Raw genomic sequence first — 50,906 nt, forward strand, 5'->3', positions numbered from 1 at the left:
CCTCCCGGTCGGTGGTGGCATCGTCCGCGAAGCGACGGTCACCGGTCGCGTCGGGCACGTACTTCACACAGACAACGATCCTCAAGCTCACGGCCACCTTGTCCTTTCACGCGGGAGGGAACTGAGTACCCCCACTAGACCACACTCCGTGCCATGTATCCACTCCCGTGGGGGTGTGAGGGGGGACTCAGTTCCCAGCGGGCGGCACCGGGCGGCGGACGGCGGCGGGGACGGGGGCGGGGCGGAGGTCGGCGGCCCAGCGCAGGGAGTACCAGGAGAGTGCGGCGAGCAGGGCGGCGCTGGGGAGTTCGGCGGCGTAGGCGAGGACCTCGGCGGTGCGGAACGCCTCGCCGCGGTGGGCGGACCAGAGGTCGAAGAAGGCGTCCGTGCCGAGCAGGACGGCGGTCGCGGAGGCGATCGGGCTGGTGGCGCGGTGGCGGCGGCGGACCAGGGCGGCGAGCAGCAGCAGGGCGGCGGCCTCCAGCAGGTCGAACCAGACCCAGGCGTTGGAGAGGTTGCGGGCCCCGAACCGGCCCCGGACGTTCAGGGCGAGTTCGACGATCCAGGGGAGCAGCAGGACGGCGGCGACCCGGAAGGCGATCGACAGCAGGCGCAGCAGTGCGTCCTCGTGGTCGGCCAGGGCCTTGCGGAGAGCGGGCACGCCGCGATCATAGGTCTGGCGGCGCGCCAGGTTCGTCAGGCGGCCGGACCAACCCGCCGGGCGGGTCCGCGGCGCGGATGCCCCGGGTCGGCCGCCCGGCGCGGGTGCGGCGGGGCCGCCGGGGGGCGTGCGGCGGGGCCGCCGGGTGCGGTCGGGCACGCGGCGGCCCCGGGGCGGGGACGAGCGGGAACGGGCGAGGGGGCTCAGCCCTTGCGGCGCAGGCGGAGGGTGGAGTCGCGGTGCGGGCGGGCGTCCGGGTCGGTGACGGGGTGCCCGGGGTGGTCGTGCCGGGCGTGCTCCTCGGCGAGTTCGACGGTCCACTCGCCGGGGGCCGGCTGCAGGGCGGCGAGCATCTCCTCGGGGGTCGGGAGGTGCAGGTCCGGGTGCGGGTCGTCGTGCCGGGCGGGCGGTGCGGCGTGACTGGTGATCAGCAGGGTGCCGCCGGGGGCGACGGCCGCAGCGGCCCGGCGCAGCACCCGGTCGCGCGGGAACTCGGCGGGGGAGTGCAGGAACTGCGCGGAGACCAGGTCGTACGCGCCGGACGGGAAGGCGTGCGCCAGGTCGACGCGCTGCCAGTCGATCCGGTCGGCGACGCCCGCGACGGCGGCCCGGGCGGCGGCCCGTTCCAGCGCGACCCGCGAGATGTCGACGGCGGTGACCTGCCAGCCCCGCTCGGCCAGCCAGATCGCGTCCCCGCCCTCGCCGCAGCCCAGGTCCAGCGCCCGGCCGGGCGCCAGGCCGGTGGCCTGCACGGTCAGCGAGGCGTTCGGGCGACCGCTCCAGATCTGCCCGCTCTCGCCGTACCGCTTCTCCCAGAACTCGACCGCGTCGACGGCCAGCCGGGTCTCCTCGGCGACCAGGTCGGCGTTGATCGCCGCGCCCGCCCGCAGCCCGTCCGCGGCGGCGATCGCGACCTGTGCGACCGGGTCGGTCAGGTTGCCCGCCGCCCAGACGCCCGGGACGCCGGTGGCACCCGTCGGGTCGGTGGTGGCCAGCCGGGTGGCGAACCGGACGCCCCCGAAGTCCAGGTCGGTGACCGCCAGGCCCAGCTCGGCCAGGAACGGCGCGGTCACGGTCAACTCGGTGCCGACGGCCAGCACCGCGCAGTCGACCACGGTGCCGTCGGCCAGCCGGACCCCGGTCAGCTCGGCGGCGCCGTCCTCGGGCAGCAGCGCGACGACCTCGCCGGGCACCACGCGCACCCCGCGGGCGGCCAGCTCGCGCCGCTGCCGCTCGTCGAACGGCTGCTCGTCGGACGGCCGCTCGTCGGACGACTGCTCGTCGGACGACTGCTCGTCGGACGGCTGCTCGTCGGACGGCGCGGCGGTGTGCGCGAGCAGGGTGACGTCGCCGCTCCACTGCCGCCACAGCAGTGCCTGGTGGACGGCCACCGCCGGGTTGGTCGCCAGCACGGCGATCTTCCGGTCGCGGACCTCCCAGCCGTGGCAGTAGGGGCAGTGCACCACCTGGCGCCCCCAGCGCTCGGCCAGGCCGGGCAGCTCGGGCAGCAGGTCGGTGGTGCCGGTGGTCAGCAGCAGGCGGCGGGCGTGCACGGCGGTGCCGTCCGACAGCTCGGCGCGGAAGCCGCCGTCCTCCTCGCGGGCGACGGAGAGCACCTCGGCGTCGTGGAACTCGCCGCCGTACGAGGCGACTTCGGCCCGGCCGAGGGAGGTCAGCTCGGCCGGCGGCAGGCCCTCGCGGCCGAGCAGTCCGTGGATGCCCTCGGCCGGGGCGTTGCGCGGACGCCCCGCGTCGACGACCAGGACGGAACGGCGGGCCCGGGCCAGGGTGAGGGCGCCGCTGAGTCCGGCGGCACCGCCTCCGACGATCAGCACGTCGTGGTGGCGGGCGGGGCGGGGGTGCGGGTGACGGTGCGTCGTGGTCATGGCTCGATGGTGCGCCGAGTTCGCCGGATTGACAAACAATGTTGCTGAGGTGGCAAATGGAGGGGAGGAGAGGAGCACGGTGATGGGCGAGGACTTCGAGGCGGTGCTGACCGGCGTCGGCCCCCGGCTGCGGGCGATCCGGCAGCAGCACGGCACCACCCTGGCGCAACTGAGCGAGCAGACCGGCATCTCGGTCAGCACGCTGTCCCGGCTGGAGTCCGGCGGGCGGCGCCCGACCCTGGAACTGCTGCTGCCGCTGGCCCGTGCGCACGGCGTGGCCCTGGACGAACTGGTCGACGCCCCGCCCACCGGCGACCCCCGGGTGCGGCTGCGCCCGTTCGTCCGGCACGGCTGGACGTACCTGCCGCTGGCCCGCAGCCTCGGCGGCATGCAGGCGTACAAGATCATCGTCCCGGTGGGCGACAGCCGGGAGAACTGCGAGCAGCGCACCCACGAGGGCCACGAGTGGCTGTACGTGCTCTCCGGGGAGCTGCTGCTGAAACTGGGCGAGTACGAGGCGGTGCTGAAGGCGGGCGAGGCCGCGGAGTTCGACACCCGGACGCCGCACCTGTTCACCAACGCGGGGCGGGTGCCGGTGGAGTTCCTGAGCCTGTTCGGCCCGCAGGGGGAGCGGGTGCACGTGCGGGCCAGGACCGCCGAGCGGGCCGGGCGGGCGGCGGACTGACGGCGCGGTGCGGCGCGGCGCGGCGCGACGGGACAGGGCAGGACGGGACGGGGCGACGTGCGGTGGGACGCCGCGCCCGAGGGGGTGGGCGCGGCGTCCGGACCTGCGGTGGTGCGGTGTGGTGGTGCGGCCGGGTCAGTTGACGAAGACCGTGCCGCCCAGGGTGGTGTCGGTGACCGGGCCGTAGGCGGCCGAGAAGTTGATGCTGGCGAAGCAGATGCTCGGGCCGGACAGCTTGGTGAACGGCTGGTTGGTCATGGTGATCTTCGGCGGGGTGTTGGTGGCGTTGCCGTTGAGCGAGCCGCTGGTCGAGGAGTAGGTGCACAGGGCGTTGCCGGCCAGGGTCTTGAGGTTGACGGCGGCCTGGATCGTCCCGGTCAGGCTGACCGGGAGCCCGGCCGAGTCGGAGATGCTCAGGGTGTAGGGCAGGTTGCTCATGGTCAGGCTGTTCACGCCGGTGACGCCGACCACGTTGGAGGTGCAGCCGGCGAAGGTCAGGGTGCCGACCGGGCCGGAGGCGGTGGCGGAGCCGGTGGCGAGCGGGTTGACGGCCACGCTGCCGCCGATGGTGGAGGTGGAGCACTTGACGCCGGTGGTGGTGCCCGGGTTGTACATGGTGGCGAAGGTGCCGCTGACCAGGTTCGCGGCCAGGGTGTCGCCGACCCCGACGGCCGTGCTGGTACCGGCGATGGTCAGCACCGGGGTGCTGCTCACCGCGCCGGCCGGGACGGCGGGGAGGAGGAGCAGGGCGCCGGCGGCGGTGAGGGCGGCGATGCCGGCGGAGAGGCGGTTGCGCATGAGGGTTCCTTCCGGTGGGTGGGGCGGAGCGGACGGAGCTGCCCCGGCGCGGTCGCCGGAGCGCGTGCGGGCCCCGCGCTGGGGACGGGACGGGCACGGGTTCGTGGGGGACGGGTGACGGAACCGATCAACTCCGTTGGGGGCGGAGTCGTGTGACGGCTCGTCAGTGCGCGGCGCTGCCGCTCAGCGCGGCGGTGAGGTCGGCGATGTCGGTGTCCAGGACGAAGGACGCGTTGGTCTGCTGGAAGCTCACCGAGTCCTTGCCGGGTGCGGCGGGCAGGCCCATCGTCCAGTTGATGATCTGGTTCAGCGAGCCGAGCAGGCCGCAGCCGTTGGCGCCGGGCACCGCGAAGGTGTTGTCGACCAGCGAGGCGTTGTTCTCCGAAATGACCAGCGCGTTGTGCCCGTTGGGGTCCGGGGTGTAGTCGAGGGTGCCCGGGTCGCCGGTCATCGGCGGGGTGGAGGCGGTCGCACCGGTGGTGGGCTTGAGCAGCAGCGGCGCGGAGTCCGAGCCGATGTAGCAGTGCGCGCCGAACAGCGCGTTGTACAGGTGCAGTTTGATCGGCAGCTGGAACACCGGGTACGGCTCGCCGGTCGCCAGCGGCGTGAACTTGGTGACCGGGCCCGCGAGTTCCACCTGGGCGAAGACGCTGGTGATGCCCGGGAGGAAGTTCTGGATGCCCGGGATGTTGATCTGCACCATGGGCGCGCTGAGCAGCGGCGCGCCGGTGGGCGGCACCACGGTGTACTGGTTGGCGCTGCTGCCGTCCGGGAACGACACCTCCGGCGCGGACTTGTCCCAGTAGAAGCCGAACTGCAGCGTGATCGGTGAGTTGAACGGCACCACGGTGCTGCCGAGGGTGAACTTCCCGGCGTTGGTCACCGACACCAGGCAGCCGACCTGGAGGTTCTCCGGGTTGTGCATGGCGGGCGCGGAGAGCGGACAGTTGCCCATGCCGGTGTACGGCGCGCCGGGCGCGGCCGCGGTGGCGGCGGAGGCCGGGGTGACACCGGCCAGCAGCGCGGCACCGGCCAGGGCGGCGGCGGACGGCAGCAGGCGGCGGCGCCGGCGGCGGGACGCGCCGGGGGCGGCGGTGGCTGTGGCCGCGGGGTCGGCGGCGGCGGGGGCGGGCGAGCTGGCGCGCATGGCGGGGACTCCTGACGGCAGGGGACAGGGCGTGGCGAGGCAGGGCGTGCCGAGGTTGAGCGTGGCGAGGTTGAGCGTGGCGAGGCGGGGCGTGCCGGGGCGAGGGGTGCCGGGGCGAGGGTGCCGGGTGGGGCGTGACGGGATGTGCCGGGCGTGCCGGAGCGTGACGAGGCGGGACGGGCTGGGCTGGGGATCACAGGGCGCTCGACGCCACGAGCGACCGGGCCGAGGGCGCACGACTGCCACCGTTGCGCCGGAGCGGTCCGCCGTACCGGGAGCGCGGCGCCTCCGTACGGGGAGTGCGCCGGGCCCGGAGCGAGAACGACCCGGTGGGCACGGCTGTTACGCCGGGGTTACCGCCGGGTACCCGCCAAGTTCTAGGCGTCCCGTCGGGCCAACGTCAAGGAGGAGGACGGAAGTTGGAAGGAAGGTGAGTGGAGTTCGCTTGCCGCTGGTCTCCAACTGCCCCATCAATCACATGAGTTGACTGGAGTTCGGGAAATCCCGGACGGTGCGCGAAGTATTGACCCGCCATGTACCCCGGGGTAACTTCCAGTCAGCCCGCCGGTTATGAGAAAGATCGTCAACTTCACTGCCACGCACCACAGTTGGCGCATCACACCCATCCACGCCAGGCCCTCGCCGCCGCCGGGCTGCGGATCCCCCACCCGACCCTCAGGAGCCCTCCATGGCACCCTCCGCAGAACAATCCGCCGCCACCTCGACCGGGCGCGGCCGGGTCCGACTGCGCCGCGCCGCACTGATGGCGGTACCGGCCTGCGTCACCGCGGGCCTCCTGGTGACCCTGACCGCGCAGAACGTCCTGGCCACCCAGTTCGCCATCTCCGGCATGGCTTTCGAGGTCACCGCCGACAAGCTGGACGGCACCGGGTTCGAGCAGTTCGGCACCCTCGACAACATGATCGAGAACAGCCCCAACGCCGGCGACACCGGCGGCCAGCTGTTCCTGATCCAGACCGTGGTGAAGCAGGCGTCCCTGACCAAGCTCTGCCAGAGCGTCAACCTGGGCGGCATCAACCTGCTGATCACGGCCGGCGACAAGGGCACCCCCGTCACCGCCGAGAACCTCACCACCGACTCCGACCTGATGAGCGGTGACGCCGAGTTCAAGAACCTCGAAGTCGGCCGCGACGCCAGCACCTTCGACAAGGGCGGCGTGGCCGGCCCGCCCGGCATGTTCGGCCAGCAGGGCGACACCGTGGCCGTCGACCACTTCCGGCAGCAGAACTACGCCACCACCGCCGGCACCTTCCGCCTGCCCAACATGCACCTCAGCTTCAGCGGCGATGGCTGCTGAGCCCGGACCGGCACCGGACCGGGCGGCCGGCACCGCGGCCGCCCGGCCCGCCGACACCGCCCCCGCCCCTGTTCCGGCCCCGGCCCATGCCCATGCTTCCGCCGAAGCGGCCGCCCCCCACGGCGCGCCCCCCACCGAGGCCGCCGCGGTGCCACCCGCCCCGCGCGGCTTCGCGGGCTGGCGCGGACGCCGCCCGTTCTGGGGCGGCCTGCTGATCGTGCTCGCCGGTGCCGAGATCCTGTTCACCGAGAAGGCCCCGATGCGCATGGTCATCCGCATCGGCATGCTCGGTCTGGCCGGTTACGTCATTCCCACCCTCATGGTGCTCTGCGGACTGCTCCTCATCTTCCACCCCGTCCAACGGGTCTTCTACTCCGTGCTTGCCGTCCTCGCCACCCTCGGCAGTTGGATCACCTCCAACCTCGGCGGCTTCTTCATCGGCCTGCTGCTCGGCCTGATCGGCAGCAGCCTCGCCTTCGGTTGGCTCCCCGACCAGCCCCGGCGCCGCCGGGCGCTGCGCCGGGAAGCGAAACGCGAAGCCACCCCGGCCTGACCGGGGAGGCGCCCGGCGGAGGAGCGTGGCCGCCGTCGGGTGCCCCGGCCGCGGCCCCCGCACACCGAGCGGGCGGGGGCCGCGGCCGGGCCTTTCCGCGCACCGCCCGCACCGCCCGCACCGCCCGCGCAGGGCGCGCCGGGTGTTCCGGGACGCGCGTCGGGCGTCCCGAGGCGTGCCGGGTGTCCGGGTACGTGCCGACGACAGTCCGCGGCTTGGTACCTTGGGCGACTGACGGCCGGTGGACAGGCGGAACAACGCGGCGGGTACGGGCGGGCGGCGGTGGACACGACGCACCCGCGCGGCGGACGCGTACGGCGGACGGGACGGGTGCGGTGCGGGTACTGCGGTGCGGCAGCGACGCCGTCCTGGTCGAGGTCGAGGACGCCGAACAGGTCCAGCGGCTGCACGCCGCCCTGCGCGACGCCCCGCCCACCGGCGTCGGCGAACTCGTCCCCGCCGCCCGCACCGTCCTGGTCCGCTACGACCCGGCCGCGACCGACTGGCAGCGCCTGCGCGCCGCCGTCACCGCGCTGCCGCTCCGCGACGCGCCACCGGCCGGGGCTGCCGGGGCCGTGCTGGTCCCCGTCCGCTACGACGGCCCCGACCTGGCCGAAGTCGCCCGGCTGGCCGGCCTGACGGAGGAGCAGGTCGTCGAGCGCCACACCGCCGGGCAGTACCGCGTCGCGTTCTGCGGCTTCGCCCCCGGCTTCGCGTACCTCACCGGCCTCGACCCGCGGCTGCGGGTGCCCCGCCGCGCCGAGCCCCGCACCCGGGTCCCCACCGGCGCGGTCGCCGTCGCCGACGAGTACACCGGCGTCTACCCCCGCACCTCGCCCGGCGGTTGGCAACTGCTCGGCACCACCGACCTCCCGCTCTGGGACACCGCCGCCGACCCGCCCACCCGGCTGCTCCCCGGCACCTCCGTGCGCTTCGTCGCGGTCGAGGGGACCGGGAACGAAGGGAGCCGCCCGTGAACGGGGACGCCGTACCGGGACGGGACACCGTATCGGGACGGGACACCGTATCGGCGCAGGACGTCGGCGGCCGGGCCGGGCTGCTGGTGGTGCGGGCCGGGTACGGGGCGACCGTGCAGGACCTGGGGCGTCCCGGGCTGGCGGCACTCGGGGTGGGGCGGTCCGGGGCCGCCGACCGGGGTGCGCTGCGGCTCGCCAACCGGCTGGTCGGCAACCCCGAGGACGCGGCCGGGCTCGAAATGCCGCTGGGCGGCGTCGAGTTGGAGTTCAACCGAACCACCACCTGCGCCCTCGCCGGCGCCGACTGCCCGGCCTGGGCGGCCGACCGGCCGGTCGCCGGGAACACCCCGTTCACGGTGCCCGCCGGAGCCCGGCTGCGGCTCGGTACGCCCGGGCGCGGCCTGCGCGTCTACCTCGCCGTCCGCGGTGGGCTGGACGTCCCCGCCGTCCTCGGTTCCCGCTCCACCGACACCCTCGCGGACCTCGGCCCCGCCCGCCTGACGGCCGGCCGACTGCTGCCCGTCGGCACCGCCGCCACCGGCTGGCCCGCCGCCGAGCACGCCCCGCGCCGCGAACCGTCCGGCCCCGTCCTGCTGCACGTGATCCCCGGGCCGCGCGACGACTGGTTCACCGCCGCCGCGCTGCGCACCCTGTACGACGAGCCGTACACCGTGACCGGCGACAGCGACCGGGTCGGCATGCGCCTGGACGGCCCCGCGCTGGAACGGGCCCGGGACGGGGAACTGCCCTCCGAGGGCATGGTGGCCGGCGCGCTGCAGGTGCCGCCGTCCGGGCGGCCGATCCTGTTCCTCGCCGACCACCCCGTCACCGGCGGGTACCCGGTCGTCGGAGTGGTCCGCCGCGCCGACCTCGACGCGGCCGGGCAGGCCCGCCCCGGCGACACGCTGCGCTTCCGCCCGGCCTGAGCCCTCGGGCCCCGGGGCCGAGCTCCGGGTTCTGCGCCCTGGGCCCTGCGCACCATGCCCTGTGCCCTGTGCCCTGGGCTTCGCGGGGGAGCGGGCCGGGCGGGTCAGCCGAGGGTGACCACCCTCGCCCAGTGCGGCGGGGTGTCCGGGGTGTAGCCGGGGTCGTCCTCGTCGTCGGCGGTGCGGCGGGGGCGGGCGCGGGGGAACAGGCCGACGACGGTGCGGCAGGGCGGCGGGGTGCTGGGCCAGGGGGTCTGGCCGTCGGTCAGGGCGACCACCACGTCGGGCGTGGGGCGCCGGCCCAGCGCGGTGGTGAACCCGCTGCGCAGGTCGGTGCCGCCGCCGCCGATCAGGGTCCAGCCGCTGTCGGCGGCGGCCTGCCGGGCGACCCGGGCGGCGGCGTCGCAGGAGATCACCGAGACCAGGTCGCGCCGTCCGCCCAGCGTCCGCAGGATCGCCGCGGTCTCCAGCAGCGCGGAGCCCAACTCGCTGTCGCTGACCGAGCCGGAGGTGTCGACGACCACCGCGACCCGGGGCGGGCGGCGGCGCAGCGAGGGCAGCACCACCTTGGGCAGGCCGGTCGAGCGGCGGGCCGGGCGGCCGTAGCTGTAGTCCTCGCCGGCGCCCGCCGAGGCCATCGTGGAGCGGATCGCCGCGCCGAGCAACTGCCGCCACGGCTGCGGCGGGTGGAACACCTCCTCGGCCCAGCGCCGCCAGCCCGCCGGGACCTCGCCGGGGTGGGCCGTGATGCCCTGGGCGACCCGGAAGCGGACCAGGTCGCGCTCCTGCTCGCTCAGGCCGTGCGCGCCGTCCGGGCCGAGATCCCACTCGCGTTCCCGCCCGTCCGCGCCGCTGCCGCACTCCAGCCACACCAGGTGCTGGTACTGGGTGCTGACGGAGAACTGCCGCGCGTAGTCCTCCATCAGCCGGCCTTCGGGCAGGCGGAGGACGTCCGGGTAGACCGCGCCGGGGATCCGGACCAGGCCGTCGCCGAACGCGTCGTCGTTGATCTCGCAGTCCGCGGCCAGGTTGATCCGCAACCGGGCGGCGGGCCCCTCGCGGTCGATCGCGCGCAGCAGCCGGTCGCCGCGCCGGGCGTGGTCGCGCAGCAGGTGCGAGACCTCGTGCACCCAGACCGAGGCCAGTTCCTCCTCCGGGGTGCGTTCGACGAAGCGCGGCGAGACGTAGCACCGCCAGTGCCGGTCCACCGCCATGGTCGGCACCCGGGTCGACTCCACCACGTGCATGGCGAACAGCGCCGTCGCCAGGTGCGGGCGGGCCCGGACGGCGTGCAGCCGGGCCGCGAACAGCTTCTCGGTGTCCAGCCGCAGGGGTGCGCTCCCCGGCGCGTTCCGCGGCGTGTTGCGCGGCGTGCTCCGCGGCGTGCTCCGCGGCGTGTCGCGCGGCGTGTTCCGTGCTGTGCTCGTCGGCGCGTCCTTCGGCGTGCTCATCGGCGGCCCGTGCCGGCGGGGACCCGGGCGGCCGAGCGGTCGGCCCGGCGGGAGACCTGGAGCGCACCCGCGAAGCGGTTGATCAACTCCGGTACCTCCCAGGCGTCCTGGCGCAGCGCGGCGAGCGTGGTCACCGGCACCACCAGCACGTCCGGCGGGCTGCTCTCCAGCGCCCGGGCCATCAACGCCCAAGCGGCGTCCCAGCGTTCACGGGTCGGTCGGGAGCGGACGGCGGCCACCACGCCGTCCAGGACGGCCTGCCGCAGGTCGCCGCGCCGGGGCAGCACGGCGGCGTCCGGGTCGGCGAGCAGGTCCTCGGGCGCGGGCAGGTCCATCCGGTCGACGGTGGCCAGGAGTTCGAGCCCGGGCCCGTCGCCGACGGTGCCGCGCACCAGCAGCGACAGCACCTCCCGGGAGGAACCGGCCGCCGAGCCGAACGCCAGCAGCCGCATGGTCATCTCCCAGCTGCGGGGCGACGGCCAGGCCCGGCCGCGCCTGGTCTCGGCGTTCGGCAGCCGGTGGGTCAGCTCGGGCCGGACGGTGAGCAGCCCGCACACCGCGCGCCGGGCGAACTCGACGGCGGCGGAAAGCCGTTCGGGATCGAGCCGGGGCAGCTCGGCGCGCGGCCACACGCCGCCGAGGCCGCGCACCACCACCTCGGCGTCGTGCACCCAGTCCAGGTGGACGAAGCGGTTGGCCAGCGGAGCGCTCAGCTCCCAGCCGTCGGCGGCCGAGGCGCGCGGGTTGGCCGCCGCCACGATCCTTACCCCCGGCGGGAGTTGCAGCGCGCCGATGCGACGCTCCAGAACCAGGCGCAGTAGCGCGGCCTGCACGGCCGGCGGGGCGGTCGACAGCTCGTCGAGGAACAGCAGCCCGCGGCCCTGCCGGACCAGCCGCACCGCCCAGTCCGGCGGCGCCAGCGGCACGCCCTGCGCGGCGGGGTCGTCGCCGATCACCGGCAGGCCGGAGAAGTCGGACGGCTCGTGGACGCTGGCGATCACCGTGGTGAGCGGCAGGTCGAGTTCGGTGGCGAGCTGGGTCAGCGCGGCGGTCTTGCCGATGCCCGGCTCACCCCACAGCAGGACCGGGAGGTCGGCGGCGACGGCGAGGGTCAGCGCCTCGACCTGGAGGTCCTGGCGGGGCTCGGTGACGGACTCCTTCAGGAGGCCCAGCAGCCTTTCGGCGAGGTCGAGTTGGGGCGAAGTGACAGTGGCGGAAGAAGGCATGGGTGATTCACCTGGGGGTCGAGGGGCGGGAGAAGGGAAGCCCGGGGCGCGGAGCGGTGGCTGCGGCGTACCTGCCGGGCGTGCCGGGGTGGAGCGGACGGCCCTACCAGGGCCGCAGGGGCGGCTTCGGCGGGACGCGGGGATGCCGCCGGTGCGGACGGCCGTGCGGGCGCGGGACGACGGGTACGGGGGCGGGAGCGGCGCCGAAGCGGCCGTGCCCGCGTTCGAACCCGGCCGCGTACAGGCTGCCCGCCAGCCGCCGGTGGACGTCGCCGTCCAGCGTCTCGGCGAGCGGGCCCTCGCGCAGGACGGCCTCCGCGCCCAGCAGTCGGCGCACGGCGGCGAGTGCCCCGGCGCGGTCGCCGTGCAGCAGCCGCTGCCGGATGCCGTCCAGGTCCTCCGGCTGCCGGTGCGCGCGGTCGATCGCCCGCAGGCAGGGCAGTGGCGGCCCGCCGAACGCCACCAGCGCCTCCTCGCGCCGCAGTTGCTCCGGGGCGTGGTCGAGCGGCACGAGCACCCCGTCGACCACCGCGATCCGGTGCGGCACGCCCCGGCACTCCACCGTCAACGTCCCGCCCTCGCGCACCGGTTCGGGCCGGTCGGGCCGGTGTCCGGCGGCGAGTGCGGCGGCCACCAGCGGGTGCAGCGCGTCCGGCCCGATCAGCCCCGCGCGGAGCAGCAGCAGGTCGGGCGGCGTCCAGGTGGCGGCGTCCGGCAGCACGGGGTGGCCGCGCGGGACGCGGAGCACCTCCGCGGGCGCGTCCGGCGGCGTGGGCGCGCCGAGCAGCAAGTACCGCCGGTGGCCGAGCCGTACCGCCACGGGTGCGCCGTCGGGCAGGCCCTCCGCCGCACGCACCAGTCCGGCCTCGAACTCCCATGCCGGGTAGGCAAACTGATGTTCCGTCAGTTCTGCCGTTCGAGCCGCGAGTTCGGGGGCGCGGCGGGCGTCCCAGAGGTGCCGGTGCAGGTCGAGGCGGAAGCGCGGGTCGGGGCGCGGTCGGGCCCGTGCGGCCGGGCGGGCGTCGGCGTCCCACAGCGCCAGGGTGACGCGTTGGGCCGCCGCCGCGTGGCCGGGTGCCGTCCGGGCCACCAGGTGCAGCGGCGCGGCGCCCCCGTCGCGCGGGTAGCGGGCCAGGGTCAGCGTCAGCCCGGGCCGCAGCAGCCCGTCCGGGGCGACCCGCGGCAGGTGCCAGCGCAGCAGGTCGGGGGCCAGGTGCCGCAGATCGGCCCGGAGCCGTCCGGCCAGCTCGGACCCGTACGCCCGGGAGACGGCGCGCAGCTCGAAGCCCGGATCGCATCCGGCCGCCGCGCAGGCTCCGCCCCAATCGCCCAGCGCACGGCGGGCGGTGGCGGTCTCGATCATGGCCGGGGGAACGGCGAAACGCCGGACGCGCGACCAGAAACTGTTGCGAGTGTCCTCGTCCAGGAGGGAAGTGTCGTGCATCAGCACTCACTTCGGAAGGACGGGACCTCCAATCCATGTGTAGTCATCGCCGCCGATGGTAGCCGCGATCCGGCGGACTGTCAGCCCCGTTCTCCGCCCGTCCCACTCGCCGCACCCGCTTCCTCCCCGACCGTCCCGCCCGCGCACCACCCCGACGTAGGGTGGCGGCGAGGGGCCGGAGAGCGGCCCGGGCGGACCGGGAACGGCGGTGCGGCATGACGGACGGGCGGGTCGCGGACGGACGGGTGACAGCCGGGCGGATCGCCCCGGGCGGCGGATGGCGACGGCCGGTGGAGGCGCTGCGGCACAGGCTGCTGCGCGAGATCAACTCCACGGTGCACGGCACCGATCTGCACCTGGAACGCTACGACCGGCCGCCCGGCGACCCCGGGCTGTTCGGGCCCGACAGCGTGGTGTGGCGGGTGCACGGGCACCCGGCCGGGATGCTGGTCGGCGGGTTCGCCGCGCTGATGCTCCAGTCGCTGCACCCCGTGGCGATGCGCGCCGTCGCCGAGCACTCCGACTACCGCACCGATCCGGTCGGACGGCTGCACCGCACCGCCCGCTTCGTCTCCACCACCACGCTCGGCTCCTCCGCCGCCGCCGAAGCCGCGATCGCGGCCGTCCGCCGCGTCCACGGCTACGTCCGCGGCCGCGACGCCGAGGGCCGCCCGTACCGGGCCGACGACCCCGACCTGCTGTGCTGGGTGCACACCGCCGAGACCTCCTGCTTCCTGGCCGGGTACCAAGTCTTCGCCGGGGGAGCGAAGTTGAGCGGGCCGGAGTGCGACGACTACCTCGCCGAGGTCGCCCAGATCGGCCAACTCCTGGGCGCGGACGGCGTACCCGTCTCACGCGCCGGACTCGCCCGCTACCTGGCCGAGGTGCGCGGCGCGCTGCGGGCCACCCCGGAGGCGCTGGAGGCCGTCGCCCTGCTGCGCGCCTTCGGCCGGACCCGGCGCGAACGCCTGGCCGTCCGGGTCCTCACCAACGCGGCCGTCGGCCTGCTGCCCGCCCGGGCCCGCCGCGCGCTCGGCATCCACCGCCCCTGGGCCGTCCGCCGGCTCTGGGACCGCCCGTCGGCCCGACTGCTCGGCGCGGTCATGGTCTGGGCCTGCGGACTGTCCCCGATCCGCGCCGCCGCCACGGCCCGGGCCGCCGGGACCCCCGCCGTCCGGACGGACGCGGCCCGCGGCTGACGGCGGCTGCCCGCGGCGTAGGGCGGGGGAGCGCGCAGAAGCGGCCGCCGCACCGGGGCTGGGGTTCCGGTGCGACGGCCGCTTCGGCGTCGTCAGTGGTCGGCGGCGACGGTCGGTGCGGGGCGTGAGGCGGTCAGCACTGGGGCCGACGGCCGTGGTTCGCTCCGCGCCTCGCGCGGGCCTTCTTCTTGCGGCGGCGCTTCGACGACATGGCCTCTCCTCTCGCGACGGTGCACGACATCCCCCCGTCCACCGTGCCCCGTCCCCGCCGAACCCGCCAGCCGGAACCGGCCCGGCCCGCTCCCGCACCCCGGGGCGTGTTCGACACACCGGTGCCCGCCGGGCCGGGCATCGGCGCGCCCCGGGGGCCAGGATGGAGGAACGGGGGCCGAGACGAACTCCGCGGGAGAGAGCATGACGCAGCAGCACACCCAGCACGGGAGCCACGAGGGCGCGCCGGCCGACGAGTGGCCGCCCACCGAGACTCCGGAGGCCCGGATGACCGCCGAGGGCGCGCCGCCGCCGGACGAGGCCGAGAAGACCCCCGACGACGGCCCCGAGTTCGCCGTCCCGGTCTCCACGCCGCCCGAGCCCGAAGAGGGCTGACCCCGGCCGGGCCGGGGGCACCGACCGGGGACACCGACCGGGCACCGACCGGGGACGGGCCGAGAACGGGCCGGAAGTGGGCCGCACGGCCGGACGGGGCGGCGGGCGGGGAGCGGTGGTCCGGGTGCTTCTGGTCGGGGGGGGGCTTCGGTCGGCGGATCGCGGTTAGACGGACAGGACATCCGTTCATCCGTCCATCTGTCCAACCGTTGATCCGACCGTCCGACGGAAGGAGCATCCGATGACCGTGATCTCGCGCCTGCCCGGTGCCCTCGAGGAGGAGTGGGACTGGCAGCTCGCCGGGGCCTGCCGCGGCGCCGACTCCCAGCTGTTCTTCCACCCCGCCGGGGAACGCGGCCAGGCCCACGACGACCGCGACCGCGCGGCCAAGGCCGTCTGCGCCCGCTGCCCCGTCCGCGAACGCTGCCTGCTGCACGCGCTGGCCGCCCGCGAACGCTACGGCGTGTGGGGCGGCCGCACCGAGGAGGAACGGCGCGGCATGCTGCGCCGCAGGCGGCGCAACCGCGCCCACGCCGGCTGAGCGCCCGGACGTGGGGCCCCCCGCCCCCCCCGCCCCCCCCCCCCGGGCCCGCCCCCCCCGCGCACGGGGGGGGCCCCCGCCCGCACCGGAGCGCCCGCACCCCCGAACGTCCCGGGGTGCGGGCGCTCCGACGTCCGGACGCTCGGACCCAGAGACGCGCCGGCTCACCGGCGCGGAGACGCACAGACGCAGAACGGAGGCGGTCCCCGGAACGAACGGGGACCGCCTCCGTTCTGCGCGGCGTCACGACTGGACGCGCGCTGCACGAGGTGCGGGTGGTGCGGACCCGGGCGGGTGGGCCCGGGGTGGGGCTAAGCGAGCAGCCGGGTGGCGTCGATCTCCGCCCAGATGGACTTGCCCTGGGCGTGCCGGTCCGCGCCCCAGCGGTCGGCGGTGCGCTGCACGATGTACAGCCCGTGTCCGCCGGGCAGGCCGGGACGGTGCGGGGTGCGCAGCTCGGGCAGGACCTCGGACGCGTCGCTGACCTCGATCCGCAGCCGGTCGGGCGTCGCGTGGAGGACCAGCTCCAGCGGGCCGCCGGCGTGCAGCATCGCGTTGCCGACCAGTTCGGCGACCAGCAGGACGACGTCCTCGGCGAGGTCCGGGTCGGGCGGCGTGGACCACGACCAGTCGCCCAGTGCCTCAGCGGTGAACCCCCGGGCCCGGGCCACCGGGCGCGGAACGCCCGCCAGTCGCAGGCGTCGGCGCTGCCCGCCGGGGGGCAGCGCCGCCCCCGCGTCCGGACGGTCGCCGTCCAGGGTGCCCCGGCTCGGTGTCACGTGCGGGTTCCCTTCGTTCTCGACGGCGCTCTCACAGCTTGCTCTCACGGGTCGGTTTCCCGGCCGCGCCCGGATTATGCCCGGTGCGACCGACGGTACGGATACAGCAGGTGGCCGGTGGCCCGGGAGGGGCCGGTCAGCTGTCTGCCGCGAGGGCGGCGTCCACGCTTTCATGGATAGTGAACACCGCCTTCGCGCCGGTTAGTTCGAGCAGGTGTCGGACCGATCCGGAGAGTGCTGCCAGGTGGAAGGACAGCCCCCTGTCGGCGGCCGCCATCCGGGTCTGGAGCAGCAGGTTCAATCCGGACGAGTCACAGAAATCGACCCGCCCCAGGTCGACGACCAGCGCCGGGGGGCGCTCGGCGACCAGTAGGTCGAGCGCCTCCCGAGCGGGGGTCAGGGTTTCGATGTCCAGGTCGCCTGAGAGCACGCACACGGCTGCTCTGGAGGGCGTACGCCACACATCGACCGCCAGGGGGGCCACGGGCATGTTCTCGGCTGGCATCCTCGTCCTGTTCCCTCTCGACCGATCTGCCTCGACCTTACGCACTGTCGGGCGTGTCGGTCGAGACGGGGTGCCCGGTGTGGTCGGTGCGGACGGCGGGGGCCGCCGCAACAACGAGAGTTGACGTGCCTGTCAGTTGGTCGCGTCCAGGCCGGTGCGGAGCCGGGCCAGGGTGCGGGACAGCAGGCGGGACACGTGCATCTGGGACAGCCCGAGGCGGGCGCCGATCTGCGACTGGGTGAGGTCCTCGCTGAAGCGCATGGCCAGGATCTGCCGGTCCCGCTCGGGGAGTTGGGCGATCAGCGGCTTCAGCGCGACGAGGTTCTCCACCAGCGCGAACCGGCCGTCCACCTGGCCGAGGCGCTCGGCGGGCTGCTGCCCGTCGCCCTCGCCCGGGGAGGTCAGGTCGAGCGATCCGGCGGTGTGCGCGTTCGCGGCGGCCAGGCCCTCGATGACCTCTTCCTCGGAGATCGAGAGGTACTCGGCGAGGTCGGCGACGGTCGGTTCCCGGTCCAGGGTCTGGGCCAGCGCGTCCTGCGCCTTCGCCAGGTCCAGGCGCAGCTCCTGGAGGCGGCGCGGCACGTGCACGGACCAGGTGGTGTCCCGGAAGTGGCGGCGTATCTCACCGACGATGGTGGGGACCGCGTACGTGGTGAACTCGACGCCCAGCTCGGGGTCGAACCGGTCGATCGCCTTGATCAGGCCGACCGAGCCGACCTGCATCAGGTCGTCGTAGGGCTCCTTGCTGTGGCCGAAACGCCGGATCGCGAACCGGACCAGGGTCAGGTTCAATTCGATCAGGGTGTTCCGGACGTAGCTGAACTCCCGGGTGCCCTCCTCCAGGCGGGCCAGCCGGCGCAGCAGCACCCTGGTCAGCTCGCGGGCGTCGGCCGGGCTGGTGTTCGCCGGGTCGGCGAGCAGCGCCGGGTCGAGCCCGGAGAGACGGACGGGGGTGGGCATGGAGGCCGGGGCGAACGATCCGGGGTGATCGTCGGTCCCGGGGTGGTCGGAGGGGGCCTCTACAGGGGCAGTCAGGAGAAGTTCATCAGTGGGCACGGGGATGCCAGTCCTTTCCTCGTCTCCGGCCGGTCCGTCCCCGGGTACCCGGCCGATCGCCGACCATGCCTACCGCATGTGTGAAGGTTCGGTGAAGGGTACGCCGGGGGTGATTCCGGGGTGGCTTCAGAGCATTGCACACCGAAATGGCTACCGAACGCGCATAGGTGGCGACGGGTGGGGCAAGCGGCCCTCGGACGCGGGCCGCACCCGGCGGCCGCACCCCGGCGGAGGAGGGAACATCCATGGGCCGGATCGAGGAATCCATCGAGATCGACGCGCCGATCGGCGACGTCTACCGCGAGTGGACCGACTACTCGCCGCTGCCGGAGTGCATGCGCGGCGGGGCCGGGCGCGGTGCCACCGCGACCGAGGTGCTGCCGCCCGACCGGATTGCTTGGAGCGGCGGCCCCGACCTGCCCGGACACTCCGGCGTGGTCACCTTCCACCGCGCCGCCGACCAGGCCACCCGGCTGATGCTCCAGCTCGACACCGAACCCCACGGGCTGTGGGACCACCTGGTCGAGGGCCTCGGCTTCACCGACCGCCGGGTCATAGACGAACTCGCCGCCTTCAAGGCCCACGTCGAAGGCCACCGGCAGCACATGGCGGCCTGAGTGCCCGGTGTCTGCCGGGCTGCCGGGCGCCTGTCGGGTGCCTGGCTGGTGCGTACCGCTCTGTTGGGGGCGGGAGTTCGTGCCGCAATGGGTAGTCGTGATCGCGATGGGCGCTCATGACTGTTAGAGCCTCTTACTGTCGTGCTCAAGCATCGGCATTGCGAGAGGCTGTTGCGATTGCAACAGGCACTAACGATTGCGATGGGTCGGTGCGTGCGCGATAGGGACTCGCACCCGTGATACCCACTTGTGGCTGCGAGAGGCGTCGCACTCGCTCGCCCACCCCGCTCGACTGTCCGCCCGTCTGCGAGAAACGGAAGGGAGCACCGCCATGGGTCCTGTGACCGAGCAGATCACCCTGCACCTGCTCATCCCCGACGGCTCCACCGTCGCCCTCGACACCGACTGGCGCTACCGGCCCGACGACCCGTACGCGGTGCGTCTCGACTTCGGGGAGCGGGCCGCCGGGGCCAGCTGGGTGCTGTCCCGGGAGATGCTGCTGGCCTCGCTGTGCGGGCCGGTCGGAGAGGGCGACATCCGCTTCACGCCGATCGACGGCGGGCTGCTCCGCCTGGTGCTCGGTCGTGCGGGCGACTCGGTGGTGCTCACCGTCGACCGTGCCGAGCTGGCCGCGTTCCTCACCGCCACCACCGAGTCGGTGCCGCTGGGCAAGGAGTCCGAGCGGATCGACTGGGACGGCGGGCTGGCCGGGCTGCTGTCGGCCTGACGCGTCGGCCCGGTACGCCGGGCCTGACGCCGAGCCTGTCGTCGTGCTGTCGCCCGCCGGGGTCCGCGGTTCGCGGTTCAGCGGCGGGCGAGGCGCCGTTCGCCGCCCGCGCCGGTGGCGTAGTCGAGGTGGTAGTGCGCGAAGACCTCGGGCTCCTGCTCGGCGGTGAGCACGTCGTCCGTGCCGATGGACGGCGCGTTCTTCACGTCGCCGCGGCCGAACGGCACCCGCAGGTAGTCGGGGCCCGCCACCGCGTCCGTGATCGGGACGAACACCAGCCGGTGCCGGCCCGGGAGGCCGACCGTCACGGTGGCGAAGGAGGGTGCGTCGGTGGCGGTGTCGACGTAGACGTTCTCCAGGCTGCCGATCTTCTTGCCGTCCTGGTCGACCACGTCGTGGTTGCGCCACTCCCGGATGTCGGCGATCTGGATCATTCACGGCCTCCGTGGGCTGGGCTCGGACCCCGATGGGCATCGGTCCGTTCCATGCTCACCGACGGGGGCGGGCGCCGCCCGTCCGGACGCCTGCCGTTAGCCCTGATCGGCGGGCGGCGGCCCTGCCGCGTCGGGCGGGGCGGGTGCGGGCGGGCCGGGGAGCAGCAGGGCGGCGAGTTCGTCGAGCAGTTCGGCGGCCCGCCGGGCCTGGGCGGGGTCGGCGAGTGCCTTGGCGAGGAGCGGTTCGGCGGGGCGGGTGGCCCGGGCGCGGACGTAGCCGCGGGCGAGGGTGGAGACGGACAGCAGGGTGCGGCGTCCGTCGGCGGGGTCGGGGGCGGCGTCCAGCAGGCCGCGTTCGCGCAGGCGGGCGACCGAGGTGGAGACGTGGCTCTGGGCGAAGCCGGTGCGGACCCGGATGTCCTGCACCGAGCTGCCGGGGTGCTGGTACACGTCGGAGATCACTGCGATCTCGCCCGGGGTGAGCGTCGCCGAGGCGTGGTCGGTGACCATCGCCCGGCCCAGTTCGGTGAGCCGCTTGCCCAGTCGCAGAAGCCGTACGCCGTCCATGGCGGACAGGCTACCGCGCCACTGCATCCCCGCCGATGCATCTGCCCGGATGTATTGGCGGGGATGTATCGGCAGGGATGTGTCCGCGAAGATGCGTCTGGGCGGATGCGTTCCGAGAGATCCATCTTCACAGATGCATCTGCGGCGATGTAGTTTACGGGCATGACGACGAACGAGCCTGCGGGCTCCGACCCAGGCACGTCCCGCGCCGCCCAGTTGAGCCCCGTCTCGCGCACCGCGCTCGCGGTGGCCCGGGTCCGCGCCTACGAGAGCAGCCGACCGGAGCCGCTGTTCACCGACCCGTACGCGCTGGCGTTCATCGAGGCCTCCGGGACCCCGATGCCCACCGCCGCACCGGCCGGGCCGCTCGCCCGGTGGCTGGTGGCCCGGGGGATCATGCGCACCCGCTTCTACGACGACCGGCTGCTCGTCGCTGCCGCTGCCGCCGATGGGGGTCAGGTGGTGGTGCTGGCGGCCGGGCTCGACACCCGGGCCTACCGGCTGGCCTGGCCGCCCGGAACCCGGCTGTTCGAGATCGACCTGCCGGCCGTCCTCGACTTCAAGCAGGAGGTCCTCGACGAGCAGGGGGCCGAGGCGAGCTGCGCCCGCACCGCGCTGCCCGCCGACCTGGCCGATCCCGCCTGGGCGGACCGGCTGCTGGCGGCCGGGTTCGACCCCGGGCGGCCCACCAGCTGGCTGGCCGAGGGGCTGCTGGTCTACCTGGAGGCCGACCAGGCCGCCCGACTCCTCACCACCGTGGGCGAGTTGTCGGCCCCCGGTAGCCGGCTGCTGACCGAGCAGGGCCGCGACGTCTCCCGGGTCGCCGCCGAGGGCGCCCTCGGCGAGATGACCGCCCTGTGGCGCGGCGGCCTCGGAGCCGGTACCGCCGACTGGCTGGACGCGCACGGCTGGCGGACCGAGTACACCGCGATCGCCGATCTCGCCGCCGCGCTCGGACGCGGACTCCCGTCCACCGGGAGCTTCGACGGCTCCGGGTTCCTGGAGGCCCGGCGCGAGGGCTGAACCACCCTGCCGGGTAGGCCCGTTCGGCAGCTGCCCGGACCCGGACCCGGACCCGGACCCTGACCCGGGCGCACACCGGCGCGTTCACCGCCGGCCGGACGAACCGGCCGACGGTGAAAGCGCGTTGAGCGGAGCGGGTGAGCAAGTCGGCGGGTCAGGAGGTGGCGGTGCACACCGCCGTCGCGGTCGCCGCGGCCGACGCGTCGGTCCGGGTCGCCTGGACGCCGAAGGAGGTGGAGGCCGCCGGGGCCAGCACCCCGTTGTAGGACAGGTTCGTCGCGGTGACGGTCTGCCCGCTGCGGGTCACGTTCGCGCTCCAACTGCTGCTGATCTGGAGGCTGGTGGGCCACGTCCAGGAGACCTGCCAGCCCTTGACGGGCGCGCTGCCGGTGTTGGTGACGGTGACCGTCGCGGTCAGGCCGCTGCCCCAGTCGTTCAGGCTGATCGCCGCCGCGCACCCGGCGTTCGTCCCGCCGCCGCCGGTCGCGGTGGTCGCCGTCACCGCGGCCGAGGCCGCCGAGACGTTGCCCGCCGCGTCCTTCGCCCGAACGGTGTAGCTGTACGCCGTCGCCGCGCTCAACCCGCTGTCCGTGTAGGAGGTCGAGGCCGTCGAGGCGACCTTCGCGCCGTTGCGGTACACGTCGTAGCCGGTGACCGCGGTGTTGTCGGTGGACGCCGTCCAGGACAGCGACACGCTGCTCGCGGTGGTGCCGGTGACCGTCAACCCGCCCGGGACGGACGGGGCCTGGGCGTCGCCGCCCGGGTTGCCGCCGGTGGAGGAGCCGAAGCCCGGGGCCTTGACCGAGGCCAGGTAGCCGTCCTTGACCGTGTTGACCGTCGTCCAGTCGTCGTTCAGGATTCCGCCGGTGTCACCGGAGTTGGGGTTCCACGACCAGAACGTCCACTGGAAGGAGTCCGCGCCGGACGTCGCGGTCGGACGCAGGTACTGCACCAGCGCCTTCAACCACGCCTGGTCGACGGTGGACTGGAGCGTGGTGCCGAACTCGCCGACCCACACCGGGGCGATGTTCTGGTTGAACAGGTAGCCCCAGTTCTTGTCCCAGACGCCCGGCATGTTCGACGGGAAGCTCGGGTCGGAGAACCAGGTCTGCTGCGCCACGCTGGTCGCGTAGTCGTGCGCCGAGTACACCACCCGGTTGGGGACGCTCAGTTGGACCGGGTACTGCCCCGCGCCCTGGAGGTTGCCGCCCCACCAGTACGAGCTGCCGTTGAAGCTCTGCACGCCCTCGACGAAGACCAGCAGCTTCGGGTTGGCCGACAGCACCGCCTCGCCGCCGCGCTGGGCGGCCAGCCGCCAGTCGGTGGCGAGGTCGCCGCAGCCCCAACAGGCCGGGTCGTGCGGCTCGTTGTGCAGGTCGATGCCGATCACGGCGGAGTTGTTCGCGTACCGGGCGGCGATCGACTTGAGGTTCGCCAGCCAGGTCGACTCCGGCACCGCGGAGGTGTACCAGAGCGCCGACTGGCCGCCGGAGTCCGGGCGGTGGCGGTCCAGGATGACCTTCATGCCGACGTTGCCCGCGTAGGCGACCAGCTTGTCCATCACGCCGAGCGAGTTGAGGCCGACCAGGTCGGCGTTCATCCCGCTCGCGGTGTTGATGCTGGCCGGGGTGGTGCCCTTGAAGATGTCGTCGCTGTACGGCAGTCGGATGGTGTTGTAGCCGAGCGACTTCATCTGGTCGATCATCGACTTGTAGTCGCGGCTCCACAGGCCGTGGACCACGTAGTTGCCGGTTTCGAAGCCGAACCAGTTGATGCCCGCGATCCGCACCGGGTTCCCGGCCTCGTCCAGGATCTGCCGGCCGCTGGTGTGCCAGTAGCCGGCCCCGGCGGCGGCTGCGGCGGTGGCGGTGGTCGTGACGGTGGTCGTCGGGTCGGTCGTGGCGGCGTGGGCCGTGGGGGCCGCCGGGGCGGAGAGCGTGGCGACGAGCGCGGCGGCCAGGGCTGCGGCGCAGCCCGCCAGGCGGCGCGACAGGCGCCGGTGCAGCTGGAGGCGCATGGGTCTCGTTCCTCTCTGGACGCGGGTGGGGACGTCCGGTGGGGGTGGGGTGGTCCGAGACGTTCGTGGTGGGGGAAGATCGGGAGCGCTCCCACCTATCGCCCTCGCGGGCTTGCCATATGAAGCCAGACCGGACAGGGCACCGTCAAGAGTTTTGGGAGCGCTCCCACTTGAGGGCAGCGGTCCACCCCGGCGCGATGAAACGTACATCGCGGCGGGCGGCCGGGGCGGCCGGGGCGGCCCGGGCGGTCGCCGCCCGGCGGTGCGAGGTCGTCGCCGGGGTTGGTCTTCCGGTACTGGCGCGCGCACCTGGAGCCGGGCCGGCGGCGGGCACCCTGGGTGCGGCCGCCGGGGGAGTGAGGCGGGCAGGTGCCGCCCCTCGGGCGGGCGTCCCGGGCGTCCCGGGCGTCCCGGGTGTCCCGGGCATCCCGGGCGGGCGAGGGCGGTGGGGTCCGGCGCCCGCCCGGGGCGGGGGCTACTGGTCGGCGGTGAGCTTGCCGGCCTTGCCCCAGTTCTCGGCCGGGTACTCCTGGATCCACACCAGCACGCTCTCGGCCGGGCACTCCAGGGTCTCCACGAAGGCCGCGGTGATCCGCTCGACCAGTTCGCGCTTCTGCTCGACCTGGCGCGGGCCCTGCTGAATGGTGACGATCGGCATCTTCGGCTCCTGTGGTCCGTCCTGCGGGCCGGTCCTTCCGGCCGACACCAGTCCACCGGATCGGCCCGTCCGCACCCAGACCCGGTTCGCTCTCGCAGCGATCACGAACCCTGATCGTCACTGGTGGGAGCGGGTGCGGACGTGGCAGGTGCGGACGGTCGGCGGCAGGCGGTCAGGAGCAGCCGGGGCGGCGGGGCGGAGCGCCGGACGGCGAGGGACACCGGCAGGGCCAGCGGGGTGCGGCAGGGGCGGAAGGCGATCCGACGGGTGTTGGTCATCAGGGCGTTGGCGGCGTACACCACCGTCCACAGCGGGGCGCCGGTGCCGATCGCGGCGAGGGTGTTCTGCAGGGTGCTGTGCGCCGGGCCGAGCAGCGGCCGGAACCCGGCCCGGGCGCAGGCGTCCGTCACCAGGTCGACCAGGGTGGGGTGGTTGCGGCGCTCGGTCAGCAGCAGGGGCAGGTCGGCGAGGTCGGCGAGGTCGATCTCGGGCCGGTCGGCGAGGGGGTGCCCGGCGGGCAGGGCGATCACCAACTCGTCCTGCCAGAGCGGGAGGTAGCGCAGGTCCGGGTCCCGCTCCGGGACGGCGCCGCGGACGAAGGCGGCGTCCAGCCGGCCGTCCGCGAGGCGGGCCAGCCGTTCCCGGACGGGGGCGGAGTGCAGTTCGACGTGCACGGTCGGGGCCTGGTGGCGGTAGGCGTCCAGGATGTCGTCGAGCCGCTCCCCGAGCCCGGTGACGGTGCCGAGCCGGAGCACGGTGGGTGCGGCCAGGTCGGCGGCGAGGGCCCGGGCCGCGTCCTCGGCCGCCAGCACGTTCCGGGCCGCGGGCAGGAAGCGCTCGCCCGCCGGGGTCAGGCGCACGTGGCGCGGCGAGCGGTCGAACAGCTCGACCTTCAACTCCCGCTCCAGCCTCCGCACCTGCTGGCTCACGGCGGGCTGGCCGAGCAGCAGCCGCTCGGCGGCCCGCCCGAAGTGCAACTCCTCCGCGACGGCGACGAAGCAGCGCAACTGCCGTAGCTCCACGCGGTCCCCCTGGTTCACGGCTCGACATCTCGCTATCTCGACATTCCGGTATCCCGGCACTCCGGCGTTCCGGCACTCCGGCCCCGTGGTCGACGGGAACCATGCTCGCAGCAGGGCGGGAGGGAGCTGCGGGAGGGAGCCGTCAAGGAGCCGCGAAACAGAATTGAACGCGTTCAAGAATCGGAGTACGTTCTTCTCCGTGAAGTACGTGATACCCGGCGGGACCGGGCAGGTCGGCACACTGCTGGAACGCGCCCTGCGCGCCGGCGGCCACCAGGTGGTGCTCCTCACCCGGACGCCCACCGCCCCGCACCACACGGCCTGGGACGGCCGGACCCTCGGCCCCTGGGCCGAGCAGCTGGACGGTGCCGACGTCGTGGTCAACCTGGCCGGGCGGACGGTCAGCTGCCGCTACACGCCGGAGAACCTCCGGCAGATGATGGACTCCCGGGTCGACTCGACGCGGGTGGTCGGCGAGGCGATCGCCGCCGCGGCCCGCCCGCCCCGGGTCTGGCTCCAGATGAGCACGGCGACGGTGTACGCGCACCGCTTCGACGCCCCGAACGACGAGGCGACCGGCATCATCGGCGGCACCGAGCCGGACGTCCCGCACTACTGGGAGTACAGCGTCCGGATCGCCCGGAACTGGGAGGCCGCGCAGGACGCCGCCGCGACGCCCGCCACCCGGAAGGTCGCGCTGCGCAGCGCCATGGTCTTCAGCCCGGACCGGGGCGGTGTCTTCGACGTGCTGTCCCGGCTGGCCCGGCTCGGCCTGGGCGGACCGGTCGCGGGCGGGCGGCAGTACGTCTCCTGGATCCACGAGCACGACTTCGTCCGGGCCGTGCGGTTCCTGGTCGAGCACGGGGAACTGACCGGCCCGGTCAACCTCGCCGCCCCGAACCCGCTCCCGCAACGGGAGTTGATGCGGGAGCTGCGGCGCGCGAATGGCATGCCGGTGGGCCTGCCGGCCACCCGCCGGATGGCCGAGCTCGGCGCGTTCGCCCTGCGGACCGACACCGAACTGCTGCTGAAGAGCCGCCGGGTGGTGCCGGGACGGCTGCTGGGGGCGGGCTTCGCCTTCGACTTCCCGCACTGTGCCGACGCCGCCCGCGAGTTGGTGGCCCGCCGCAGGTCGTAGCGTCGGGGGGCCGGCTGTGCCGCGCCCTCCGGGGTGTCGGAGGGCCCTGCCAGGATGAGGCCGTGGACACGGATGCGCGACAACAGCAGCGGACGGGTGACGGCGGGGCCGTCTCCGAGGAGCTGAGGACGTTCCTGCGCGGAGCCGTCGGGGACGGCCCGACGGTGCTGCTCGGGTGCGCGTGCGAGGACTGCGGCGGGCGGGTGTTCACCGTCCGGGTGGACGACCTGGAGGGCTGCGCCGGGCGCGAGTGCGTGCGCTGCAGGGGGCAGGTCCTCCTCGCGGACAGCGCGGAGGTGTGGCAGGAGGCCGACCCGGAGGTGGCCGAATGCCCGTGCGGGGGAGACGAGTTCGAGGCGGCGGTGGCGTTCGCGCTGACGGCCGACGGCGCGGTCCGCTGGGTGACGGTGGGGCTGCGCTGCCAACGGGACGGTACGGCCGGGGTCTACGTCGACTGGAAGATCGACTACGCCCCGGCGGACCACCTGCTGCGCGCCGTGTGAGAGTGCCGGGGGGGGGGCGGGCCGGGGCTCCGAAGAGTGCCCTGGTAGATTGCGGCACCCTGCCGGCGGGGCGGGAGAGGAGTGACAGATGACCGGAGTGTCCGAATTCGGGTCCGGGTCCGGTGCCGGGACCGGCGCCAAGGGCGGCGGTGACCGGGACCGGGAGCTGGACGGCCTCTACGAGGCGTTCGCGGCCCGCACCCGGGGCACGCCCTACACCGTGACCCGCAGCGAGGACGGGCTGCTGCTCCGACTCGATCTCGCGGACCGGTACTGGCGCGGCTTCCTGTACGAGCACCGGATCTCCACCGACTACCGGATCGCCCTGCGCTTCGACCCGGTGGCCCGCACCTACACCCGCGAGCAGCAGCTCACCGAGCTGAGCTGGCGGGCGGGCCCCGGCCCCGGCGGGCCGGAGGTGTCGGCGTCGCGCAGCAGCGTGCGGGGCACCGTCATCCACAAGGAGGTCCGGCGGTTCCGCACGGTCGGCCCGGACGGGGTCACCGCCGCCGAATACCGCTTCGACTCCGGTGAGTTGACCGACCTGGTCGCCGAAGTGATGGACGGCACCGGCTGGACCCGCCGGATGGACCGCTCCACCCGGATCGGCCTGACCGTGGCCGGATCGGTGCTCGGCGCGATCGTGCTGGCCGGGCTGGTCGTGGCGGCCGTCCTGCTGCTCTGACCGCGACCGAGGCGGCGACAAGTACGGGCGACGGGGCGGCGGGTGACGGATGACGGGCGCCGGGTGCCGACCGGTCAGTCGGACTCGCGGGCGGGCCCGGAGGCGTAGGCGAGCGGGGGCGCGATCGCCTGGACGTCCGCGCCCGTGCCGACCCACAGGCCGATGAAGAGGGCGGCGGTGGCCTCCAGCAGCCCGGCCCGGTCGAGGCCGCCGGCGAGGGCCGGGGTGCAGCCCAGGTCCGCGACCAGGGCGGATACCCGGGCCAGGGACCCGGGGTCGTCGCCGCACAGCGGGACGGTGAGCGGGCGGCCGTCGAAGACCGGCGGACGCATCCGCCAGACGTCCTCGTGGCACAGGTTGAACGCCTTCACCACCTGTGCGCGGGGCGCGGCGGACGCCAACTGCTCGGCGGCGGAAGGACCGTGGCCGGTCAGCAGGCGGAAGCCGGGGCCGACCGGGTTGGTGCAGTCGACCAGGGTCCGCCCCGCGAGCGGTTCGGCCAGCTCCCGGACGACCTCCGTGCCCGCGCCGAACGGCAGCGCGACCAGCACGACTTCGGCGTCCGCCACCGCCGCGCGCAGGTCGCCGGAGCGGGCCCCCGCCCCGATCCGGTCGGCGGCGCGCCGGGCCCGGGCCAGGTCGCGCCCGCCGACGGTGAGCCGGTGCCCGGCCCGTGCCCAGTGGGTGCCCAGCGCGTCCGCCATGGCGCCCGTGCCCAGAATGCCGATCCGCATCGACTGACTCCCGTCCGTTCCGTGTGATCCCGTGGGTGACGGCCGCGTGAAGGCGGCGGCCTCGGATGCGAGCCTAGGGAGGCGGTCGGGCACCATTCGGTACGTGACCACCGATCCGCTGCTCGCCGACTGCCGGGCCCGCCTCGCCTTCGACCTGCTCTCCCACACCTGGAACGCCGTCCTGCTCTGGGCGTTGCGCGAGGGCCCGTACCGGCCCGTCGAGCTGCGCGAACGGATCGGCGGGATCAGCTCCAAGGTGCTCACCGAGACGCTGCGCCGCCTCCAGTACAACGGCCTGGTCGACCGCCACCCGCCGCGCCCCGACCGTCCCGGCGTGGCCTACGAACTCACCGCGCTGGGACGCAGCCTGCTGCCCGCCATCGACGCCTTCGGCGCGTGGGCCTTCGAGCACGGCGACGAGGTGATGGCCGCGCAGGAGGCCGCCGAGCGGGCGGGCGGTCCGGTGGTGTGACGCGGTGCTTGCTGGGACGGCGGGGCCGAACCGTCTGCCGTCGTCCGTCGTCCGTCGTCCGTTCGGAGAGTCCGCGGTGTCGTGGGACGACGGGGAACGTGTCCGCACCGCCGCCGAGTTGCGGGCCGACCCGGAGCCGGCCGGCGTTCCGGTGGCCGCGAGCCGGTGCCGACGTCCCACCGGGTGACGGCCCATCGAATGGCGCACCCGCGACGACGACCGTTCGCCCGCGATCCGAAGCTCACGGAGGATGGGCCGAGGGGGGCCGTCCGCGGGCCCGGGGTCCGCTCGGACGGCTCGGTACGGGGGTCGTCGACGAGTGAGGAGCGCATCCGTGGTTGGTTCCGCATGCCCGCGACCGGTCCGCAGGACGGGCCGGTACGCCGCCCTGGTGCCCGGGGCCGCACTGGCCGGGCTGGCCGCCGGGTTGGCCGGGCCGCTCGTCCTGGCGCCGTTCGCCCTACCGGCCGCTGCCGCCGCCACCGCCACCAGCACGGAGGCTGACGGGGCGGCGGAGGCCCCGGGAGGGGCCGGAGGGGCCGGAGGGGCCGGGGCGTTCGGCAGGACGGTGCTGCCGCCGATGCCGGAGCCCGAGGCGTACGACGGCGAGACCCGGCTGGCCTCGCCCGCCGAGGTCGCCGGGCAGTGCGACCGGCCCGGCAGTTGCACGTTCCGGGTGACGGACCGGGTCGTCGGGCTGTTCGGCAGCGCGGTCGCCTCGATCGGCAACGCGGCGATCAACTGCACCGGCGACGACATGGAGATCGACCGCACCCTGACGGTGGCCAGCAGCAGCACCGACAACATCAGCGGCTCGATCTCCGGCAAGGCCACGGTCACCGGCAGCATCGACACCACGGTGACCGCCTCCGCGCAGGGCAGCCTGACGGCGGGCACGACCAACGGCACCACCCAGTACGGGCCGAACAAGGACAAGGGGCCGTCCACCGAGGACAAGTTCCAGGACAGCACCGAGGCCACCGGCACCGTGGCCGGCTCCAACGCCCTCCACCTGGGTGCCAAGGCCGGCTTCGAGCTGGCCTTCCAGGCGTCCTACGCCAAGCAGTGGCAAGCCTCCGTCAGCGAGTCCACCCGGGTGGTGTTCACCGTGTCCGCCAACGACGAGATCCAGTTCGGCGCGCTCACCGCCGTCACCCGGGTGGTCGGCGTCCTGTCGGTGAACCACACCGGGCGGTTCATCAAGAACGTGGTGGTGGACAGCCCGTCCGTCGCCACCGCCAGCTCCATCGTCGCGCAGACCTTCTCCCGCCCGGACGTCTGCCTGTCGCTGCGCCCGCCGGGCCGGGCGGTGGCGGGGCCGGGCCCGCTGGAGGTGGCGCCGGAGCCGCCGGGGCGGGTGCCGGACGCGGTGTACACCCGTACCGCCGATGGCACTTGGAGCAAGCGGTGAAGCGGGGCGCGGCGTTGGCCGCCGCACTGCTGACGGTCGGCGGACCGGCCTCCGGAGCGGCCTTCGCGGACGGGGCGGCGGTGTCGCCGCAGGCCCCGCAGGCGGCCGTCGAGGAGCTGGTGGCGCAGGCCTTCGACGGCGACACCCCGCTGCCGGACGCCGTCGCCGTCGCGCACGGCTGCGGGCGCGACTACGGGTGCAGCTTCCGGTTCCTCCCCGGACTGGCGGCCGAGCGGACCGCCGCCGTGGTCTCGGTCGGCAACACCGTCATCAACTGCACCAACAAGAAGATCGACGTCTACCGCACGGTGGTGCTGGAGTCGAGCACCACCGACAACCTGGCCGGCGAGATCTCCGGCTCGGCCACCGTCGAGGGAACGATCGACAACACCACCGACGTGTCCGGGACGGCGGCGGGCTCCAGCAAGACCGAGACCTCGCACACCGACCAGACCGCGCCCAAGGACACCGGCCCCAACACCGACACCAGCAGCGGCAGTTCGACCAGCGTCAGCGGCAGCGCCACCGCCGCGGGCCAGCTCAAGCTGAGCGCCACCGCGGCCTTCGAGCTCGCCTTCAAGGCCGCCTACTCGCACGAGTGGAAGCGCACCAACACCGAGACCACCCAGGTGAAGTTCACCGTCGGCATCGGCGACGAGCTGCAGTTCGGCATGCTCAGCGCGATGACCCGGACGGTCGGCGTGCTGTCGGTCGACGACACCGGCACGACGGTCAAGAACATCCTGGTGACCAGCCCGTCCAGCAGCAACATCAGCACCGTGGTCGCCCAGACCTTCGACGCCAAGGACTACTGCCTGACCCTGCGCCCGAAACGGGCCCTGCCCGGTGCCGAGGAGGGCGTGTACGAGGGTGCCCCGCACCCGGCCGGTGAGCGCCCGCGGGCGCGGTACCGGCTGACGGACGGCCGGGAGTGGGCCCGGACCGACTGACCGGGCCCGACGCCGTTGCGCGGGAGGGCGGGGGACGTTCAGCAGTACCACCAGGTGCCGGGGGCGAGGACGGTGTCGCCCGGTTCGAGGTTGCCGGTGTGCAGGTCGGCGACCTGGCAGAGCGGCCCGAGGGCCGTGTTCGGGTCCTGGTCGCGCGGGGTGTGGGTGAAGTCGTCGAGGGCCTGGGTCTGCTGGTCGATCCCGGCGTGCTCCTTCTCGCCCTTGCCCGCGACGCCCTCCAGGCACTGGCGGCTGGTGGCCGGGCAGTCCTCGATCTTCTCCTTGTTGGCCGCGTCGGTGGCGCAGGCCGGGGTGCTCGCGCCGTCGCCCGCGCAGGGGTCGGAGGTCGCGGGGGCGGGGGCGGCGGCGGGCGGCGGGGTCTGGGCGGCCTGGACGTTGGTGATCAGCTGGCCGCAACCGGGGTTGGTGGCGGCGGTGTTGGTGAAGGTGATCTGCGGGGAGTCCTCGGCGGCGGTGAAGGTGTACGTGCGGCCGGTGTACCAGTCGGCCCTCGCGGCGGGGTCCTTGGTGGCGAAGCTGCCGGGGGTGTTGGCCGCGCCCGCGACGGTCACCGTGTAGGAGCGCGGGCCGGAGCCGGAGGCGGCGCAGGTGTCGGGGTTGTCGTCCCAGCTGAGGGTGACGCTCGCGCCGGCCCGGACGCCGCGCAGCCGGGTGCTGAGCGAGACCGCCCTGCCGCCCCAGCCCAGGGTGGCGGCCTGGAGCCCCTGCGGGTGGGCGGAGCGGGTGGTGGAGGCGACGCCGGTCGGGCCGGTCCAGCCGTCGACGCCGGTGGCCCAGGTGCCGGTCTGCACGGTGGGGGAGGAGAACGTCGCGTTCTCCACCGCCACCGGGGCGGTGTTCGCCGCCCCGGCCGGCCACGGGGCGGTGAGGACGAGGGTGGCGCCGAGCGGGAGGGCCAACAGGCGGGTGGACGGCACGGGTTGCTCCTGGGGTCGGTGAACAGGGCGGCGACTGAACGGCGTTGAGAGCACCGGGTGACCGATCGGCTTGCGGAGGACGGATGGTGGTGGAGCGATCCGGTGGCGCGGTAGTTCAGTGGTCCGGCGGGTGGAGCGGTTCAGGGGGTGAGCGGGACGGCGCGGGTGGCCAGGCCGGCCGGTGGGGCGTCCAGCGGGGTCAGGCGCTTGTCCGGGCCGGCCGCGTTGTCGGGGGTGTCGGCGGTGGGCCGGCTGGCGCCGCAGCGCTGGAGTTCGACCTCGGTGAGCGGGCCGGTGCGCTGGTAGTAGCGGTCCGGCAGCGCGGTCGCCGGGACGTCGAAGGTGGCGTCCAGCCGGTAGCCGTTGCGGGAGTTGGTGAACGAGCCGACCACCCGTTCGCGGGCCGGCTGCACCTCGATCCAGCTCACCTCGCCGGGCTGGATCACCGGGTCCAGCGGCTTGCTGGTGGTCCGCGACCAGGTCAGCGGGTTGCTGGTGGACACCGCCGCGGTGTTCCCGCCCGCCACGCCGAAGCCCGCCGCGACCTGGGCCGCCACGTTCGGCCGGCTCTGCGACAGGTCGGAGCGGCTGGGCAGCAGCGGCGCGCCCTTCAGCGCGTAGTACTGGGTGAGGCTGTCGTACGGCGGCTCGGTGACCTCCAGTTTCCGGTCGTCGGTGACCGCGTTGCGGGTGCAGTTCAGGTACACCTCGCCGACGATCCGGGTCTGCCCGTAGTACTGGTACGAGTAGCGCCGGTCGACCGTGAAGGTGCAGGCGGTCGGCGATCCCTCGCAGTCGTCCACCGCCACGCCCGGCTCCAGCGGGTCGTTGCCGCGGTACGCTTTCGGGGGCGGCAGTTGCTCCTTGCGGACCTTCCGGTCGACGGGCGCGGGCGTCTGCTTGGCGGCCACGTTGGTGATCAGCGGGCCGCAGGACATCGCCCCGGCGGGCTCCGCCGAGTCGAAGGACACCATCGGGTTGTCCTCGGTCGCGGTGAAGGAGAAGGCGCGCCCCGTCGTCCAGTTGGCGGTGCCGACGCTGTCGCTGCCCGCGGTGGTGACCTGCGGGTCGGGCGCCGGACCGTCGACGATCAGCGAGACGTTGTACGTCTGGCCGTCCTTGACCTGCTCCGGCGTGCAACTGCGGTACGTGCTCGGGCTGTCGTCCCAGGTGAGTGTGACGGTGGAGCCCTTCCTGACGCCCCACAGCCGGGTGCGCAGGGACAGCGGCGCGCCGTTCCAGTTCAGCGAGGCCGCCTGGTAGCCCTGCGGGTGCTGGGCCAGCCCCTTGCCGAACACCACGCCGGTGCGGTCGGGCGACCAGTCGGCGTGCCCGGCCTGGGTGCCGTTGTCGGGTGCGACGGGGTCGGCGAAGGTGCCGTTCGGGACGGTGGCGTCGACCGTGTCGGCGGCGTGCGCGACGGGTGCCGGTGCGGTCAGCGCGAGGGCGGCGGCGAGCAGCACCGAACCTTTGATGTAAGGGAATTGACGGAGCATCAGCACGGACCCCATTGGCTCGGTGGGATGACCATGGACGAGGGCGGGAGGCCGTCGGTCAGGGCGTTGGACAGCGGGCAGAGGCCCTGGGCGGCGGCGTCCGGGCTCTCCTCGCGCGGGATGTCGCCGAAGTCCTGGACGGCGGTGGTCTGCTGGTCGATGCCGTCCTCGGTCTGCTGTCCGTCCCCCGTCACCGCGGCCAGGCAGTCGCGGTCGGTGGCCGGGCACTTGGCGATCTCCTCCTCGGCACCGCCGACGTCCGCGCACTGCGAGCCGCCCGCGGTACCGCCCGAGCACGGGTCGGTGGCGCCCTTCGGCGGGGCCGTCGGGGCGGTCTGCCGGGCGGCCACGTCGGTGATCGACGGCTGGCAGCTCGGGGTGGGGTTGGAGGCGTCGAAGGAGAAGGTGACCCTGGGCGAGTCCTCGGCCGCGGTGAAGGAGTAGGACCGGCCGATGAACCAGTTCGCCCTTCCCGTGGGCTCGTTGGTGGCGAACGCGCCCGGCTGGTTGGCGTCGCCCGCGACCGAGACCGTGTAGCTGCGCCGGGCGACGCCCTTGCCCACACAGGTGTCGGGGTTGTCGTCCCAGGTGAGGGTGACCGTGGCGCCCGCGCGGACGGCGCGCAGCCGGGTGCTGAGGGGGGTGGCCGAGTCGGGGGAGGCCAGGAAGGCGGCCTGGTAGCCCCGCGGGTGGTTGGCGCGGCCGGCGGAGAGCAGGCCGGGGCCGTCCCACCCGTCGATGGTGAGGCGCTCCCAGTTCTGCCCGGGCGTCACCTTCGGGGAGACGAAGGTGCCGTTGACCACGACGGCCGGCTCGGTGTCCTCCGCGCCCGCCGGGGCCGGTGCGGCCAGGGCGGCGCAGCTACTGAGGGTGATGGCCAGGAGTCTGGCCGATGAGGTCCGGAGCAACGGGTTCCTCCCTGAACTCTGCTACAGAGCCGATTGGTTGACGTCAGGTCAAGGCAGCTGACGATCAAGATCCCTGGCCATGCTGGGCGGCTCGACTACGCACCGCAACCGATGGCGGACCGAACGGGGGGCGGTCGGAGGAGCGGATGGGCCGTTGGCATGGAAAGCGGTCCGTGTCCGCACGAACCCGGTGGTGCCGGGTTAGGTATCCCGGCGATCGGATCATCATTTCGACTTCGACCGGAGTCGGGTTGCCGCCGCACGCCCCACCGGGCCGCGCCGCGCCACGCCCCGACCGTGACCACGAGGCCCCGATGACACCCCAGACCCGAACCGCCGCCCTGCTCGCGGCCACCGCCCCCTGCCTGCTCGCCGCCCTGCTCGCCGCGCCCCCGGCCGCCGCGTCGGAGACCGCGCCGAACGCCCGCCCCACGGCGTCCGCCGGCCCCGCGATGCCGGCCGGCCCCGCGCCGCACGGCGCGCACCGGCCGGTCGACGAGAACCGCCCCGTCCAGCCCCCGCCCGGACGGTTCGCCCAGGGCGGTCCCGTCGAGCGCGCCGTCCCCGGCACGCCCGTCCGGCCCGCCCCCTGACGCCGCCGGCCCGCATCCCGCAGGTCCCGCACCTCCCGTACGCCCCGCACCTCCCGTACGCCCCGCACGCCCCTGTCCATGGAGGAACCACCGATGCACCGCAAGCTGCGCCAGCTGCCCGCCGCCACCCTGCCCGCGCTGGTGGCGGGCCTGACCCTGGTGTGCACCACCGCCCTGCCGGGCGGCACCGCGTCCGCCTACGACCTGCGGCTGCGCGCCTGGGGCAACAACGCCAACGGGCAGCTCGGCGACGGCACCGTCAAGACCCAGCGGCTCACCCCCGCCTCGGTGGTCGGCATGGCCGGGGCCGAGCTCAACGGGATCGCCGCCGGCGGCACCACCAGCGGCACCACCGTCACCGGGTTCGCGCTCGCGCTGCTCGGCAACGGGACCGTCGAAGCCTGGGGCCGCAACGACAAGGGCCAGCTCGGCAACGGCACCACCAGCGCCACCGAGGACGCGGCGGTGCCCGGACTGGTCGCCGGACTGACCGGCGTCGAGGCCGTCGCGGCCGGCGGCTCGCACGCCCTCGCCCTGCTCAAGGACGGCACCGTCAAGGCGTGGGGCGCCAACGACAAGGGCCAGCTCGGCGACGGCACCGTCGTCAACACCAACCTGCCCGTCACCGTCGCCGGGCTCTCCGACGTCAAGGCGATCGCCGCCGGGGACACCTTCAGCATGGCGCTGCTCAAGGACGGCACCGTCAAGACCTGGGGCAACAACGACAAGGGCCAGCTCGGCGTCACCCCGGTGCCCGTCAGCTCCACCGCGCCCGTCCCCGCGCCCACCCCCGCCACCCGCACCACCGCGATGACCATCCCCGGCCTGACCACCGTCAAGGGCGTCACCGCGGGCGCCGGCCACGCCCTCGCGCTGCTCGCCGACGGCCACGTCTACGCCTGGGGCGCCAACGACAAGGGCCAGCTCGGCGACGACACCGTCGTCAACAAGCCCTACCCCGTGCCCGTGCAGGAGCTGACCGACGTCACCGAGCTGTCCGCCGGGGCCGCCCACACCCTGGCCCTGCTCCAGGACCACACGCTGCGCGCCTGGGGCGCCAACGACAAGGGGCAGATCGGCGACGGCACCACCACCCAGCGCAACACCAGCGTGCCCGTCCCCGGGGTCTCCGGCGTCGAGGCGATCGCCGCCGGCTCCGCGCACAACCTGGCCGTGCTCGCCGACGGCACCGTGCAGGCCTGGGGGCTGAACGACAAGGGCCAGCTCGGCGACGGCACCACCACCCAGCGCAACACCCCCGTCCAGGTGCTCGCCAAGTCCGGCAGCGTCTCCCTGATCTCCGCGCCGAGCAACGGCAACTTCAGCCTCGCGCGCTGACCGCACCCCATCGAGGACCCGAGGAAGGCACCCCATGACGTCCACCCAGTCCGCCGCCGCCCGCCGCGCCCGGCCGCGCCCCGCCCTGCGTCCTGCCCTGCGTCCTGCTGCCCTGCGTCCCGCTCTCGCCGCCGGGTTGGCCGCGCTCACCGCGCTCAGCCTGACCGCCGTGCCCGCCGGGACCGCGCACGCGCAGGAGAAGCGGCTCAAGGCCTGGGGCAACAACCGGTCCGGGCAGCTCGGCGACGGCACCTGGACCGACTTCCGCACCACCGCCACCACCGTGCTCGGCCTGACCAGCGCGGAGGTCGTCAAGATCGCCGCCGGTGGCGGCGGCTCCGCCACCGGGCACGGGCTGGCGCTGCTCACCGACCGCACCGTGCAGTCCTGGGGCGCCAACGGCTCCGGGCAGCTCGGCGACGGCAGCGTGTTCAGCCACAACGCGCCCGGACAGGTCGTCAACCTCTCCAGCGCCCGCGACGTCGCGGCCGGCGGCTGGCACAGCCTCGCCCTGCTCGACGACCAGACCGTGGTCGCCTGGGGCCGCAACAACTACGGGCAGCTCGGCAACGGCACCAACACGGACAGCAGCGTCCCGGTCCGGGTCGAGGGACTCAACAAGGTGGTGGCGATCGCCGCCGGACTCAACCACAGCCTCGCGCTGCGCGAGGACGGCACCGTCTGGGCCTGGGGCTACAACATCAACGGGCAACTCGGCGACGGCACTTCCGCCAGCCGCAACGTACCCTCCCCGGTCGGCGGACTCGCCGGCGTCACCAAGATCGCGGCCGGCTGCAACCACAACCTGGCCCTGGTCGGCCCGCCCAGCGGCGGCACCAGGCCCACCAGCGGCAACGCCGTCAAAGCCTGGGGCTACAACGCGACCGGCCAGCTCGGAGACAACAGCACCATCAACCGCTACACGCCCGTCGACACCCAGGGCATCTGGCTCGGCGGCGTCTCGCAGATCGCCGCGGGCTGCAACCACAGCCTGGCCGTCACCGACAGCGACAACAAGCTCAAGTCCTGGGGCCAGAACACCTCCGGCCAGATCGGCGACGGCACCACCGACTACCGCATCACCCCCGTCCCGGTGCCCGGCATCAAGGGCGTCCAACTGGTCGCGGGCGGCCGCGAGCACACCATCGTGCTGCTCGGCGACAACACCGTCCACTCCTGGGGCGCCAACGGCTCCGGCCAACTCGGCAACGGCACCACCACCGAGAGCAGCACCCCCGTCATCACGCTGACCGCCCTGACCGGCGTCGACAAGATCGCAGCCCCGGTGGGCGGGGACTTCAGCCTCGCCAACTGAGCCTGCCGGAAAGGGAGTCGAAGGGCCCGCGTGACGACCGCGCGGGCCCCTGCCGTCGGCCGTCGGCCGTCGGAGCGGCAGGTCAGGGCAGGCCGAGGCGCTCCGCCAGGTACGGGGCGGTGCGGCTGCCGGGGGAGGTGGCGAGGGTGGTGGGGGTGCCGGTGGCGAGGACGCGGCCGCCGGTGTCGCCGCCGCCGGGGCCGAGGTCGATGACGTGGTCGGCGCCGGCGATCAGGTCAAGGTCGTGTTCGGCGACCAGGACGGTGGCGCCCGCGTCGACCAGGTGGTGGAGCTGGGCGGTGAGCCGCTCGCTGTCGGCGGGGTGCAGGCCGGTGGTGGGTTCGTCCAGCAGGTAGAGGGTGCGGGTGCGCCGGGCGTGCTGGAGTTCGGCGGCGAGCTTCACGCGTTGCGCCTCGCCGCCGGAGAGTTCGGGGGCGGGCTGGCCCAGCCGCAGGTAGCCGAGGCCGACCTGCTGGAGGGTGGTCAGGACGCGGTGGGCGGGCGGGACGTCGGCGAGGAAGGCGGCGGCCTCGTCGACGGTGCGGGCGAGGACGTCGGCGATGGTGGCGCCGCGGTAGCTGATCTCCAGGGTCCGCGGGTTGTAGCGGCTGCCGTGGCAGTCCGGGCAGGGGCTCCACGCGGTGGGCAGGAACAGCAGCTCGACCTCGATCGCGCCCGCGCCCTCGCAGGTCGGGCAGCGTCCGGCGGCCACGTTGAAGGAGAACCGGCCCGCGCCGTAGCCGCGCGCCCTCGCCTCCTCGGTGGCGGCGAACAGCTTGCGGACGGTGTCCAGCAGGCCGGTGTACGTGGCCAGGTTGGAGCGCGGGGTGCGGCCCAGCGGGGTCTGGTCGAAGGTCACCACGCGGTGGGAGCCGGCGGCTTCGGCCGCCGCCGCGGCGAGCAGCGTCGACTTGCCCGCGCCCGAGACGCCGGTGACGGCGGTCAGCACGCCCAGCGGCACGTCCACGTCGACGCCGCGCAGGTTGTGCCGGGTGACGCCGCGCAGGCGCAGCACCCCGGAGGGGGCGCGGTTGCGGGAGGGCGGCGGGGGCGGCGGGTCGAACAGGAAGCGGCGGGTGGCGGAGTCGTCCACCGCGCGCAGGCCGTCCACCGGGCCGCTGTACAGGACGTGTCCGCCGCCGGAGCCCGCGGCCGGGCCGACGTCCACCAGCCAGTCCGCGCCGCGCACCACCGCCATGTCGTGCTCGACCACGAACACCGAGTTGCCCGCGGCCCGCAGCTCGGCCAGGACGCGCCGCAGCGCCTCGGTGTCGGCCGGGTGCAGGCCCGCCGAGGGCTCGTCCAGGACGTACACCACGCCGAACAGGCCGGAGCGCAACTGGGTGGCCAGGCGCAGGCGTTGGAGCTCGCCGGTGGACAGGGTGGGGGCGGCGCGGTCGAGCGAGAGGTAGCCGAGGCCGAGCCGGGACAGGGCGGTGAGGCGGTCGGTGAGGTCGGCGGTGATCAGCCCGGCGGGGCCGTCCCCGGCGGTGTACGGGCGCAGCAGGTCGGCCAGGCGGGCGGCCGGGAGAGCGGCCAGGCCGGTGATCGGCAGGCCCGCGAAGGTGACGGCCAGCGCCTCGGGGCGCAGCCGGTGGCCGTGGCAGTTCGGGCAGGTGGACTGCTCCAGGAAGGCGGCGGCCCGGGTGCGGGCGGCCTCGCTGCGGGACTCGGCGAAGGACTTCAGGACCAGGCGGCGGGCGCTGCTGTACTTGCCCCGGTAGGGGCGCTGGACGCGGCCGGGCTCGCGCTCGGGGTGGACGGTGACCACCGGCTGCTCGTCGGTGAACAGGATCCACTCCCGTTCGGCGGCCGGCAGTTCGCGCCAGGGCCGGTCCAGGTCGTGGCCGAGCGCGCCCAGGATGTCGCGCAGGTTCTTGCCCTGCCAGGCGCCGGGCCAGGACGCGACGGCGCCCTGCCGGATCGACAGCGAGTCGTCGGGCACCAGCGAACGCGCCGTCACCCGGTGCAGCACGCCCTGCCCGTGGCACTCCGGGCAGGCGCCCGCCGGGGTGTTCGCCGAGAACGCGTCGGAGTCCAGCCGGGACGCGCCCGGCGGGTAGTCGCCGCAGCGGGAGAGCAGCATCCGCAGCAGGTTGGACATGGTGCTGATGGTGCCGACCGAGGACCGGGAGGACGGCACGGAGCGGCGCTGCTCCAGGGCGACGGCCGGGGGCATGCCCGTCACCGCGTCCACCTGTGGGGCCTCGACCTGGCGCAGCAGGCGGCGGGCGTAGGGCGAGACGGACTCCAGGTAGCGGTGCTGGGCCTGGGCGAACAGCGTGCCGAAGGCCAGCGAGGACTTGCCCGAGCCGGACACGCCGGTGAACGCGACCACCGCGCCGCGCGGGACGGCCACCGACACGTCCCGCAGGTTGTGCACCCGGGCACCGCGCACCCGCACCATGCCGTCGTCGTCGTAGTGGCCGTCGTACTGGCCGTCGCCGTCGCCGTCGGGCCGGGCGCCGCCGCGGTCGGTCTGGGTGTCGTTCACCGCGCCACGCTAACCCGGGGCGGGGCGCGGGGCGGGGAACGGCACCGGGTGAAACCTTCCGGAGGGGGCCGGTGGGGTCAGCTGTCGGTGGGGCGGGCGCGGTGCAGTTCGACGAAGGAGGCGACCTTCGCCCGTACCGCCCAGGGGTCGACCGGCTTGGGGATGAAGTCGGCGCCGCCCGCGGCGTAGGCGCGCATCGCGTGGTCGGGGCCGCTGCCGATGGCGGTGACGAAGACGATCGGGATGTCGCGGGTGCGGGCCCGGCTCCGGATGTGCGCGGCGGTCTCGTAGCCGTCCATGCCGGGCATCTGCACGTCCAGCAGGATCGCGGCGTAGCCGTCCGGCTCCATCAGCGCGCGCAGCGCGTCGGGGCCGGAGGTCGCGGAGACCAGCTGGTGGCCGTGCGGGCCGAGCAGGGCCTCCAGGACGACCAGGTTCTCGCGGCGGTCGTCCACCAGCAGGATCTTCGGCGGCGGTCCGTCCCCGTCCCCGTCCCCGTCGCTGTGGCCGTCGCCGTCCGTCGGGGAGCCGCCGGTGGGTCCGGGCGGGGCGGCCGTGGTGCCCTGCTGGCGTTCCACCAGGGCGAGTTGGCGGCGCAGCAGGGCGTGGCGGGCCGCGGCCCGGGCGGACTGTTCGCGGGCCCGATCGGACCGCTCGGCGAGCAGCGCGACGCGTTCGGCGAGGGCGGCGCGTCCGGGGTCGTCGGGCTGTTCAGGGTCGTCCGAGTGTCCGGGGTGCGCGGGCGGTGACCCGGCGAGGGCCCGACGGTCGCGGGACAGCGCGCGTTCGGCCTGCTCGGCCTCCTCGTCCGCCTCCTGCATCTCCCGTTCGGCGGCGTGCAGTTGACCTTCGAGCTGGCAGACGGCCCGGCCGATCGGCCGGGCGACCCGCAGCGCGGCCATCCGCGACCGGCGCAGCCGCGCCCGGGCGCACTCCGGCGCGGGGACGTCGGCGCGGGCGGCGACCCGGGTGTCGAGCAGCGCCTCGACGAACTCCCACGGCGGAATCCGCACGGCCGCGAGGAAGTCGGCGAGCGCGTCCGGGCCCAGTCCGCAGCGGGCGGCCACACCGTCCACCTCCGGGGCGTCCAGGCCGCGGCAGAGCGCCCGCAGCTCCTCGGCGAACTCCCGCTGCTCCGCGCCCGGTTCGGCAGCCGCCGGCGGGAGGCCGTCCACGGCCGTCACCAGCCGCACCCCGTCGGAAGCACCGCCGTCGACCGTGTCCGCGTCCGCACCCGTGTCCCTCCCGTCGTTCCCGCCGACCCGTACGGCCGGACGTCCCCCCGCCCGGAACGGCGGATACGGCCGCGTCCGGCTGAGGACGGCTGAGGACGGCGACAATACGGCACCGGAGCGGGAATTGACGCGCGGTCAGGTCACGGTTCGGGGGCGTTAGGCGGCGCACCGGCCCGATCCGGCCGATCCGGTGCACCCGCGGGGTCGACCGCCGGGCGCACCGCCTGACCGGCCGCGCCGGGTGGCGCGGGGGGTGGCGGCGCGCCGGATGGGCGGTCGGGCCGTGCGGGTCGGCGGGAAGGGTGGCCGGCCGAATGCCCGGCGCGGTGGACGAAGGTCGTCACTCCCCCTGGTGGACAAGGGAGTTGATGGCCCGTCAGGTGGCTGCGGTCAGGGGGGCGCCGCAGCGCAGGTTCCAGCGGGCGGCGCGTCCGCTGAGGTGGGTGGCGGTGAGGGGGGCGACGTCCAGGCGCCAGAACGCGGCGGGCGGCAGGGCCAGGGCGTGCACCACGGCGGCCCGGACGGCGGCCGGTTCGGCGACGGCCAGCAGGTGGCCGGTGTCGGCGGGCAGGGCGTCCAGCCAGCGGCCGACCCGGGCCAGCAGGGCGGTGACGGACTCGCCGCCGGGCGGGGCGAAGCCCGGGTCGGACAGCCAGGCGGCGAGCGACCGCGGTTCGGCGGCGGCGAGTTCGGCGAGCGGACGGCCGCGCCAGGCGCCCGCGTCCAGGTCCGCCAGCGCGGGCTCGACAGCGTCCGGAACCAGGCCCAGCGCCCCGGCGGTCTGCCGACAGCGCGGAGAGGGCGCGGACAGGACGCGGTCGGCCCGGGGCGCGGCGAGGGCGCGGGCCGGGGCCAGTTCGGCCTCCGTCAGCGGGTGGTCGTCCCCGAACCGCGCCCCGCGCAGCTCCGCGCCGAGCGCCGGGGCGATCAGGGCCACCCGGACCGTTCGGACTCCCGTGGTCATGCCGCCCACCGGCCGGACGCGCACCGGCCGGGCACCCACCGGCCGTACGCGCGCCGGTCGGACGTGCACCGGTCGGACGTGCACCGACCGTGCGCACACCGTCCGGGCGTCGGGGGGCGGCCCGCCGTCGACCCGGCGGGTGCCGGTGCGACCAACATCACCCGGAGCTCCACAGCGCCTCCCTCCCGGGGACCATTCGTGCACGCATTGGTAGCATGGCGTGCCGCGCCCCTGGCGGGGCCCGCCCGGGAACGGTACCTTCTCGGCGAACAAGTCCACATCAACGACGGTGCGTGGAAGTCCGGTGAGAGCCCGGCACGGTCGCGCCACTGTGAACCCGGAGCCGCCCAGGCGGCCGACGGGAAGTCAGACCCGCCTCCGTCGACCCTGCTCCACACGACCGGGACGCGAGTTCCCGCAAGGAGGTCACACGGCCATGGCTCACCCCATAGCGCCCGCCGCCACGCCGGCCATCACCCCCCTCTCCGTCAAGGCGATCGCGCCCTGGGCGGTCTTCTTCGGCATCCTGCTGCTCACCCTGCTCTACTTCGTCGGCGCCGAACAGGGCGCCACCTCGCTGCTCTCCGGCGAGAGCGTGCACGAGTGGGTGCACGACGGCCGGCACCTGCTCGGCTTCCCCTGCCACTGATCCGCTCCGGCAGAAGAAGCGAGCACCCGCGCACATGAATTCCCACATCGTCAGAAACCTGCTGGTCCGCGGCATGCTCGCCGGGCTCGGCGCGGGCGTCCTCGCCCTGATCGTGGCCTACCTGCTCGGCGAACCCCGGGTGGACGCCGCGATCGCCTTCGAGGACTCCCACAGCCACGAGCACGGCGAGGAACTGGTCAGCCGCACCCTCCAGTCCACCGCGGGCCTGGCCACCGGCATCCTGGTCTACGGCATCGCGCTCGGCGGCATCGCCGCCCTCGCGTACTGCTTCGCCCTCGGCCGCACCGGCCGCTTCGGCCCCCGGGCCGCCGCCCTGCTGCTCTCCGGCGCGGCGCTGGCCTCCGTCTACCTCGTCCCGTTCCTCAAGTACCCGGCCAATCCGCCGTCGGTGGGCGACCCGGACACCATCGGCAAGCGCACCACCCTGTACTTCCTGATGATGCTGCTGAGCGTGCTGCTCGCCGTCGCCGCCGTGGTGGCCGGCAAGCAGCTCGCCCCGCGGCTGGGCAACTGGAACGCCACGGTCGTGGCCGGGCTCGGCTACGCCGTGTTGATCGGTCTCGGGTACGTCCTGCTGCCCGCGATCAACGAAGTCCCCGAGGACTTCTCCGCCACCCTGCTCTGGCAGTTCCGGGTCGCGGCCCTGGCCATCCAGCTCACCCTCTGGCTGTCCTTCGGCCTGCTCTTCGGCCACCTGGCCGAGCGGCTCCTGTTGCCCAAGCCGGCCCGCACCGCCGAGCCGACCGCCACGGCGGCCCCCGCCGCCCGCTAGCGGCGCGCCCGACGGGCCGGCACGCACCGCATGCGGTGCGTGCCGGCCCGTCGGCGTTCCGGGCCCGTCCGTCGCGGGCGGGACGTCAGCCGGTCAGTTCTGCCCGCAGGGTGCGGGCGGCGGCGACCAGGCTGTCGATCGAGGCCCGGGTCTCGGTCCAGCCGCGGGTCTTCAGGCCGCAGTCCGGGTTGACCCAGAGGCGCTCGGCGGGGATCGCGGCCAGCCCGGCCCGCAGCAGTTCCAGCGCCTCCTCGGGGGAGGGGACGCGCGGGGAGTGGATGTCCCACACGCCCGGGCCGACCTCGGCGAGGTAGCCCGCCTCGGCGAGTTCGCGCGCCACCTGCATGTGCGAGCGGGCGGCCTCCAGCGAGATCACGTCCGCGTCCAACTCCTCGATGGCGCGCAGGATGTCGCCGAACTCGGCGTAGCACATGTGGGTGTGGACCTGGGTGTCGGCGCGGACCCCGGAGGTGGTGAGCCGGAACGCGTCGGTGGCCCAGTCCAGGTACGCGGGCCAGCCGGAGCGCCGCAGCGGCAGCGTCTCGCGCAGCGCGGGCTCGTCGACCTGGATCACGGCGGCGCCCGCCGCCTCCAGGTCCGCCACCTCGTCGCGCAGGGCGAGGGCGACCTGCCGGGCGGTGTCGGCCAGCGGCTGGTCGTCGCGGACGAACGACCAGGCCAGCATGGTGACCGGGCCGGTCAGCATGCCCTTGACCGGGCGGTCGGTGAGGCCCTGCGCGAAGCGGTACCAGTCGACTGTCATCGGGTGCGGGCGGGAGATGTCGCCCGCCAGCACCGGCGGACGCACGTACCGGGTGCCGTAGGACTGCACCCAGCCGTGCCGGGTGGCCAGGTAGCCGGTGAGCTGCTCGGCGAAGTACTGCACCATGTCGTTGCGTTCGGGCTCGCCGTGCACCAGCACGTCCAGGCCCGCCCGCTCCTGGTAGGCGACCACCTCGCGGACCTCGGCCTCCATCCGCTTGCGGTAGTCCGCCGCGTCGATCCGTCCGGCGTTCAACTCGGCGCGGTCGGAGCGCAGTTCGGCGGTCTGCGGGAAGGAGCCGATGGTGGTGGCGGGCAGCAGCGGCAGGCCGAGCCGGGCCTTCTGCGCCGCGGCGCGGACGGCGTACGGGGCGTCGCGGCGGATGTCGGCCTCGGTGACGGCGGCGGCCCTGGCCCGGACCGCCGGGTCGCGGGTGATCGGGGAGGCCGCGCGGGAGGCCAGGTCGGCCCGGTTGGCGGCGAGTTGGGCGGTGACGGCGGCGGTGCCCTCGCGCAGGGCGCGGGCCAGCAGGGCGGTCTCGGCGGCCTTCTGCCGGGCGAAGGCCAGCCAGCGGCCGATCTGCGGGTCGAGGTCGCGCTCGGCGGCGGTGTCCAGCGGGACGTGCAGCAGTGAGCAGGAGGGGGCGACGTCCACCGTGTCGGCCAGGCCGAGCAGGGTCGCCAGGGTGGCGAGGGACTTCTCCAGGTCGTTGATCCACACGTTGCGGCCGTCGACCACCCCCGCGACCAGCCGCTTGCCGGGCAGGCCGCCGACGGCCGCCAGGTCGGTCAGGTTGCCCGCCGCCGGGCCGGTGAAGTCCAGCGCCAGGCCGTCGACGGGGGCCTTGGCCAGGGTGATCAGCGCCTCGCCGAGCCGGTCGAAGTAGGAGGCGACCAGCAGCCTGGGGCGGTCGGTGAGCGCGCCCAGCTCCCGGTAGGCGCGGGCGGCGGCGTTCAGCTCGGCCGGGGTGCGGTCCTGCACCAGCGCGGGCTCGTCGAGCTGCACCCACCCGGCGCCGGCCGCCCGCAGGTCGGCCAGCAGTTCCGCGTACACCGGCAGCAGCCGGTCCAGCAGGGTGAGCGGCTCGAAGTCGGCGGCCACGCCGGGCGCGGGCTTGGCGAGCAGCAGGTAGGTGACCGGGCCGAGCAGCACCGGGCGGGCCCGGTAGCCCTGGCCGAGCGCCTCGCGCAGTTCGCCGACCTGCTTGGCGGAGTGCGCGGCGAAGACGGTGTCCGGGCCCAACTCCGGCACCAGGTAGTGGTAGTTGGTGTCGAACCACTTGGTCATCTCCAGCGGCGCCACCTGCTGGGTGCCGCGCGCCATCGCGAAGTAGCCGTCCAGCGGGTCGGCCTGGTACGCGGCCCGGTGCCGGGGCGGGACCGCGCCGACGGCGACCGTGGTGTCCAGCACGTGGTCGTACAGCGAGAAGTCGCCGGTGGGGACTTCGGTGATGCCGGCGCCGGCCAGCTGCCGCCAGTTGGCGCAGCGCAGTTCGGCGGCGGTGGAGTGCAGCGCGTCGGCGGTGACGGTGCCCCGCCAGTAGCCCTCGACGGCCTTCTTCAGTTCCCGGTTCCCGCCCTGGCGGGGGTATCCGTGGACGGTTGCCGCGGCTACGGACTTCGCAGTCAAGGGGACTCTCCTCGCGAGCCTTGATCCTGGGTCCGGTGCACAGGAGGCGCGGAAGGGTGCCGAGACCGGGCGGTGCCGCGCTCGACCGCGCCTGCCCGCCTGGTGTCCGTACCGACCCGCCCTCGAGGTCACCGGTCACCGGGTGCGAACGGTCGCACCCGGGCAACGGGCAGGTCTTCGGACTCGCGGGCCCGCCCGGGGAGGCTCGACGCTCCCGGGCACCTACTGGCCGTCGCTTCCCAGGCCCGTCCGGACCCAGTGCGTATGACGGCGGTCGTTCCCACTCACCGCTGCGGGGCAGTCCCGGATTCCCACCGGGTTCCCTCTTGCGACGCCCTGCCTGGCGGACAGGGCGAACCAGTTGCGCGGCCAGTGTAGAACGGACCGGGCGTTCTCCGGTGCGAAGTGCGGCAGCTGTCCGGTCCGTGGGACGCGCGGGCGAACGGCGGACGGCGGACGGTGGTCAGCCGGTGCCCGGGCGGTGTTCAGCCGTCGGTGCGGCGCAGCAGGTAGCTGTCCATGATCCAGCCCTTGCGGGTCCGGGCCTCGGCCCGCAACTCGGCGATCCGGTCGGCCTGTTCGGCCAGCGGGCCGGAGACCAGGATCTCGTCCTCGGTGCCCAGGTACGCCCCGTAGTGGATGTGCACGCCCGCCGGGTCGATGGCGGTGAACGCGGCCTGCCCGTCCAGCATCACCACCGCGTCCTCGGCGCCCGGCCCGAAGCCCTCGGCGGCCAGCCGCCGCCCGGTGGTGATCCGCACCGGCCGCGCGGTGCGGGTCAGCGTGGTGCGGTGGCGGGCCGCCAGCACCGAGACGCTGCTGACGCCGGGCACCACCGTGTACCCGAACCCGGTCCGCCCGCGCGCCAGGACCCGGTCCAGCACGGCGGTCACGCTGTCGTACAGCGACGGGTCGCCCCACACCAGCAGCGCGCCCGTCCCGCCGTCCGGGAGCTCCTCGGCCACGGCCCGCTCCACCAGGTCGGCCCGCCGCTCCCGCCACTCCTCGACCGCCTCCGCGTACCCGGCCGCCGACCGGTCCCGCGCCGGGTCCACCAGCTCGACCACCCGGTGCCCGGCCCGGCCGTGCTCGGCGATCATCTCCCGCCGCAGCCGCATCAGGTCCTGCCGTTCCTCCGGCTTGTCGAGCAGCAGGAACACGTCGGTGCGGCCGATCGCCTTGACCGCCTCCAGGGTGAGGTGGTCGGGGTCGCCCGCGCCGATGCCGATGACGAGAAGAGTACGCATACCGGCGATTGTGCCTGCTGCCCGGCGCGTCCACCGGCTCGGGTCGGCGCTCCGGCCGGCAGCCCCCGGCGCGCGGAGCCCGGCGGGGCGTCGTGCGCGCGCGGACGCGCGCTGGGCCATCGGACGCACTCCGGCGGGCCGCGGCCGGGCGGCGGCGGGGCGGGGCGTGACGATCGGCGCAGAGCCTCCGTGCGCCCGGCGCGGGGGAGGAAGGTGCGTCGTGACAATGGACCGTCGTCGTTTTCTGACCGTGGGCGGAGCACTGGGGGCGGGGCTCGCGGCGGGCGTCTCCCCGGCCCGCGCGCAGGACCGGGGTTCGGGCCCGGGTTCGGGTCCGGCCTCCGGCGCGGACGCGGGCTCGGTGCGGGCGTTCCCGCCCCGCCAACGCGGGTGGCGGGCCGCGCCGCCGGACTGGCAGGCGCTGCGGCAACGGCTCGGCGACCGGCTGGTGCTGCCCGCCGACCCCGGGTACGGGACGGCGCGGCTCGGCTTCAACGAACTGAACGACGGCCAACTCCCCGGCGCGGTCGCCAAGTGCGCCTCCGCCGACGACGTCCGGGCCTGCCTGGACGTGGCGCGCGGCCACGGCCTCCCGATCGCCGCCCGCAGCGGTGGCCACGGCTACCTCGGCTACAGCATCCCGGACCGGGGCCTGGTGATCGACCTGCGCGCGCTGAACACCGTCCGGGTCGACCCCGACGGCAGGGCCGAGGTCGGCGCGGGCGCCCGGCTGATCGAGGTCTACGCGGGCCTGGCCGCCGCCGGCCGGCTGCTGCCCGGCGGGTCCTGCCCCACCGTGGGCATCGGCGGCCTCACCCTGGGCGGCGGCATCGGGGTGCTGGCCCGCAAGTACGGCCTGACCTGCGACCGGCTCACCGCCGCCGAGGTCGTCACCGCCGACTCCTGCGTGCTGACCGCCGACGCCGAGCACGAACCCGACCTGCACTGGGCGCTGCGCGGCGGCGGGGGCGGGAACTTCGGCGTGGTCACCCGGTTCACCTTCGACACCCCGCCCGCGCCCGGCCTGACCGTCTTCGTCCTGCCCTTCCCGGCCGGCTCCGTCCCGCAGGTGCTCGGCGCCTGGCAGCAGTGGGTCGCCGACGCGCCGCCCGAACTCTGGGCCAGCTGCCAGATCTCCGGCGGCAACCCGCCCACTTGCAAGGTCGTCGGCTGCTGGGTCGGCGACCCGGACGGCGCGAACCGGCAGATCGACCGCCTGGTGCGCGCGGCGGGCACCCAGCCGACCGGCCGCACCGTCGCCGCCAAGGACTACCTGGGCGCGATGAAGTTCATGGCGGGCTGCGCCAACGACACCGTCGCCCAGTGCCACCCCACCTGGGAGGGCGGGCGGTTGACCCGCACCGGCTTCGTCGCGGTCTCCCGGATGCTCGGCCCCGGGCCGGTGGACCCGGCCCGGCTCACCGAGCTGATGACCGGCCGCACCGGCGTCGACCTGCTGCTCGACTCGCTCGGCGGCGCGGTCGCCGAACCCGCCCCCGACGCGACGGCCTTCCCGCACCGCGGCTCGCTCGCCAGCGCCCAGGTCTACGCGGGCGCCACCCCCGCCACCGAGGACCGGGTCCGCGCCACCGTCGACGAGATCCGCGACGGCCTCGCCCGGCTCGGTGCCCCCGGCGCGTACGTCAACTACATCGACGCCACCCTGCCCGACTGGGGCCGCGCCTACTACGGCCCGAACCTGCCGCGGCTCCAGCGGACCGCCCGCCGCTACGACCCCGACGGGGTCTTCGCCTTCCCGCAGTCGGTCACGGCGGCCTGACGGGCAGCGCGCCCGCCGGTGCCGGTGCCGGTGCCGCCGTCGCAAGCAGCGCCGCCCCCCGGTCCGGCCGCCCCGATCCGGCCGGGCCGGTCCGTTCCGGCCGGGGTCGCCGTACGGGTGCGAACGGGTCGGGAGTGTCGCATCCGGGAGCCAAGTGGGTTGGTGCCAGCGGGACGTGACGTCCGATCAGGAGGCGGGGGAGGATCGGGCGCGGCGCAGCAGGAAGGCGCCGGAGGCGGCGGCGAGGGCGGCCATGCAGGCGGTGAAGACCAGTCCGGCGTCGGCCAGGCCGAGCGGGCCGGACAGCAGGCCGACGCCGATCACCGGGATGGAGATGCCCAGGTAGGCGACCACGAACAGGGCCGAGAGCACGCCGCCCCGGTGCCGGGCGGGGGCGGCGTCCGCGACCTCGCCGACCGCGCCGCGCAGCGCCATGCCCTGCCCGGCGCCGCCGACCAGGGCGGCCAGCACCAGCGGGACGAGGGTGGCGGTGGCGAGCGAGAGGGCGAGCAGGCCGAGGCCGCCGATCAGCACCAGGCAGCCCAGCGGGATCGCCCGCCGGGCACCGAGCCGGGGCACCAGCAACTGGCCGACGGTGGAGGCGAAGAACGCGGCGGCGACGATCAGGCCGACCGCGGCGTGGTTGCGCACCCCCAGGTCCTCGGCGAGGAAGGCCGGGCTGACCGAGGTGAACACGCCCAGCAGCGAGAACCCGGCGAACGCCGCGATCGCGGCGGGCACGAACACCCCGCGCACCTCGGCCGGCAGCGCGGGCCGCCGGGGCCGGGCGGTGCGCAGCGGGCGGGCCCCGTCGACGGTTTCCGGCAGCGCCCAGGCGACCGCCCAGGAGAGCACCAGCAGGGCCAGGTGGACGGCGAACGGCAGGACCAGCGGCCCCGGCGCGTACTGGGCGAGCAGCCCGGCCAGCAACGGCCCGCAGCCCAGGCCGCCCATGTTGGCGGCGGTCGCCACGAAACCGACCCTGGCCCGGCGTTCGGGCGGGGCCAGCTCCAGGACGTACGCGGTGGCGGTGCCGGTGAACAGGCCCGCCGCGAAGCCCGACAGCAGGCGGCCCGCGAACAGCCAGGCCAGGCCCTGTTCGGCCAGGAAGGCCACCGCGCTGGCACCCGCGCAGGCCAGCCCGCACAGCAGCACCGGGCGGCGGCCCACCGCGTCCGAGACGTTCCCGAACAGCAGCAGCACGCCGATCACCCCGAGCGCGTAGACGGCGAACACCACCGTCACCATCAGCTCGGAGAACCCGATCCGCTCCTGGTACAGCCCGTACAGCGGAGTGGGCAGCGTGGTGCCGGCCATGCAGACGGCGAACGCGCCCGCCGCCCCCAGGTACCCGTTGCGTCGACGATCTGTCACCACCCCACCGTAGGCAGCGCACCGGACCGGCCGGAACCGGCGCGCCGGGGGCGGACGGGCGCGGACGGGGGCGGGTGCGCGCCGGAGCCTCGGGCACCTGCCGCCGACGGGCCGAATCGCGACATCGCTCACATAATGGGCCACATGGCTGACAACAGGAACAGCGCGGGCCGGCCGTCCCCGATGACGGTCGGCGGCCGCGACGTGCGCATCAGGACGATCGCCTTCCTGGTGCTCGGCGTGCTGGCGATCTGGTTCATCGCGGTGAACACCGCCTCGGTGCGCATCCGGCTGTGGATCCCCACCGTCACCCTCCCGCTGTGGCTGGTCCTCCTGGTCACCCTGCTGGTCGGCGCCGCACTCGGCGGACTGCTGGCCCGCCGCCGCGCGAGGCGCTAGCCGACCGAACGACCGCCGAACGACCGCCGAACGACCACCGAACGACCGGCCGACCGGTCACCCGGTCCGGCGCAGGAGGTCGGACAGCGCGAGCCGGGACGGGACGTCGAGTTTGCGGTAGACGCGGGACAGGTGGGTCTCCACCGTGCGGGGGCTGAGGAAGAGCCGCTCGGCGATCTCGCGGGTGCGCGGTGCGGCAGTCCGTCGACAGTTCGGCGCGGGCGCGGGTCACCTGCTCCGTCACGAGCAGCGCCGGGTGCGTCCGGGTGACCGCC

Annotated in this window: 50 protein-coding genes, 1 pseudogene and 1 riboswitch; of the genes and pseudogenes, 24 read left to right on the forward strand and 27 right to left on the reverse strand. The window is 74.8% G+C overall.

Features of this window, described 5'->3' with window-relative positions; translation table 11 throughout:
- From ACIP60_RS15825 to ACIP60_RS15835, 3 genes and pseudogenes are all read right to left on the reverse strand, one after another.
- Nucleotides 1-91: pseudogene (locus tag ACIP60_RS15825) on the reverse strand (electron transfer flavoprotein subunit beta); the annotation flags it as partial.
- 96 nt (nucleotides 92-187) lie between these two features.
- Nucleotides 188-661, reverse strand: a complete 474-nt coding sequence (locus ACIP60_RS15830) for a hypothetical protein (protein ID WP_400684226.1) — start codon at nucleotides 659-661, stop codon at nucleotides 188-190.
- Nucleotides 662-864: 203 nt separating this feature from the next.
- Complete coding sequence (locus ACIP60_RS15835; protein ID WP_400684229.1) at nucleotides 865-2,547, reverse strand: FAD-dependent oxidoreductase; 1,683 nt, start codon at nucleotides 2,545-2,547, stop codon at nucleotides 865-867.
- Nucleotides 2,548-2,629: 82 nt separating this feature from the next.
- Here ACIP60_RS15835 and ACIP60_RS15840 point away from each other — a divergent pair, with 82 nt between their 5' ends.
- The gene (locus ACIP60_RS15840; protein ID WP_400684231.1) at nucleotides 2,630-3,232 is read left to right on the forward strand and encodes a helix-turn-helix domain-containing protein; all 603 of its coding nucleotides are present in this window, start codon (nucleotides 2,630-2,632) and stop codon (nucleotides 3,230-3,232) included.
- A 135-nt stretch (nucleotides 3,233-3,367) separates the two neighbouring features.
- Here ACIP60_RS15840 and ACIP60_RS15845 read toward each other — a convergent pair whose 3' ends face one another.
- Together ACIP60_RS15845 and ACIP60_RS15850 are read right to left on the reverse strand one after the other, a co-directional pair.
- Nucleotides 3,368-4,030 carry a Tat pathway signal sequence domain protein gene (locus ACIP60_RS15845; protein WP_400684233.1) on the reverse strand — a complete coding sequence of 221 codons (663 nt, stop codon included), beginning with the start codon at nucleotides 4,028-4,030 and terminating at the stop codon, nucleotides 3,368-3,370.
- 163 nt (nucleotides 4,031-4,193) lie between these two features.
- A complete protein-coding gene (locus ACIP60_RS15850) occupies nucleotides 4,194-5,177 on the reverse strand; it encodes a hypothetical protein (RefSeq protein ID WP_400684235.1) in 984 nt (327 codons plus the stop codon).
- A 688-nt stretch (nucleotides 5,178-5,865) separates the two neighbouring features.
- Here ACIP60_RS15850 and ACIP60_RS15855 point away from each other — a divergent pair.
- The 4 genes from ACIP60_RS15855 (at nucleotide 5,866) to ACIP60_RS15870 (ending at nucleotide 8,951) form a co-directional block, all read left to right on the forward strand.
- A complete protein-coding gene (locus ACIP60_RS15855; protein ID WP_100839169.1) occupies nucleotides 5,866-6,495 on the forward strand; it encodes a DUF6230 family protein in 630 nt (209 codons plus the stop codon).
- A gap of 148 nt (nucleotides 6,496-6,643) precedes the next feature.
- Complete coding sequence (locus tag ACIP60_RS15860) at nucleotides 6,644-7,048, forward strand: DUF6114 domain-containing protein (protein ID WP_282203775.1); 405 nt, start codon at nucleotides 6,644-6,646, stop codon at nucleotides 7,046-7,048.
- A 335-nt stretch (nucleotides 7,049-7,383) separates the two neighbouring features.
- On the forward strand, nucleotides 7,384-8,025 hold the full coding sequence (locus ACIP60_RS15865; RefSeq protein ID WP_400684238.1) for an allophanate hydrolase subunit 1: 642 nt from the start codon (nucleotides 7,384-7,386) through the stop codon (nucleotides 8,023-8,025).
- Between the two features lie 86 nt (nucleotides 8,026-8,111).
- Nucleotides 8,112-8,951, forward strand: a complete 840-nt coding sequence (locus ACIP60_RS15870; protein WP_400685349.1) for a biotin-dependent carboxyltransferase family protein — start codon at nucleotides 8,112-8,114, stop codon at nucleotides 8,949-8,951.
- 104 nt (nucleotides 8,952-9,055) lie between these two features.
- Here the strand turns inward: ACIP60_RS15870 and ACIP60_RS15875 are convergent, their stop codons facing one another.
- The 3 genes from ACIP60_RS15875 to ACIP60_RS15885 form a co-directional block, all read right to left on the reverse strand.
- Nucleotides 9,056-10,402, reverse strand: coding sequence for a VWA-like domain-containing protein (locus tag ACIP60_RS15875; RefSeq protein ID WP_400684240.1), 1,347 nt, complete (start codon nucleotides 10,400-10,402; stop codon nucleotides 9,056-9,058).
- On the reverse strand, nucleotides 10,399-11,628 hold the full coding sequence (locus ACIP60_RS15880) for an AAA family ATPase (RefSeq protein WP_400684243.1): 1,230 nt from the start codon (nucleotides 11,626-11,628) through the stop codon (nucleotides 10,399-10,401). The genes ACIP60_RS15875 and ACIP60_RS15880 overlap by 4 nt, the downstream gene beginning before the upstream one ends.
- A gap of 103 nt (nucleotides 11,629-11,731) precedes the next feature.
- Nucleotides 11,732-13,072, reverse strand: a complete 1,341-nt coding sequence (locus ACIP60_RS15885; protein ID WP_400684245.1) for a hypothetical protein — start codon at nucleotides 13,070-13,072, stop codon at nucleotides 11,732-11,734.
- 215 nt (nucleotides 13,073-13,287) lie between these two features.
- Between ACIP60_RS15885 and ACIP60_RS15890 the strand changes: the two genes are divergently transcribed.
- From ACIP60_RS15890 to ACIP60_RS15900, 3 genes are all read left to right on the forward strand, one after another.
- On the forward strand, nucleotides 13,288-14,271 hold the full coding sequence (locus ACIP60_RS15890) for an oxygenase MpaB family protein (protein WP_400684248.1): 984 nt from the start codon (nucleotides 13,288-13,290) through the stop codon (nucleotides 14,269-14,271).
- A 414-nt stretch (nucleotides 14,272-14,685) separates the two neighbouring features.
- Entirely contained in the window at nucleotides 14,686-14,877 is a 192-nt protein-coding gene (locus tag ACIP60_RS15895; protein ID WP_400684251.1) for a hypothetical protein, read from the forward strand.
- 241 nt (nucleotides 14,878-15,118) lie between these two features.
- Entirely contained in the window at nucleotides 15,119-15,418 is a 300-nt protein-coding gene (locus ACIP60_RS15900) for a WhiB family transcriptional regulator (protein WP_400684253.1), read from the forward strand.
- A gap of 311 nt (nucleotides 15,419-15,729) precedes the next feature.
- Here the strand turns inward: ACIP60_RS15900 and ACIP60_RS15905 are convergent, their stop codons facing one another.
- The 3 genes from ACIP60_RS15905 to ACIP60_RS15915 all read right to left on the reverse strand — a co-directional run bounded on the left by ACIP60_RS15905 (nucleotide 15,730) and on the right by ACIP60_RS15915 (nucleotide 17,662).
- The gene (locus ACIP60_RS15905) at nucleotides 15,730-16,197 is read right to left on the reverse strand and encodes an ATP-binding protein (protein WP_400684256.1); all 468 of its coding nucleotides are present in this window, start codon (nucleotides 16,195-16,197) and stop codon (nucleotides 15,730-15,732) included.
- Between the two features lie 136 nt (nucleotides 16,198-16,333).
- Entirely contained in the window at nucleotides 16,334-16,702 is a 369-nt protein-coding gene (locus ACIP60_RS15910; RefSeq protein WP_100839160.1) for an STAS domain-containing protein, read from the reverse strand.
- Nucleotides 16,703-16,834: 132 nt separating this feature from the next.
- Entirely contained in the window at nucleotides 16,835-17,662 is an 828-nt protein-coding gene (locus ACIP60_RS15915) for an RNA polymerase sigma factor SigF (RefSeq protein ID WP_400684260.1), read from the reverse strand.
- Nucleotides 17,663-18,003: 341 nt separating this feature from the next.
- Here ACIP60_RS15915 and ACIP60_RS15920 point away from each other — a divergent pair, with 341 nt between their 5' ends.
- Nucleotides 18,004-18,375 (forward strand): hypothetical protein, encoded by a 372-nt coding sequence (locus tag ACIP60_RS15920; RefSeq protein ID WP_100839158.1) that lies wholly within the window; start codon nucleotides 18,004-18,006, stop codon nucleotides 18,373-18,375.
- Between the two features lie 331 nt (nucleotides 18,376-18,706).
- Nucleotides 18,707-19,102, forward strand: coding sequence for an SsgA family sporulation/cell division regulator (locus ACIP60_RS15925; RefSeq protein WP_159073251.1), 396 nt, complete (start codon nucleotides 18,707-18,709; stop codon nucleotides 19,100-19,102).
- A gap of 77 nt (nucleotides 19,103-19,179) precedes the next feature.
- Here ACIP60_RS15925 and ACIP60_RS15930 read toward each other — a convergent pair whose 3' ends face one another.
- Nucleotides 19,180-19,536, reverse strand: coding sequence for a PRC-barrel domain-containing protein (locus tag ACIP60_RS15930; RefSeq protein WP_400684264.1), 357 nt, complete (start codon nucleotides 19,534-19,536; stop codon nucleotides 19,180-19,182).
- Between the two features lie 96 nt (nucleotides 19,537-19,632).
- Nucleotides 19,633-20,103, reverse strand: coding sequence for a MarR family transcriptional regulator (locus ACIP60_RS15935; protein WP_400684266.1), 471 nt, complete (start codon nucleotides 20,101-20,103; stop codon nucleotides 19,633-19,635).
- Nucleotides 20,104-20,265: 162 nt separating this feature from the next.
- Here ACIP60_RS15935 and ACIP60_RS15940 point away from each other — a divergent pair, with 162 nt between their 5' ends.
- A complete protein-coding gene (locus tag ACIP60_RS15940) occupies nucleotides 20,266-21,126 on the forward strand; it encodes a class I SAM-dependent methyltransferase (protein ID WP_400684269.1) in 861 nt (286 codons plus the stop codon).
- A gap of 154 nt (nucleotides 21,127-21,280) precedes the next feature.
- Here the strand turns inward: ACIP60_RS15940 and ACIP60_RS15945 are convergent, their stop codons facing one another.
- From ACIP60_RS15945 to ACIP60_RS15955, 3 genes are all read right to left on the reverse strand, one after another.
- The gene (locus tag ACIP60_RS15945; protein ID WP_400684271.1) at nucleotides 21,281-23,143 is read right to left on the reverse strand and encodes a cellulase family glycosylhydrolase; all 1,863 of its coding nucleotides are present in this window, start codon (nucleotides 23,141-23,143) and stop codon (nucleotides 21,281-21,283) included.
- 475 nt (nucleotides 23,144-23,618) lie between these two features.
- A complete protein-coding gene (gene dmpI, locus ACIP60_RS15950) occupies nucleotides 23,619-23,801 on the reverse strand; it encodes a 4-oxalocrotonate tautomerase DmpI (RefSeq protein ID WP_100839152.1) in 183 nt (60 codons plus the stop codon).
- 101 nt (nucleotides 23,802-23,902) lie between these two features.
- A complete protein-coding gene (locus ACIP60_RS15955; protein ID WP_400684275.1) occupies nucleotides 23,903-24,823 on the reverse strand; it encodes a LysR substrate-binding domain-containing protein in 921 nt (306 codons plus the stop codon).
- A 199-nt stretch (nucleotides 24,824-25,022) separates the two neighbouring features.
- On the opposite strand from ACIP60_RS15955, the gene ACIP60_RS15960 reads away from it, so the two are divergent.
- The 3 genes from ACIP60_RS15960 to ACIP60_RS15970 all read left to right on the forward strand — a co-directional run bounded on the left by ACIP60_RS15960 (nucleotide 25,023) and on the right by ACIP60_RS15970 (nucleotide 27,149).
- Nucleotides 25,023-25,961, forward strand: coding sequence for a TIGR01777 family oxidoreductase (locus ACIP60_RS15960; protein ID WP_400684278.1), 939 nt, complete (start codon nucleotides 25,023-25,025; stop codon nucleotides 25,959-25,961).
- Between the two features lie 62 nt (nucleotides 25,962-26,023).
- A complete protein-coding gene (locus tag ACIP60_RS15965; RefSeq protein ID WP_400684280.1) occupies nucleotides 26,024-26,464 on the forward strand; it encodes a hypothetical protein in 441 nt (146 codons plus the stop codon).
- 88 nt (nucleotides 26,465-26,552) lie between these two features.
- Nucleotides 26,553-27,149, forward strand: coding sequence for a hypothetical protein (locus ACIP60_RS15970; RefSeq protein ID WP_400684283.1), 597 nt, complete (start codon nucleotides 26,553-26,555; stop codon nucleotides 27,147-27,149).
- A 74-nt stretch (nucleotides 27,150-27,223) separates the two neighbouring features.
- On the opposite strand, the gene ACIP60_RS15975 is transcribed toward ACIP60_RS15970, so the two are convergent.
- Nucleotides 27,224-27,883, reverse strand: a complete 660-nt coding sequence (locus ACIP60_RS15975; RefSeq protein ID WP_400684285.1) for an NADPH-dependent F420 reductase — start codon at nucleotides 27,881-27,883, stop codon at nucleotides 27,224-27,226.
- A 103-nt stretch (nucleotides 27,884-27,986) separates the two neighbouring features.
- Between ACIP60_RS15975 and ACIP60_RS15980 the strand changes: the two genes are divergently transcribed.
- From ACIP60_RS15980 to ACIP60_RS15990, 3 genes are all read left to right on the forward strand, one after another.
- The gene (locus ACIP60_RS15980) at nucleotides 27,987-28,355 is read left to right on the forward strand and encodes a winged helix-turn-helix transcriptional regulator (RefSeq protein ID WP_400684287.1); all 369 of its coding nucleotides are present in this window, start codon (nucleotides 27,987-27,989) and stop codon (nucleotides 28,353-28,355) included.
- A 334-nt stretch (nucleotides 28,356-28,689) separates the two neighbouring features.
- Nucleotides 28,690-29,766 carry a hypothetical protein gene (locus tag ACIP60_RS15985; RefSeq protein WP_400684289.1) on the forward strand — a complete coding sequence of 359 codons (1,077 nt, stop codon included), beginning with the start codon at nucleotides 28,690-28,692 and terminating at the stop codon, nucleotides 29,764-29,766.
- A complete protein-coding gene (locus ACIP60_RS15990) occupies nucleotides 29,763-30,716 on the forward strand; it encodes a hypothetical protein (RefSeq protein ID WP_400684291.1) in 954 nt (317 codons plus the stop codon). Before ACIP60_RS15985 ends, ACIP60_RS15990 begins: the two co-directional genes overlap by 4 nt.
- A gap of 38 nt (nucleotides 30,717-30,754) precedes the next feature.
- Here the strand turns inward: ACIP60_RS15990 and ACIP60_RS15995 are convergent, their stop codons facing one another.
- From ACIP60_RS15995 to ACIP60_RS16005, 3 genes are all read right to left on the reverse strand, one after another.
- Nucleotides 30,755-31,654: a hypothetical protein gene (locus ACIP60_RS15995; RefSeq protein ID WP_400684294.1), complete on the reverse strand. Its 900-nt coding sequence runs from the start codon at nucleotides 31,652-31,654 to the stop codon at nucleotides 30,755-30,757.
- A gap of 140 nt (nucleotides 31,655-31,794) precedes the next feature.
- Nucleotides 31,795-33,150 carry a hypothetical protein gene (locus ACIP60_RS16000; protein ID WP_400684296.1) on the reverse strand — a complete coding sequence of 452 codons (1,356 nt, stop codon included), beginning with the start codon at nucleotides 33,148-33,150 and terminating at the stop codon, nucleotides 31,795-31,797.
- Nucleotides 33,150-34,058, reverse strand: coding sequence for a hypothetical protein (locus ACIP60_RS16005; RefSeq protein WP_400684299.1), 909 nt, complete (start codon nucleotides 34,056-34,058; stop codon nucleotides 33,150-33,152). Before ACIP60_RS16005 ends, ACIP60_RS16000 begins: the two co-directional genes overlap by 1 nt.
- Nucleotides 34,059-34,372: 314 nt before the next feature.
- Here ACIP60_RS16005 and ACIP60_RS16010 point away from each other — a divergent pair, with 314 nt between their 5' ends.
- From ACIP60_RS16010 to ACIP60_RS16020, 3 genes are all read left to right on the forward strand, one after another.
- On the forward strand, nucleotides 34,373-34,651 hold the full coding sequence (locus ACIP60_RS16010) for a hypothetical protein (protein WP_400684302.1): 279 nt from the start codon (nucleotides 34,373-34,375) through the stop codon (nucleotides 34,649-34,651).
- Nucleotides 34,652-34,744: 93 nt separating this feature from the next.
- Nucleotides 34,745-35,989: an RCC1 domain-containing protein gene (locus ACIP60_RS16015; RefSeq protein WP_400684303.1), complete on the forward strand. Its 1,245-nt coding sequence runs from the start codon at nucleotides 34,745-34,747 to the stop codon at nucleotides 35,987-35,989.
- A 34-nt stretch (nucleotides 35,990-36,023) separates the two neighbouring features.
- Nucleotides 36,024-37,304, forward strand: coding sequence for an RCC1 domain-containing protein (locus ACIP60_RS16020; protein WP_400684304.1), 1,281 nt, complete (start codon nucleotides 36,024-36,026; stop codon nucleotides 37,302-37,304).
- A gap of 82 nt (nucleotides 37,305-37,386) precedes the next feature.
- Here the strand turns inward: ACIP60_RS16020 and ACIP60_RS16025 are convergent, their stop codons facing one another.
- The 3 genes from ACIP60_RS16025 to ACIP60_RS16035 all read right to left on the reverse strand — a co-directional run bounded on the left by ACIP60_RS16025 (nucleotide 37,387) and on the right by ACIP60_RS16035 (nucleotide 41,997).
- The gene (locus ACIP60_RS16025; RefSeq protein ID WP_400685352.1) at nucleotides 37,387-39,711 is read right to left on the reverse strand and encodes an ATP-binding cassette domain-containing protein; all 2,325 of its coding nucleotides are present in this window, start codon (nucleotides 39,709-39,711) and stop codon (nucleotides 37,387-37,389) included.
- A gap of 164 nt (nucleotides 39,712-39,875) precedes the next feature.
- Nucleotides 39,876-40,982, reverse strand: coding sequence for a two-component system response regulator (locus tag ACIP60_RS16030; protein WP_400684306.1), 1,107 nt, complete (start codon nucleotides 40,980-40,982; stop codon nucleotides 39,876-39,878).
- 427 nt (nucleotides 40,983-41,409) lie between these two features.
- Entirely contained in the window at nucleotides 41,410-41,997 is a 588-nt protein-coding gene (locus tag ACIP60_RS16035) for a histidine phosphatase family protein (RefSeq protein WP_400684308.1), read from the reverse strand.
- Nucleotides 41,998-42,433: 436 nt separating this feature from the next.
- Between ACIP60_RS16035 and ACIP60_RS16040 the strand changes: the two genes are divergently transcribed.
- Together ACIP60_RS16040 and ACIP60_RS16045 are read left to right on the forward strand one after the other, a co-directional pair.
- Nucleotides 42,434-42,646 (forward strand): CbtB-domain containing protein, encoded by a 213-nt coding sequence (locus tag ACIP60_RS16040; RefSeq protein ID WP_100839145.1) that lies wholly within the window; start codon nucleotides 42,434-42,436, stop codon nucleotides 42,644-42,646.
- Nucleotides 42,647-42,680: 34 nt separating this feature from the next.
- Nucleotides 42,681-43,439: a CbtA family protein gene (locus tag ACIP60_RS16045; RefSeq protein ID WP_400684310.1), complete on the forward strand. Its 759-nt coding sequence runs from the start codon at nucleotides 42,681-42,683 to the stop codon at nucleotides 43,437-43,439.
- Nucleotides 43,440-43,524: 85 nt separating this feature from the next.
- On the opposite strand, the gene metE is transcribed toward ACIP60_RS16045, so the two are convergent.
- Together metE and cobF are read right to left on the reverse strand one after the other, a co-directional pair.
- Nucleotides 43,525-45,831: a 5-methyltetrahydropteroyltriglutamate--homocysteine S-methyltransferase gene (gene metE / locus ACIP60_RS16050; protein WP_400684313.1), complete on the reverse strand. Its 2,307-nt coding sequence runs from the start codon at nucleotides 45,829-45,831 to the stop codon at nucleotides 43,525-43,527.
- Nucleotides 45,832-45,981: 150 nt separating this feature from the next.
- Nucleotides 45,982-46,208, reverse strand: a riboswitch (cobalamin riboswitch).
- Between the two features lie 108 nt (nucleotides 46,209-46,316).
- The gene (cobF, locus tag ACIP60_RS16055) at nucleotides 46,317-47,078 is read right to left on the reverse strand and encodes a precorrin-6A synthase (deacetylating) (RefSeq protein WP_400684315.1); all 762 of its coding nucleotides are present in this window, start codon (nucleotides 47,076-47,078) and stop codon (nucleotides 46,317-46,319) included.
- A 250-nt stretch (nucleotides 47,079-47,328) separates the two neighbouring features.
- Here cobF and ACIP60_RS16060 point away from each other — a divergent pair, with 250 nt between their 5' ends.
- On the forward strand, nucleotides 47,329-48,858 hold the full coding sequence (locus ACIP60_RS16060; RefSeq protein ID WP_400684317.1) for an FAD-binding oxidoreductase: 1,530 nt from the start codon (nucleotides 47,329-47,331) through the stop codon (nucleotides 48,856-48,858).
- A gap of 186 nt (nucleotides 48,859-49,044) precedes the next feature.
- Here ACIP60_RS16060 and ACIP60_RS16065 read toward each other — a convergent pair whose 3' ends face one another.
- Nucleotides 49,045-50,235 (reverse strand): MFS transporter, encoded by a 1,191-nt coding sequence (locus ACIP60_RS16065; protein ID WP_400684320.1) that lies wholly within the window; start codon nucleotides 50,233-50,235, stop codon nucleotides 49,045-49,047.
- A 141-nt stretch (nucleotides 50,236-50,376) separates the two neighbouring features.
- Between ACIP60_RS16065 and ACIP60_RS16070 the strand changes: the two genes are divergently transcribed.
- Nucleotides 50,377-50,631, forward strand: coding sequence for a lipopolysaccharide assembly protein LapA domain-containing protein (locus ACIP60_RS16070; RefSeq protein WP_400684322.1), 255 nt, complete (start codon nucleotides 50,377-50,379; stop codon nucleotides 50,629-50,631).
- Nucleotides 50,632-50,688: 57 nt separating this feature from the next.
- On the opposite strand, the gene ACIP60_RS16075 is transcribed toward ACIP60_RS16070, so the two are convergent.
- On the reverse strand, nucleotides 50,689-50,808 hold the full coding sequence (locus ACIP60_RS16075) for a LuxR C-terminal-related transcriptional regulator (protein ID WP_400685354.1): 120 nt from the start codon (nucleotides 50,806-50,808) through the stop codon (nucleotides 50,689-50,691).
- Nucleotides 50,809-50,906: the final 98 nt, after the last annotated feature.

This window comes from Kitasatospora sp. NPDC088783 (assembly GCF_044750705.1).
GTDB classification, from domain to species: domain Bacteria; phylum Actinomycetota; class Actinomycetes; order Streptomycetales; family Streptomycetaceae; genus Kitasatospora; species Kitasatospora fiedleri.

Bases quoted from the DNA above. Each gene is read 5' to 3' on its own strand.
- ACIP60_RS16035 (WP_400684308.1), bottom strand. From the start codon at position 41,997: ATGACCACGGGAGTCCGAACGGTCCGGGTGGCCCTGATCGCCCCGGCG.
- dmpI (WP_100839152.1), bottom strand. From the start codon at position 23,801: ATGCCGATCGTCACCATTCAGCAGGGCCCGCGCCAGGTCGAGCAGAAG.
- ACIP60_RS16070 (WP_400684322.1), top strand. From the start codon at position 50,377: ATGGCTGACAACAGGAACAGCGCGGGCCGGCCGTCCCCGATGACGGTC.
- ACIP60_RS16040 (WP_100839145.1), top strand. From the start codon at position 42,434: ATGGCTCACCCCATAGCGCCCGCCGCCACGCCGGCCATCACCCCCCTC.
- ACIP60_RS15840 (WP_400684231.1), top strand. From the start codon at position 2,630: ATGGGCGAGGACTTCGAGGCGGTGCTGACCGGCGTCGGCCCCCGGCTG.
- ACIP60_RS15885 (WP_400684245.1), bottom strand. From the start codon at position 13,072: ATGCACGACACTTCCCTCCTGGACGAGGACACTCGCAACAGTTTCTGG.
- ACIP60_RS15915 (WP_400684260.1), bottom strand. From the start codon at position 17,662: ATGCCCACCCCCGTCCGTCTCTCCGGGCTCGACCCGGCGCTGCTCGCC.
- ACIP60_RS15910 (WP_100839160.1), bottom strand. From the start codon at position 16,702: ATGCCAGCCGAGAACATGCCCGTGGCCCCCCTGGCGGTCGATGTGTGG.
- ACIP60_RS15845 (WP_400684233.1), bottom strand. From the start codon at position 4,030: ATGCGCAACCGCCTCTCCGCCGGCATCGCCGCCCTCACCGCCGCCGGC.
- cobF (WP_400684315.1), bottom strand. From the start codon at position 47,078: ATGCGTACTCTTCTCGTCATCGGCATCGGCGCGGGCGACCCCGACCAC.
- ACIP60_RS16015 (WP_400684303.1), top strand. From the start codon at position 34,745: ATGCACCGCAAGCTGCGCCAGCTGCCCGCCGCCACCCTGCCCGCGCTG.
- ACIP60_RS15970 (WP_400684283.1), top strand. From the start codon at position 26,553: ATGACCGGAGTGTCCGAATTCGGGTCCGGGTCCGGTGCCGGGACCGGC.
- ACIP60_RS16020 (WP_400684304.1), top strand. From the start codon at position 36,024: ATGACGTCCACCCAGTCCGCCGCCGCCCGCCGCGCCCGGCCGCGCCCC.
- ACIP60_RS16010 (WP_400684302.1), top strand. From the start codon at position 34,373: ATGACACCCCAGACCCGAACCGCCGCCCTGCTCGCGGCCACCGCCCCC.
- ACIP60_RS15975 (WP_400684285.1), bottom strand. From the start codon at position 27,883: ATGCGGATCGGCATTCTGGGCACGGGCGCCATGGCGGACGCGCTGGGC.
- ACIP60_RS16045 (WP_400684310.1), top strand. From the start codon at position 42,681: ATGAATTCCCACATCGTCAGAAACCTGCTGGTCCGCGGCATGCTCGCC.
- ACIP60_RS15895 (WP_400684251.1), top strand. From the start codon at position 14,686: ATGACGCAGCAGCACACCCAGCACGGGAGCCACGAGGGCGCGCCGGCC.
- ACIP60_RS15875 (WP_400684240.1), bottom strand. From the start codon at position 10,402: ATGAGCACGCCGAAGGACGCGCCGACGAGCACAGCACGGAACACGCCG.
- ACIP60_RS15920 (WP_100839158.1), top strand. From the start codon at position 18,004: ATGGGCCGGATCGAGGAATCCATCGAGATCGACGCGCCGATCGGCGAC.
- ACIP60_RS16000 (WP_400684296.1), bottom strand. From the start codon at position 33,150: ATGCTCCGTCAATTCCCTTACATCAAAGGTTCGGTGCTGCTCGCCGCC.
- ACIP60_RS15935 (WP_400684266.1), bottom strand. From the start codon at position 20,103: ATGGACGGCGTACGGCTTCTGCGACTGGGCAAGCGGCTCACCGAACTG.
- ACIP60_RS15940 (WP_400684269.1), top strand. From the start codon at position 20,266: ATGACGACGAACGAGCCTGCGGGCTCCGACCCAGGCACGTCCCGCGCC.
- ACIP60_RS16025 (WP_400685352.1), bottom strand. From the start codon at position 39,711: ATGGTGCGGGTGCGCGGTGCCCGGGTGCACAACCTGCGGGACGTGTCG.
- ACIP60_RS15945 (WP_400684271.1), bottom strand. From the start codon at position 23,143: ATGCGCCTCCAGCTGCACCGGCGCCTGTCGCGCCGCCTGGCGGGCTGC.
- ACIP60_RS15855 (WP_100839169.1), top strand. From the start codon at position 5,866: ATGGCACCCTCCGCAGAACAATCCGCCGCCACCTCGACCGGGCGCGGC.
- ACIP60_RS15930 (WP_400684264.1), bottom strand. From the start codon at position 19,536: ATGATCCAGATCGCCGACATCCGGGAGTGGCGCAACCACGACGTGGTC.
- ACIP60_RS15900 (WP_400684253.1), top strand. From the start codon at position 15,119: ATGACCGTGATCTCGCGCCTGCCCGGTGCCCTCGAGGAGGAGTGGGAC.
- ACIP60_RS15890 (WP_400684248.1), top strand. From the start codon at position 13,288: ATGACGGACGGGCGGGTCGCGGACGGACGGGTGACAGCCGGGCGGATC.
- ACIP60_RS15925 (WP_159073251.1), top strand. From the start codon at position 18,707: ATGGGTCCTGTGACCGAGCAGATCACCCTGCACCTGCTCATCCCCGAC.
- ACIP60_RS15880 (WP_400684243.1), bottom strand. From the start codon at position 11,628: ATGCCTTCTTCCGCCACTGTCACTTCGCCCCAACTCGACCTCGCCGAA.
- ACIP60_RS15850 (WP_400684235.1), bottom strand. From the start codon at position 5,177: ATGCGCGCCAGCTCGCCCGCCCCCGCCGCCGCCGACCCCGCGGCCACA.
- ACIP60_RS15835 (WP_400684229.1), bottom strand. From the start codon at position 2,547: ATGACCACGACGCACCGTCACCCGCACCCCCGCCCCGCCCGCCACCAC.